The sequence below is a fragment of the Paraburkholderia dipogonis genome (assembly GCF_046027395.1).
GTDB classification, from domain to species: domain Bacteria; phylum Pseudomonadota; class Gammaproteobacteria; order Burkholderiales; family Burkholderiaceae; genus Paraburkholderia; species Paraburkholderia dipogonis_A.
Genome location: NZ_JAQQEG010000015.1, coordinates 1 through 57,069, shown reverse-complemented (window position 1 = coordinate 57,069; position 57,069 = coordinate 1). Strand labels below are relative to the sequence as shown.

Here is a 57,069-nt window from a genome sequence, read left to right as displayed (position 1 = left end):
TGACCAACGTGATGGTGCCGAGCGGAACGGCCGCGACGCCCACCTCGCTGCAATTGACCTTCAATGGCGAGTACAACCAGTTGTTCGTGACCGACTATAGCAATGCGGTTCCAGTGGTGAACACGGCACAGGCGTACACGATTCTCGTGCCGAAAGTGGATGCCAACGGCAACGAAACGGCAGGCGTGCTGGTGCCCGACGTCGCCGCCCCGCTCGCCACCTACACCGGCTGGAATTATCGCGGCGCGGGACATGCGATCGGCGACGGCTGCATTTCGAATGGCGCCGCGATTCCGTTCGCGGTGAGCGCCGCCGCGCAGGCCGGCGGCACCGATACGCGCACCACGCTCGCCACGCTTTATGGCGGCAGCCGCTCGAAGTATCAGGCCGCGGTCGCGGCTGCGGCGAACGCGTTGGTCAGCCAGGGCTATCTGCTGCAGGACGACGCCACCAACGTCTTCATTGCGAACGCGAGCGCCGTGTCCGCGACTTTGCTGCCGCAACCTTGAGAGGCCGCGCGCCGGGGGCGAACGACATGATGCACAGAGCAGGATGCACCGCCGCCGCGTTCGCCGTCGCTGCGCTGGTTGCTGCATGCGGAGGCGGCGGTGGTGGTGGTGGCAATGGTGGTGACAGTGCCGCCGCGCCGCCCGCTCCGTCTTCGAATGCTTCGGTGTATCAGAACAGCACGACGCTCGGCAGCGTCGGCGCCGTTTCGCTCTCACTCACCGCGGCGACGACGACCGCCAATGCCATGCTGGTGAGTCCCGTCGCCGCGCCGCTGCTAGTGGTGGGGAACAACGCACTCGTGTCGACGCATCTGGCCACCAACGTAACGGGCGCCGGCACGGCATGCGTATCGGCGCCTACGAACAGTATCGGCACGGTGAGCGGGGTCAACGCGGGCGTCAACATCAAGAGCGTGGCCGCGCTGCTGGACAACACCTGGAGTGTGTCGGTCACGCCGTCCGCGAACTGGACGACGCTCGGCGCGAGCGGCACCGTGTTCGACGGCTGGGAAAATTGCGGTGCGAAGGCCGAGGGTGCGCCGTCGCCGTCGTCCACCTTGACGGTCAACGCGGATGGCAGCTTCTCCGATAACGTGTTCGACGGCAATCCGTCCACCACCGTCACGACAGTCAACCAGAGCTTCACCGCGGCGCAGGCTGCCTCGTTATTGTCGGATGCCGGCTATGTCGACAGCAGCCAGCCGGCCAATCCGCAGACCATCCGGTTGAGGATTTACCACAACGCCGCACAGCAGACCGTGCTGGTCGAACAGGGCATTCCCGCCAGCGGCGCGACGAATCAGAATCCTGGGTTCGTGGCGATTTACTTTCCGCGTTGATTGCCCGCCGCGCGCGTCACGCCTGCGACGCCGTCGCTTTTTCACATCAGACCGGGCGCGCCCGGCGGCCTCGCCGCCGCGTCGTCTTGCGCCTAAAATACCTTTGATCTAAAACGGATTTTTACAAAATCGCGGCATTTCATCGCTCCATGAAACAAGCTATTGTAAAAAAGTTAAAAGACTTTGGAACCGGTTCCATTTATCATCCCGCCGGCAATCCGATGACTGCCGGAACGCAATTGCGCGCTCCAATCTGGTGACCTGGAACAACATGCCCTCATCCCCTATTAGCTCTCGCCGTGGCTTTTTACGTACGGCTATCGCGCTGGTTCCGGCCGGCACGCTCGCCGGCTGCGAGGTCAAGCAATCCACGACGGCCTCCGTGCCGGGTTCGAGCGAAAGCGCGAACGCGGGCCGCGCGTCCGGCGCGGACTACAAGCCGCATTTCTTCGACGCGAAGGAATGGGCATTCATCCACGCCGCGGTCGACCGTCTGATTCCGTCCGACAGCGAAGGCCCCGGCGCCGTCGAAGCCGGCGTGCCCGAATTCATCGACCGGCAGATGGATACGCCGTACGCGCATGGCGCGCTCTGGTACATGCAGGGCCCGTTCACGCAGGGCGCGCCCGAACTCGGCTACCAGTTGAAGCTCGTGCCACGCGATCTGTACCGCCTCGGCATCGCGGCGGTCAACGCCTACTGCACGAAGACTTACGCGCATCCCTTCGATGCCCTCGATGGCGCCACGCGCGACACGGTGCTCGGCGCGCTCGAGAAAGGCAAGGTCGATCTGGAGAACGTGCCGGCCGAAGTGTTCTTCGGCCAACTGCTGCAAAACACGCGCGAAGGCTACTTCTGCGATCCGATCCACGGCGGCAATCGCGACATGGGCGGCTGGAAGATGATCGGCTTCCCCGGCGCACGCGCCGATTTCATGGACTTCGTCAATCAGAACGGCGCGGCTTATCCGTATGGCCCCGTGTCGATCGAAGGAAAGCGCACCTGATGTCTACTCAAACCAAACCGCACGTCGACGCGGTGATCGTCGGCTTCGGCTGGACCGGTGCGATTCTCGCGAAGGAACTCACCGAAGCGGGCCTGAAAGTAGTCGCGCTCGAACGCGGCGAATACCGCGACACCTATCCGGACGGCGCGTATCCGAACACCATCGACGAGCTGACCTACAACGTCCGCAAGAAGCTGTTCCTCGATCTCTCGAAGACCACGGTCTCGATCCGTCATACGCCGAACGATACCGCCCTGCCGTATCGCCAGCTCGCCGCGTTTCTGCCGGGCGAAGGTGTCGGCGGCGCGGGCCTGCACTGGTCGGGCGTGCATTTCCGCATCACGCCGGAAGAGCTGCGCCTGAAAAGCCACTACGAGGAACGCTACGGCAAGCGCTTCATTCCCGAAGGCATGACGATTCAGGATTACGGCGTCAGCTACGAAGAACTCGAACCGCATTTCGACTTCGCGGAGAAAGTGTTCGGCACCTCGGGCCAGGCGTACAAGGTCAACGGCAAGGTGGTCGGCGACGGCAACGTGTTCGAAGCGCCGCGCAGCGACAACTTCCCGCTCGCCGCGCAACTGAACACGTACTCGGCCGAGCGCTTCGGCAAGGCCGCGCGCGAACTCGGGCTGAATCCGTACCGTCTGCCCTCGGCGAATACGTCGGGGCCGTACACGAACCCGTACGGCGTGCAGATGGGCCCGTGCAACTTCTGCGGATTCTGCAGCGGCTACGCGTGCTACATGTATTCGAAGGCCTCGCCGAATCTGAACATTCTGCCCGCGCTGAAGCAGTCGCCGGACTTCGAATTGCGCTCGCGCTGCCACGTGCTGCGCGTCGAACTCGACGATACGAAAAAGCGCGCCAAAGGCGTGACGTATGTCGATCCGGCCGGCAACGAAGTATTCCAGCCCGCCGATCTGGTGATCGTCGCGGCGTTCCAGTATCACAACGTCCATCTGCTTCTGCTGTCGGGCATCGGCAAGCCGTATGACCCGATCTCCGGCGAAGGCGTGGTTGGCCGCAATTTCGCGTACCAGAACCTCTCGACCATCACCGCCTTCTTCGATAAGGACACCTTCACCAATCCGTTCATCGGCGCGGGCGGCAACGGCGTCGCGGTCGACGACTTCAATGCCGACAACTTCGATCACGGCCCACTCGGCTTCGTCGGCGGTTCGCCGTTGTGGGTGAACCAGGCGGGCACCAAACCGGTCAGCGGCATCGCCACGCCGGCCGGCACGCCGAACTGGGGCACCGACTGGAAGAAGTCCGTGAAGGACCACTACGCGCACACCATTTCGATGGACGCGCACGGCAGTAACATGTCGTACCGCGACGTGTTTCTCGACCTCGATCCGACCTATCGCGATTCGTACGGCCAGCCGCTGTTGCGCATGACCTTCGACTGGAAGGACAACGACATCAAGATGGCGCGCTACGTGACCGGCCAGATGCAGAAGATCGCGCAGCAGATGGGTCCGAAGTCGATCAACGTCTATACGCGCGAATTCGGCGCGCACTTCGACTCGCGCCGCTATCAGACCACTCACCTGGTGGGCGGCGCGGTAATGGGCACCGATCCGAAGACGAGCGTGCTGAACCGCTACCTGCAAAGCTGGGACGTGCACAACGTGTTCGTGATGGGCGCCTCGGCGTTTCCGCAGGGCATCGGCTACAACCCGACCGGCCTCGTCGCGGCGCTGGCCTACTGGTCGGCGCGGGCGATCCGCACGCAGTATCTGAAGAACCCCGGGCCGCTGGTGAGCGTATGACGAAGAAGATCGATATCCAACGCCTCACGCAGGCGATCAAACGCGTGGGCGCGGCGGCCGTGCTGGGCATGACGACGCTTGCCGCGCATGCTGCGGCGCCACAAAACCAGAATGACGCAACGCTGATCGCGCACGGCGAATATCTCGCGCGGGCCGGCGATTGCATCGCGTGTCATTCGACGCCCTCAGGCAAGCCTTTCGCCGGCGGTCTGAAATTCGACACGCCGATCGGCGCGATCTACTCGACCAATATCACGCCGGACCGCAATACCGGCATCGGCGCGTGGACCTTCGCGCAGTTCGATCGCGCAGTGCGCGCCGGCGTGAAGCCGAACGGCGACACGTTGTATCCCGCCATGCCATTCCCATCGTATGCACGTCTGAGCGAAGACGACATGCACGCGCTGTATGCGTACTTCACGCAAGGCGTCGCGCCGGTGAACCAGAAGAACAAACCGGTCGACATCGTCTGGCCGCTGTCGATGCGCTGGCCGCTCGGCATCTGGCGCCATCTGTTCGCGCCCGAGCCGGTTTCGTTCGATGCAAAGCGTTACGCCGATCCGGTGGTCGCGCGCGGCGCCTACCTCGTGCAAGGCCTCGGCCATTGCGGCGCGTGCCACACGCCGCGCGCGGCGACGATGCAGGAACGCGCGCTGAGCGACCTCGACGGCCCGGCGTTTCTCGCGGGCGGCGCGACGATCGACGGCTGGATTCCGTCGAGCCTGCGCGGCAATCCACGCACCGGCATCGGCGCGTGGAGTGAAGCCGATCTCGTGCAATTCCTGAAGACCGGACGCACGCAGCACAGCGCGGCCTTCGGCGGCATGACGGATGTCGTGCAGCACAGCATGCAGCACATGAGCGACGCCGATCTCACCGCGATTGCGCGTTATCTGAAGACGCTACCGTCGACGGATCCGAAGGAAACGCCGTACGCGTACGACGACACCGCCGCGCGCGCCCTGCGCATCGGCGACGCCACGGCTCCTGGCGCGGCCGTCTATCGCGACAACTGCACGGCCTGCCACCGCAGCGACGGCCACGGCTACAACCGCGTGTTTCCGGCACTGAGCGGCAATCCGGTCGTGCAGGGCAAGGACGCGACGTCGCTGATTCATGTGCTGCTCGCCGGCAGCACGCTCGAAGGCACGAAGACCGCGCCCTCCTCGTTCACGATGCCGGCCTTCGGCTGGCGCCTGAACGACCGGGAAGTCGCGGACGTGACCAACTTCGTGCGCAACAGTTGGGGCAATACCGCGCCGATGGTCAGCGCGACGGACGTTGCCAGAGTGCGCAAGACCGTCACGGTGCACGCGCCCGAGATGCCGCCCGGCGCTGCGCTGAGCCACTGAGCGCACGTGGCCTTGTGGCGTGTCTCTCCAGGAGATGCGCCGCAATCCAGGCAAGCGCCGCTGCACACACCCTTCCCCCGCCTCACGCAGTCCGCTCCGTTGTTCAGGAGCGGGCTTGCGTGTGCGCGGAAAAAAGAGAGATCGCCATTCAGGCGACTTGAGATAGAAGTTCCAATCAGGCTATGACCAAGATGAAAAAACAATGGATTGCCGCACCCCTGTTGATGTCGTTTGCGGGCATTGCGTCCGCGCAGAGTTCGGTCGTGCTGTACGGCATCGTCGATGCGGGCATTTCGTACCGCAGCAACGAGCGCACCGGCACCACCGGCAACTATAGCGGCCACTCGAACGTCGCCGTGACGAGCGGCAACCTGTCCGGCAGCCGCTGGGGCATCAAGGGTCAGGAGGACCTGGGCGGCGGCTGGAACGCGCTGTTCCAGCTCGAGGACGGCTTCGACATCACGAACGGCAAGACGGGCCAGAACGGTGGGTTGTTTGGCCGTCAGGCGTACGTGGGCATCGGCAGCAAGCAGTACGGCACGATCACGCTGGGCCGCCAGTACACCTCGCTGAACGACTTCGTCTCGCCCGTCGCCCCGGTGGCGATGGTCGGCGGCTACGGCGCGCATCCGGGCGATATCGACGATCTGGATCAGACCGCGCGCGTCAACAACTCGATCAAGTACACCAGCGCGAACTATGCGGGCTTTACGTTCGGCGCGCTGTACGGTTTCGGCGGCCAGCCCGGCAGCCTGAAGCAGCAGAACACATGGAGCGTGGGCGCCGCCTACGGCAACGGCCCGTTGCATGTGGGCGTCGGCTACGAGCGCTCCGACAATAGCAAGACCGGCACGCAGGACACGACCTACGGCAAGTGGAACGGCACGGACGACGGTCTGTTCAATTCATCGATCAATGAAGGCTACGCGAGCGCGCAATCGCAACAGATCATCGCAACGGGCGCGACGTACGACTTCGGGCCGGCGATCGTCGGCGTGAATTACAGCAACGTGCAATACCGCTCCGGCGCCGACTCGTTGTTCAAGGGACACGCTACGTTCAACATCGCCGGCGTGTTCGGACAATGGACGATCCGCCCGGCCGTGCAACTGTTCGCGGGCTACAGCTACACGCGCGGCGGCGAAGTGGACGGCGTGGACGAACGCGCGCAGTATCACAACGTGACGCTCGGCGCGCAGTACAACCTTTCGAAGCGTTCCACCGCCTATCTGATGGGCGGTTATCAGCACGCATCGGGCGGCACGCTGGATGCGCTCGGCAATCCGGTCGCGGCCACCGCGTCGGTCAGCGACAAGGGCAATAGCCACTCGTCGGCGGTGCAGTCGCAGGCGATCGTCAGCATGGGTGTGCGGCACAAGTTCTGATGCTTCAGTGCGACGCGGGAATGCGCCGCCGCGTTTCAAAAGCGGCGGCGAGCCGCCGATTGATCTAGCGTTGCGATTGCGGCGCCGCGTCGAGCATCTCCAGATGACGCGCTTCCGTTTCGTCGTCCGCGGGAAACATGCATTCGAGGCGCAGTTCCTGCGCCGCGATCGTTTGCGGCGTGCCCACGCTCGCGACCATCGAGAAATACTTCATGACGTGGCCGTCCTTGACGAAGCCGATCGGGATCACCGGCATGGCCGCCGCCGATGCATCCGCGACCGACGAATGGCCCGGCTCGAAGCCCGTTTGCACATCCGGGTACGCACGCAACGCATCGAGCAACTCGCGCGTCCGGTCGTCGATTACGCGCCCCACCGATTCGCGGTAGACCCGCTGAATCAGACTATCCGCCACGGTCTGCCAGTCGGCCACGAACGGGCGCATGCCGTCCGGATCGAACACCAGATGCAGCATGTTGCGCGGCCCCTTGCGCGCCGCCATGTCGATGAAGCAATTGAAAAAACGCGGCGCGGCGTCGTTGGTCATCAGCACATTCCAGTAGCGGTCCATGACCAGCGCCGGAAACGGCTCATGCTGGCGCAGCATGCGTCCGAGCGCTTTCGTGACACTTTGCATTTCCTGCGCATTCCACGCGGCGTCGGCATACATCGGCGCGTAGCCCGCGGCCAGCAGCAACGTGTTGCGTTCGCGCAGCGGGATGTCGAGTGCCTGCGCAATATCCATCAGCATCTGCCGGCTCGGCACGCTGCGCCCGCTTTCGATAAAGCTGATATGACGCTGCGAGACGCCGGCATTGAACGACAGATCCAGTTGACTGATGCCGCGTACGTCTCGCCAATGACGCAACAAGACGCCGAGATCGTTCGGCGGGGCTTTTTTGACTGGGTTCGCAGGATTCATCGTGCTCTTGTCCGCAAGTCGATACAGATAAAAGGTTCGGTGAGCGGCGAGCGCCGTTCAGCCGAACCTCGCCGGTCAGCATACTCGCTTGTGCTGACCACGCTTTCCCTTACGAGACTCAAGCCTTCCAGGCATGGACCTGGAACTGCGCTTCCAGCGGCGGCTGCGTGATGCTGCCCACGTAGTTCGTGATCGTCGAGGCCGCCGCCACTGCGAGCACTTCGAGCACCTGATCGCGACGGAAACCGGCTTCGAGAAACGTGCTCACATCACGCTCGTCGAGATGACCGCGCTTCTCGATCGCGGTTTTCGTCAACGCGGAGAGCGCGGCGTGTTTGCGGTCCGCAGGCGCGCGGCCCGCGCGAAGCGCTTGCACGTCGGTGGGCGTGAGTCCCTCGTTCAGCGCCAATGCGGTGTGAAACGCGACCGCCCACGTACATGCGTTGGTGACGGCGTTCGTCAACAGCAGCGTCTGGATCTGTGCTTCCGTGAACGTACCCGAGTGGACTTTCTGAAACAGATTGATGAACGCGCCAATCAGCGCGGGCGATTCGGCCATGGTCCCCGCGATATTCGGGATGAAGCCGAATGTCTGCTGGAGCTGCTGCAATACCGGTTTGGATTGTTCCGGTGCGGAGTCGATGGTGTGAACCTGAAACGTCGACATGGTGTGTCCTCGATAGTGAACGCGGTTCGGAGTGAACCGCGCGACAACCGAAGATTAGGCGTGCGCGTGGGGCTCGCCAATTACCTCGCATGTAATAGGTTCGGCGCGCTGCGAGAACAGGCGCGCCGCCCCACGCGGCGCCGCCCAACGTTGAGTTGTTGATGCGCGAGAAGCCGACCGCGAGGCCCACCGGACCCATTGCATACCGCACTGCCGTCGACCACGTCGAGCCACGGTTCGTGCTGCCGGTGACACCGCCTAGCGAATACGAGCCGCCTGCAATAAACAAAACAGATGCCCTGAAACGAAGACGCAAGCCTCTTCAGAACCGTGGTGCCGCGCTGCGCGCGTGGCTATACTTGACGGCGTCCAACGAGCTGATATCCATGAACTAGACCACCCAACAGGCGATTGTCCAGACCTTGCGCGACAAGATTCTGGCGGGCGAACTGTCGCCCGGCCAGCGGCTCGTGGAAGCGCAGCTCGCACAATGGCTCGGCGTATCGCGTACGCCGCTGCGCTACGCGCTGAGCGTCTTGTCCTCGGAGGGGCTGCTGGACCGTTCCGGCGGGCGCGGTTATGTCGTGCGCCGCTTCAGCGTCAGGGACGTGCTGAACGGCATCGACGTGCGCGGCGTGCTCGATCCCGCCTTCGATCAGTTGCTCGCCAAGCATCAGGTGAAGTTCTCCGAAGCGTACGGCGTCGATTTCGCCGCGCTCGCCGGCATGCCGGCGGTGACGATCAAGCCCACCACCGAATACGATTCCCGTCAGCACACCTTGAGCGGCCCGCTGCTCACCAACGTGCTCGAACATGTCGGCGCCCCGAGCGCGGGCAGCACGCAAATCGTCATGCACGCGGTGGACGGCTACGCTGTCGCGACAACGCTCGACAAGGTGCGCGCCTACACATTCATCGTCGCGACGCACATGGACGGCAAGCCGCTGCCGCTTGGCGGCGTCGGTCCGCTATGGGCCACCTACGACGCGGACAACATCCCGGAATTGTCGAGCAAGCCGCTCAAAGACCGCTTCGAGTTGTCGCCCTGGGGCCTCTATCACTTGCAGGTGACCGAAGCGTAAAGGCAACCACGGCTCAACGCTCGCCCGGCTGCAAGCGCTCCATCTGCTCTTCGACATACAGCGCGTAAATCAACCTGAGCACCGTGCTGATGTCTTCCGATTCGTCGAGTATGCGCATACTCATGCTCACCGGCACGGTGCTGCCCGTCGGCGCTGGCGATCTCGGTTGACGCAACGCACGCTCACCCTCAGAACAGGTGATGAATCCCGCTGAGGAACACCGTCTGCCGTCCGCCTGACGCGGCGCCGATACCGAGCGTGTTCGCGACCGCGCCGCCGCCCGCGGTCTCGAACATCAAGTCGGCGTAGAGCTGCGTCGCCTTCGACAGCGAATAGATGTTGGCCACCGTGAACTGCGTCCAGCGACGCCCCGCGAGCGTCGCGGTCCATGCGCCCGCCGCGATTTCCTCGGCGGCCGTCAAGCGCAGATTCGCGCCGCCGTCGATGCTGCGAAAGTGTTCGCTGCTGCCATTCGAGGCGATCCGCACATCGGTGGCGAGCGCATGCAGCGTCACGCGTTCGAACCGGTACGATCCGCCGACACCCATGTCGCGCACCTGCTGCGCGTTGAAGGTCGCGCCCGGCGCGAGCGTCTGCCCTTCGAACGAAGTCAGACCGAGTCCATTCGAGAGCGGCAGCAAGCGGTCGCGATACTCGGAATACGCCGCGACCAGTTTGAGCGGGCCGTTCGTGTAGTTGGCGCCGAAGCTGATAGTCCGCGCGTTGGTATTGCTCGCCGTCGCGCCGGGAAATCCATACAGCGCGCCGAGCGTCAGGCCGCGATAGCTGGCGCTTTTCCATTTCACCGTACTCGACAACTGCACGGGCAAGGTGCTGCCAAGGCCATCGAGATTACCGGGGTGAAACGCGGAGAAGTCGCCGAGCAATTGGCCCGTTGAAACCGAGCCGAGCCAGTCGAAATTCCAGTCGGTCTGACGGCCGAGCGTCACTGTACCGAACAGCGGGCCGGATAGTCCCACGTACGCCTGGCGATTGAAGAAGCTCGTGCTGCTCGCCGAGGCGCCCGTCGTCGTGACGAAGCCGCTTTCGAGTCTGAACACGACCGAGCGGCCCGCGCCGATGTCCTCGACGCCCTGAAACCCGAACCGATCGGCCTGCAAGGTCCCCTGCTCCGCGATATACGCCGGTGAGCCGTGCAGGTTGCTCACATAACCGAGACCTGCATCGAGACTGCCATACAGCGTGACACTGCTCTGCGCGAAAGCCGTCGAGGAAATGACGAGCGCAGCCGAGCCCGCGACGAGCGTCGCGTGGAAAGCGATTTTGATTTTCATGGCGTGTGGTGAAACGTTGGAAGGAAAACTGCGTGGGCGTGGAAGCCCGAAATCAGGTGGTCTGGACTTTCTCCGCCGGCGCGATGCGCCATGCACCGAACACCAGATTGACGACGATTGCCGTGAGCGTGCCCGCGGCCATGCCGTTGCCCAGCACGATCTGCAACGAGCTGGGAAACGCCGCATAAACATTCGGGACCAGCACCGGTATCAGCCCCGTGACGAGCGCGGCAGCCAGCGTGTACTGATTGCCGCGCACATGCAGATCGACCTTGCCGAGCAGATTGATGCCCATGACACCGATCATCGCGAATACGATTAGCGCAGTGCCGCCGACCACCGGCGCGGGAATCGCGTAAGCAAAGCGTCCGAGCGGCGCGAACAGGGCGATGACCATGAGCATGGCGCCGGCCGTCGCGGTGACGTAGCGCGAGCGCACGCCGGTGGTTTGCACGACGCCGATATTCTCCGCGCTGGTGATGATGAGCGAAGTGCCCAGCAACGAGCCGATCAATGACGCCAGCGCATCGCCGCGAATCGTGCGCGGCACGTCGCGGCGCATGTCGATCTTCCTGCCCGTGATTTCGCCGACGGCCACCGTCTGCCCCGTTGCTTCAGCCATCGAGATCACGCCGAAGATCAGCATGGGCAACGCGGCCAGCACGTCGAAGCGCGGCATGCCGAATGGCAGCAGCGTCGGCAGCGTGAGAAGCGGACCGCTCCACATGCCGTCCGTCGGCATCAGTCCCATCGCCCAGCCGGCGAATGTGCCGACGGCAAGACCCAGCAGCACCGCCAGCCTGCCGGCCGTGCCCTTGAACAGACGCGCCACCACGAGCGTCGCCACGATCGTGAGCAGCGCAAGGCCGAGCGACTGCGGCCGCGCGAAACCCGGCGTGCCCGGCTGTCCGACGACGATGCCGGCGTAGATCCTGATGAGGCTCACCGACACGAGCAGCAGCATCGTGCCCACCACCACGCGAGGAAAGAACCGCAGGCAGCGCGCGAATACCGGCAGCACGATCCAGTAGAACAGGCTGGTGAGAATCGCGGCGCCCGCAGCGGTACGCAAATCCGTTTGCGTCGCGATGACGGCGAACAGCATGGCGGGCGCGCCGCCCGGCACCATCACGAAGGGCAGCCGCGCACCGATCGACCCCGCGCCGAGCGATTGCAGCAGCGTGCCCACACCGCACACGAAAAAAGTCGCGCCGATCAGATGCACGGTCAGCTCCGATGGCAGCGACAACATGCGCGACACCAGAAAAACCGCGGTGACCGGCGAGGCGGCCATCGACAGGACATGTTGCAGGCCGAACAGCACGAGTTGCCACGCGCGCAAGCGCGCGTCGACGCTATGAATGGCGGGTTCTGGATTCACGTTACCCTCGGAGTTCGAAGCGCAATGAGCGCGGCGGTCAGGCGCGCAACCACGGCAATTGCTCGCGGCTGTAGCGGAAGGTCTGGAACACGCTATTCAACTGGCCCGGACCGGTTTTGCGCGCCGCTTCATCCGGGTATTCGCCGAACCACGGAATCACGTATTCCCACACCACTTCGCCTGCCGGCGTCACCTCGAACAGACGTCCCGTGGCCGACTCGGTGATATGCGTGTTGCCGTTCGCGAGGCGTTGCGCGTTGCCCATGAACGCGCTGTAGAACATGTTCACCATGTCGTCCGCGTATGACCACACCACTTCGCGGCTAGACGGATCGATCTCCAGCACGCGCGAGAACACGACATGCGCGCCAGTGCGGAAGTTGCCGTTGTCGAAGGTGAGAATGTGGCCGTTGGGAAGCGCCACCGGCGCGTGCTGATGCGAGACCACGCTCGGCGGAATATGCATGGTCACGCCGCCGGTTTGACGATCGACCGCGATAATGCCCGACGTGGTGCGCAAACTCATCAGCACCTCGCCTTGCGCGTTCACGCCCAGCCCGTTGACGAGCGGCCAGTGATAGCGCCCAAAGCCGGGCGCAATCGGAAAGTCCTTGGGATCCAGATGCTCCCAGGCCTTCCATTCCCATACCAGTTCACCCGCGCGATTCACTTCGCGGATCACGTCGCCATACATCACTTCTTCGGGTCCGTGCGCGGTGCCACCCGGCACACGATCCGCGAAACCCGCCGGCACCGGCGCGCATGCGGCGTAAAGCAGATTGCCGTTCGGCAGCCACTGCGCGTCATGATGATGCGCCGGATCTTCGTAGCGCCACACCACGTCCCCTTGTGGCGTGACTTCGTAGAAATCGCCGCCATGCCACATCGACCACGGTGCATAACGGTCTTGCGAATTCGCATGATTGCCGTTGTAGCCGAGATTGCCGTTCGGGAGAATCACCGCGTGACGGCCGGGCCGCACCGGCATCTGCCATTCGTGCACGACCTCGCCGCCGATATCGATGAGATACACATGTCCGTTTGCGGTCTGCGGCGCGATCAGCGTATAGCCGCCAGCGGACAGTTCTGGGTCGTGAGCAATGAGGCCGACGCCGCGGCGGCGCTGGGTAATCTGATCGACTGTGGTGGTCACGATTCGCTCCGTTAAGATAGTGGAACAAATCTAGGCCATTCGATGCGTCAGGAAAATCTGATTGTTCTATACGGGCCGTTCGAAAAAACTATACGGTTGCTCCATGCGTCCAATATCACAGACATTCCGCTGTTTCGACGAGGTCGTCAGGCGCGGCTCGATCCGCAAAGCGGCCGAAGCGCTGCATCTGACCGCTGCCGCAGTGCACCAGCAAATCCTCAATCTGGAGGAACAGGTCGGCTCGCCGCTGTTCGACCGCCTGCCACGCGGCATGCAGCTCACTACGGCAGGCGAGATCATCATTGCGGCAGTGCGGCGCGGCCAGCGTGATTTCGATAACGCCATGACGCAGGTGGAAGATCTGCGCTCGCTGCGGCGCGGGCATGTCAATCTGGCGGTGTCGCCGTCGTCGGCCGAGCAATTGGTGCCCGATGCGATCCAGGCCGCGATGCAGCGCTATCCGGGTGTGACCTACAGCGTGCGCTCGGGCAACGGCGAAAGCATTCTGAAGTGGGTGGAGACCGGCGAGGCAGATATCGGCTACGGCCTGCGCCGCAAGCCGCCGACAGGCGTCGTGGAAGTGCGCGCGTTCGCGCAACATCTCGGGCTGGTCACGCCGCCCGGGCATCCGCTCACCAAGCTTCAGAAACGTCCGCGACTGCGCGAGTGTCTCGACTACCCGCTCATCCTGATGACGCCGGATACCGAATTGCGCGCCATGGTGGACCAGATCGATCACCGCGAACGACGCAAGGCGCGGCCGCTCGTGGAAACCAGTTCGGTTTCGATGGTGCGCCGGCTCGTCGCGGACGGCGTCGGCATCGGATTCCTGATCGCGGAGAACGTCGCGGAAGACGTCGCCGAGCGAAAGCTGGCATGGACACCGCTCGCCGACGCAGGAGCCCAATCGTTTAGTTGTCTGTATCAACGCGCGGATCTGACGAGCACCGTCGCGATGAGCATGTTCCTGCAGTTTCTCGGCCAGGCGATCGAGACGATCGAGGACCGCTTTCACACGTCGATGCAATCAGCCCGCAAGCGCGCCGCGCAAATCAAATAAGCGTGCGCCCCGCCGCGCCGAATCGTTCGACGCACGCCTGCCGCACCCGCTCGACCGGCATCGACCAATCCTCGCCCGGCGCGCGGCGAAAGAGACGTAGCGTATGCGGATACCACGGCGAATCGCTGCGATCGTGCAGCCAGCGCCAGTCGATATCTTTTTCCGGCAGCATCACCCAGCACGGCTTGCCGAGCGACGCGGCCAGATGCGCGGTGGACGTGTCCACGCAAATCACCAGATCGAGTTGCGCGATGATCGCCGCGCTGTCCGCGAAATCCGTCACGGCCGAGCCGAGATCAAGCAGCGGTTGATCGGCCGGCGGATGGCGCGCCTCGTCCTCGCCGCGCCCTTTTTGCAGACTCACGAAGCTCAGGCCGGGCACGCTCCAGAGTGGCGCCAGCATGGCGAGCGAAGGGATCGAGCGGTTCACATCGTTATGATGGTTCGCGTTGCCCTTCCAGACCAGGCCGATCTTCCGGCCCGGCGGCAGCGCGTCCAACAAAGGCCGCCACTGCTCGATAAGCGCCGGCTCGGCTGTGAGACGCACGGCGCGCGGAATCGTGTCCATGCTGGTGCGCAGATGCAGCGGCGCACTCAGCAGGCTCGTCCAGCAGTCATAGGCGGCCGCCTGTATGTGCGCGGTGTCGTGATCGAGCACGGCATCGACACCGTCGACGCAAGCCATCAGCCTGTGCAGCGACGGGGCGCACGCAAAGGCGATATGCGCGGCACCCTGTGCTTTCAGCAACGCGCAATAACGGCTGAACTGGATCATGTCGCCGAGGCCATCTTCCTGCCACACCAGCAGGGACTTGCCGGCGAGCGTATCGCCTTGCCACTGTGGGCACGGAAGCATCGATGCCGTCTTGTGATGGACAAAGCCGGGTAGCTCGTAGCGGCACTCGTACAGACGCCAGCCCTCTTCGAAACAGCCCATGCCGAGCAGCAGCACAGCGAGGCCGAATTTCGCATCGCCGTAATCGGCACGTATGGCAAGCGCCCGGCGGTACGCGTTTTCGGCCTCGGGCAGTTGCATCAGTTGCGCTCGCGCCGCGCCGAGGTTGTAATGCGCCTCCGCCATATCGGGCCACACGCTGAGCGCCTGCTCGAAAGCGTCGACCGCCGCCGGCAGACGATCGAGCCGGCGCAGCACACACCCCAGATTGTTGTGCGCATGGACGAGATCGGGCCGCAGGCGAATCGCTTCACGGTAAGCCGATTCGGCCTCGAACAGATGCTCGAGTTTGCACAGCGTCACGCCGAGGTTGTAGTGCGCTTCGGCGTAGTCGGGGCGTTGCGCGATGGCTTCGCGATAAGCCGCTTCTGCTTCGGACAAACGTTCGAGATCGGCGAGCACGGTGCCGAGATTCAGGAGGGCTTCCGCGTAATCCGGACGAATGGCGAGGGCAAGGCGGAAAGCCAGTTCGGCTTCGGTGAGACGAGACGTAGCCTTCAGCACGCCACCGAGGTTGTTGAGCGCCTCGGGATACTGCGGCCGGATGGTCAGCGCCTCGCGGTAGGCGGCGTCCGCTTCGGCGAGACGGCCCAGTTCCATCAGCACGTTGCCCAGATTGTTATGGGCTTCGGCGTGACCTGGCAATCCTGGCAGCGCCTGGCGGAACGCCGTTTCCGCTTCTTGCAGGCGGCGCAGTTCGTGCAGCACGATGCCGCGGTTATAGTGGGCTTCGGCGTAGTCGGGGCGAATCGCCAGCGCCTCGCGATACGACGCCTCCGCCTCCTCCTTGTAGCCGAGCCCGTAGAGCACGGCGCCGAGATGATTGCGGGCGTCAGCGTGGCCGGGCCGCAGCGCGACCAGTTGCCGATACATCGCCTTGGCCGCCGACAGACGCCCGAGCGATTTGAGCAGCATGCCGAGACTGCCGTACACCTCGGCATAGCCGGGTTTGAGTTGCAGACAGCGACGCCAATGGCTTTCCGCATCCGCGGGCCGCTGCAAGGCGAACGAACAGGCCCCGGCGATATTCAACGCGTCGGCGAGGGCGTCGTCCGGCATCGCATCGCCGTCGACGAGCGGCGTCACCATCGACAAGGCCTCGGTGAATTGTCCGGCCGAGAACAACGAGACGGCCTGCTGGTTGATGTCGTCGATCGAGGATGCGAGCTGCGTGTGGTTCATGAGTCGTGGTAACTGGGGTCGGCGATGATCCGGCCGGGTCGATCGCATGTGCCGCGCCTAACCGGCGCTTCAGTTGCCGGATCTGGCGTGCCGAAGCCTCGGTGCGGCCGGGAAAGCGGAACATGTACCACGCAGCTTACGTGAATCGGCGCCCCTGTAACGCGGCGAAATGAGCGGCTTTCGGCCTTCTAATCTCGCGCTATAACCGGCATTACGCGAGAAAAGACGGCGCGGCAATGTTAGAATCGCCCGCGTCCTTACGCCTACCATCATGATTCCACGCTCCCGCAACCACATGACCGCATGGCTTGGCCTGTTCGCCATGTGGCTCGTCGTGTTCGCGCCGGTCGTGAGTCAGATGCTGGCGTCGAACGGCGCGCACGAGCCCATCGCCGCGCTCTGTTCGGCGCTGCAGCCGCGCGATTTCAGCGTGGTGAGCACGGCGAGCGTGACGACCCAGGCCGCTCCGGCGCCGGTCCGTCTGAGCCATGACGACGCGTTCGGCGCGTGCGGCTACTGCCATCTGCTCCAGCACCACGTCGCCATGCCGACGCTTGCCGCGGCCGAGCCGCCCGCCGCCCTCGCGCTTGCCGGCACCGCGCCGCCCACACTCTCCACCCGCTTCACGCCACTCGGCGCCTTTCCGTCCGGCCGTCCTAGAGCACCGCCCGTCGTTTCCTGATCGCTATCGGTCCTGATCGCGCATTCGTCGCACCCGTCGAGGGGGCGCGCGATCGTCTATTCCATGCATCAAGGAAACGTTCATGCTCAACTTCGCCCTGCGAAGGCTGCGCTCTTGCGCCCGCCGTGGCGCGCGTGGCTTCTCGCGTCGACGGCTGTCCCGGCCGTTTTTGTCCGCTTATCTGCCGGCCATCGTTCCGGCGTTCGTGCCGGCTTTAGCGACCTCGCCCGCTCATGCGCAGAGCGCGAGCGCCGAAGCCGCACTGCCCGTCATCAGCATCAGCGCGAATGCGTCCGCCGCACCTCGCGCCGTCGATCCGAACCTGCCGGCTTCAGTCGAGACCGTCACCCGCGAGCAGTTCGACAACTGGAACGTCGTCAACACCGAAGACGTCCTGAAGTACATGCCGAACCTCGCCGTGCGCAAGCGCTTTATCGGTGACCTGAATTCGATCATCGCCGTGCGCGGCACCAGCAACACGCAAAGCGCGCGAGGTCTCGTCTACGCGGACGGTCTGCTGCTCAGCAATCTGCTCGGCAACAGCTACTCGTTTCCGCCGCGCTGGTCGATGGTGTTTCCCGACGAGATCCAGCAGGTCGATGTGATCTACGGGCCGTTTTCCGCGCTCTATCCGGGCAATTCGCTCGGCGCGACCGTGCTCATCAGCACGCGCATGCCGAAACAGTTCGAAGCGACCGCCGACGTCAAGGCCTTCACCCAGCACTTCAGCCTGTTCGGCGTGAATCAGAATTTCAACGGCAGCGAAGCCAGCGCGACGCTCGGCGACCGCATCGGCAAGTTCTCATATCTGCTCGGCGTGAATCACCTGGAAAACACCAGCCAGCCGCTGCAATTCGCCACGCTCGCCAAGTCCAGCACACCCGCCAAAGCCGGCGACACGCCGGTCACCGGCGCCTACTTCTACAACAACCAGACCAACACGCCGACGGCGGTGCTCGGCGTGAACGGCGAAGGCATCGAACACACGGTGCAGGACCAGTTCAAGCTGAAGATGCAGTACGACTTCACGCCGACGCTGCAGGCCGGCTTCACGCTCGGCTACTGGCATCAGACCTACAACAGCCAGACCTCGAGCTTTCTGCGCGATGCGAACGGCAATCCGGTCTACAGCGGCAAAGTCGCGATCGACGGCTACGAGTACACGATTCCCACCGCCGCGCTCGCGCCGAGTCTCGGCCATAGCGAGAACTGGCTGTACGGCCTGTCGCTGAAAACACGCAACGCCACGGGCTGGAATGGCGAGGCGATCGCTTCGTACTACGACGTCGGCAATAGCGTGGCGCGCACCGCGAATTCGGGCGCCCCGGGCAACGGTCCGGGCACCGTGATCTTCGGCGACGGCGCCGGCTGGAAAACGCTCGATTTGCGCAGCACCTACACGCCCGCGACAACACAAGCGGGGCTCGCGAATCATGCGCTGAGCTTCGGCTATCACTACGACAACTACTTCCTCGACAACGAGAGCTACAACACGCTGAACTGGCGCGACGGCGCGGCCACGTCGTTCGCCAATGCGTTCGCCGGCAAGACACAGACCCAGGCGCTCTACGCGCAGGATGCATGGCGCTTTCTGCCTCGCTGGAAGCTCGTCTACGGCGTGCGGTATGAAGACTGGCAGGCCTATGGCGGCTCGCAATCGCTGGTTGGCACGACCCTGCCGTACAGCGACGTGAGCCAGCAGCACTTCTCGCCGAAGGCCTCCTTGTCGTTCGACGTCACCGACGATCTGACCTTGCGCGCGTCCATCGGCCGCGCCTATCGCTTTCCGACGGTCAGCGAGCTGTTTCAAGGGCAGATCAACGGCTCCGCGATCGTCAACAACAATCCGAACCTGAAGCCCGAAGACGATCTCTCGAAGGAACTCACGGCCGAATGGGCGCACTGGAACGGCGTCTTTCGTTTCTCGCTGTTTCAGGACGACGTGAAGAACACGATCTTCAGCCAGACCGATACGACCGTGATTCCCAACGTGACGAACTTCCAGAACATCGGCAAGGTCCGCTCGCGCGGCGTGGAAACGAGCTACTCGGGAGAGAACGTGCTGGTGCGTGGCCTGGACCTGCTGGCGAGCGTGGCCTACACGCAGTCGAAGATCATCGCCAACGCGCAGAACCCGGCCACGGTCGGCAAATACTTCTACCGGATTCCGCTGTGGCGGGCGGATCTCGCCGCGACATATCACTTCGACGAACGCGCGGCCCTCACGCTTGCCGCGCGCTATTCGGGCCGTCAGTACAACACGCTCACCAACACCGACACGAATCCGGACGTGTTCGGCGGCACCAGTTCGTACACGGTGGCCGACGCGAAATTCACCTACAAGCCGACGAAGCTGAGTGAAGTCGGCATCGGCGTCGACAACCTGTTCGATGCCCGCTACTTCGTCTACCACCCGTATCCCGGCCGCACGTTCTACGTGGAAGCGAAGCTGCGCATGTGACCACGCTGAACGTGCCGCAGTCGAGTGCACATCCACGCTATTCGAACCGATCGATTCATTTTTTGCTTCAGGAGGATTTCATGTCCACCACCACGCCCACCGACGCTCGGCGCGTCACGCCGGCGACCACCGCGGTCCATCCGGGCTACCGGACGCTCTGGCGCTGGCATTTTTATGCGGGCCTCTTCGTGATGCCGTTTCTGGTCGTGCTGGCGATCACCGGCACGCTGTATTGCTTCCAGCCGCAAATCGAGCCGCTGCTTTATCCGCAGCGCCTGATCGTCGCGCCGCAAGCCGTACCGAGGCTGCCCGAAGACGCGCTGCTGGCAAGAGCGCGTGCGGCCATGCCGCCGGATGCTGTCGCAGTGACCGCGGTCGTCGCGAGCGCACCGGAGCGCAGCGCCGAATTCATCTTCCGTCTCGCGGACGGCGATAAGCAGAGCGTCTATGTCAATCCCTATACCGGCGCGGTGCTGGGCACGCTGAGCGTCGAACGCCGCTTCATGCAGGTGGACCGGATGCTTCATCGCAAGCTGCTGCTCGGCAAACCCGGCGAGTTGCTGATGGAACTCGCTGCATGCTGGACACTCGTGATGATCGGCACCGGCCTCGCGCTGTGGTGGCCGCGCGAGAAAACCACGGCACGTGCTGCGCTGTTGCCGCGTTTCGCGCTGAAGGGACGCGCGCTGTGGAAAAACGTTCACGCCGTGATGGGCATCTGGCTCGCGCTCGGTGCGCTCGCGTTCGTGTTGACGGGACTGCCGTGGACGGGTTCGTGGGGCAAGCAGTTCAAGGCGCTCGCGAGCGCCGCGAATCTCGGCGCGCCGCCGGGTTCGTGGGGCGGTTTGCCGTTGCAATCCGCCATGCCTGGAAAGAGCGGCAAACAACCGTCTGTGTCGGATACCCATGCGGAGAATGCGGCTGACGATGAACACGCCGAACACAACGGCCACGGCGCGCACGCGGGCAGCATGGACTCGATGCCCGGCATGGTAATGGACGACCTGCCACTGCCGCTCACGCCCTGGGCCGTCGGCAACACACGCGTGCCCAACTCCAACGCCAACCCCACCTCCGTCTCCGATAAGGCAAATGCGATACACCCGCTGCCGCTCGGGCGAGTCGTCGCACTGACCGCCGCGCTCGGCGTGGCGGACGGCTACAACATCGTGCTGCCTGCTTCCGCGACCGGCGTCTACACCGTCTCGTACTTCCCGGACGATCCGGAAGACGAACGCACGCTGTACATCGACCAATACAGCGGCGCGATCCTGAAGGACATCCGCTATGGCGATTACGGCGCGGTGTCGAAGGCCGTGTCGTACGGCACGTCGCTGCATATGGGCCGTTATTTCGGCCTCGCCAACCAGATTCTCTGCGCCGCGATTTCTTTAGGGCTCGCGGCGATGGCCGTCACCGGCTGCGTGATGTGGTGGAAGCGGCGGCCGCAACGCTCGCTCGGCGCACCGTCGCGTGAACGTACCGCGCCGCCGATGCGCGGCTGGAAAACCGGCCTCGTCCTGCTCGGCATCGTGTTCCCGTTGATGGGCGCCACGTTGCTCGCGGTGTGGCTCGCGGACCGCGCGATTTTCGGCCGTGGCTCTCGGCGCGCAGCCGTCGTCCAGACAGAGGCTGCGGAACAGTAAGCCAGCCCGCGTTTCCGCGGGACCGGACCCTGGCTTCAGAAAACACGTTGCAGGTCTTGAGCGTTTACGCTACATTTTGCTCGATTATGATCGTTTCATAGACCGAGCAAGGTGAAGACATGCAACGAACGCGACAGGAAGCCATCGACGGGCTGCTGCCCGAGCAGCGCGAACAGCTGATTCTGGAGCGGCTGCGGGCGCACGGGCGGGTGCTGGCGTCGGCGCTCGCCGCGGAGCTCCAGACTTCGGAGCACACGGTGCGCCGCCACTTGCGCGATCTCGCTGATCAAGGCCACTGCAAGCGCGTCTACGGCGGCGCCCTGCTGATCTCGCCGTCCGACAAACCAGCAGCGGTACGCATGGGCGAGGCCGTGGATCGCAAAGCTTGTCTCGCTGCCGCCGCGGTATCGATCGTCCGCTCGAAGCAAATCATCCTGCTGGACGCCGGTTCGACCAACGTCGCGATTGCCCAGGCGCTGCCCGACAACGCAGACCTGACCGTCGTGACGAATTCGCCCGAGGCCGCCGCTCGTCTCTTGAACCGGCCGGGATTCGAGGTGATTCTCGTCGGCGGACGGATCGCTCGCGGCGCGGCGGGCGCGCTCGGCGCGACCGCCTTGCTGCAGATCCAGCAGCTCCGCGCCGACCTCTGTTTCCTCGGCGCCTGCGCACTCGATCCGGACGAAGGCGTCGCCGCCTTCGACGCCGAAGATGCCGAACTCAAACGGGCGATGGTCAAGGCAAGCGGCCAGATCGCCATCGCCATGACTTCGGAAAAGTTGATGACGGCGGCGCCGTTCTCGGTGGCGCCCGCTTCCGCCGTCGACCACCTGTTCGTCGAAGCCGACGTGAGCGCCGCGCGCCTTGCCAGCCTCGAAGCCGTCTGCGACAACGTGATGGTGGCCCGCTCATGACATCGTCCGCTGCGTCCCCTATCAAACCGGTCAAGGAGCGCGTCGCGACCTTGGGCGTGTTTCTCGCCAACGGCTTCGGCATCGGCGCGTGGGCCGTCGAAGTCCCGCGCATCAAGGAAAGCCTGGCGCTGGGCGACGCCTCGCTCGGCATCGCGCTGTTCGCCTTCGCGCTCGGCGCCATTGTCGCGATGCCGCTGGCGGGACAACTGGCGCCACGCTTCGGCAGTGGCCGCGCCACCGCGCTGCTCGGCGCGGCATTCGTCATCGCGCTGCCGCTGCCCGCCTTCGCGCCCGGCATGGCTGCGCTGTGCATCGTGCTGTTTCTGCTCGGCGCGGCGAACGGCGCGCTCGACGTCTCCATGAACGGCCACGCCAGCACCATCGAAACGCAGTGGCACGCGCCGATCATGTCGTCGTTTCATGCGGCCTGGAGCGCGGGCGGCCTGCTTGGCGCCGCCACGGGCGCAATGCTGCAAAAAGGCGGTGCCGGCGTGATCGGCGGCCTGTTGATACCGGACCTGTGCATCGCTGTCCTGATCGTCGCTGCCGCGATGCTAGCGTTGCGTGACCTCGGTCCGAGAGCGGCTGCGGGGTCGAGCGGCCTGGCGTGGCCCTCGTCCGCCGTGATGAAGCTCGCGATGCTCGCGTTCCTCTGCATGCTGGTGGAAGGCGCGGTCGCCGACTGGAGCGCCGTGTATCTGCGCTCGGCATTGAACCGCGAGGCCAGCGTCGCCGCGATCGGCTACTCCGCGTTCGCGTTCTCGATGGCGGCATGCCGCATCGTCGGCGATGTGTCCGTGCGCCGTTTCGGCTCGAGCAAGGTCGTTGCGCTGGGCGGTCTGATCGCGGTGGCCGGGCTTGCGCTCGTGCTGAGCTGGCCGACGGTCTTCACCGCTTGCGTGGGCTTCGCGATGGTCGGTGTCGGCCTCGCGAATATCGTTCCGGTGATTTTCAGCGCGGCGGGCCGTTCGACGCTCACGCCGGCGACCGGCGTGTCGATGGCCGCGACCTTCGGTTATGCGGGCTTCCTGGTCGGGCCGCCGTTGATCGGCCTCGGCGCGGGCCTGCTCGGCCTGCGCGTTGCCTTGTGCGTGCTCGTCATGGCGACGTTGATCGTTTGCCTGGTCGGCGGCAAGGCGGTGCGCAGCGCGCGGCTTGCCTAGAACAGGCCAGGAATCACGCGGTAACGCACGCGGCCTTTGTAATTGCGATAGCCTTCGTCCGCTGAGAGAAGCTGTTCCTCGCGCACGATGCGCCCGACCTGCAACGCGAACTGGCAACCGTACACGAGCAGGTTTTGCAGACCGAAGTTCACCAGTAGAAAACCGATGTCGGTGATGAAGTAACCGAGGTACATCGGATGCCGAACGAAACGATAGGCGCCACGCGATACAACGCCGCGATTGGCCGGCAAGATGCCGAACGAGCGGCGCAGCGACGCCTTGGCGAACAGTTGCCAGCAAATCCCCAGCAGTTGCAGTGCCGCGCCGATGGTCTCCGGCACGAGCTGCGCGCCGGGCGCGAGACGCACGGCGAGAAAGTAGTACGTGCCGCCCATCGAACAGATGAAAGCGAACGGTCGCCAGTCGCGTTTCATGGGCACCCGCGTGAAGAGCGACAAGCCCACCGTGAAGCATGCCGCCACCACCAGCAACAACAGCGTGATCCGCGACGGCGCCGCGCGCCACTGCGTGATCGCGGCGTAGGCGAACAGGCTCAGCATGGTCGCGGCGCCCGCGCGCGCAACCACCTCCACCAGCGCGTGGCGCAGGCCGACAGTGCCGCCCGAATCGGCGGACGTGGTGCTCGATGCCGAAGCGTCTTGCGGGCTGACCGTGAGTGGCAGGTCTTGCAAAGGTGTCGTCGGTGTCATGGCGCGCTCACTTGGAAATACGAAGGATTTGCGAAGCCAGTTGCGAAAAGCACGGCTTCAGATCGGCCGGCGTCGCGGCGTAGCAATACACGCCGACGGGCTGTTTCGGGTTGTAGCAGCGCGATAGCGAATCGGCGGTGTTCGCCATGCACTTGAGTACGTCCTGGCCGATTTCATTGTCCGGACCGGCGGGCTGCACCAGTTCGGGTCCATAACCGAGCGTGAACACGTAGGTGCCTTCGGCGCGCGCCGCCGCGGCCATCGTTTCGAGCAGGTTGCGCGACGCGCGGTTGACGTTCACATACGTGATGTCGCCGTTCGGCACGGCGCGCGGCGCGGTCACGGGCCAGATCGGGAAGACCTGTTCGTTGACGTTGTGGGCGTTGTACCACTTGGGCATGGCCGTCACGAGCTTGGTCACGTTGCTCTGGTAGCACGGCGAGCCGAGCGTCTGGTTCAGCGAGTTCATGTTGTACAGCCCGGACATCGTGCCCGCGCTGTCCGGGCTCGCGATCGTGCCGGCGGTGTTGTTGCAGCCGCTCTGATTAGTCGTGAAGAACGAGGAGAAACTGTTCGGCGCGCCGTCCGAGAAGAACACGATCACCCGCAAGCTGGACGGCTGCGTGATCACCGTATTCAACTGGTTGCGCGCGTTCCAGATCGCTTCGGCCGAATTGGTGCTGCCATTGAACGAATATTTTTTTATGTCGGCGGTCATCGTCGCGCGATCGAAACCGCGCGTATTGCCTTTGAACGGCACGTCGACCACGGTGCCGTAGGCGAAGTGCATCAGCGCCACGCGGTCGTTGGTCACGTCGAAGTTGTTGAGGAAGGCCACCGCATTCGAGCGTACCGCGGCCGGCACGCCGGAAGTATTCAGCGAGCCGGTGGTATCGATCACGAACGCCATATCCAACGTCTTGCGAATCGCCTGCGACGACGAACTCACGTTCAGCACGTTGAACCCAAGTACTTTCGTGAAAGTAACCGGCACGCTCGCCTGCGCGGTCATGCCGATCGTCACCGTGCCGCCGGCGTCGAAAACGATCGCGGGCGTCCCTGCCGTCACGCTGGAGCCAAGAAAACCCGCGGGATAGTTCGCCGCGAAAAAGGCCGTCGCCGCCTGCTGTGCGTTATTGGTCTGCTCCGTCTGATTGCTGCCGCGCGTGACCGCTTCGCCGGCCGCGATCACCGCGCCGTCGGTGGCGGCATCGAGGCGCGCCTTGATCATGTAGCCGAGACCGGAATCCACCGCGAGACCGAGGATGCCCAGCAACGCGATCAGCGACACCGCCACGATGATGCTGACCGATCCCCTCTGCCGTCTTCTGAATGCCGCTGTTGTTTTCGCTGTTGTTGTCATTACTACCCCCGGTCCTGCATTTTTTTATTTGCCCCGGCTTTTCGCCGGGTCAGAACACCGTCATTGCGTAGAGATTCGGCGAGAGCGCAGGTGTCGTGAAGCCGCCGCCGAGATCCAGCGAACCGATCAGCGGCGTCTGCAAATAGAACGCCTCGACCACGTACGCGATCTGGCCGTCGGAGAGCTTGCCTTGCAGCAGGTTCACCACCGGCGACGTCTTCCCCGCCGCCGGAATGCCGCTGCAACTGCCGGTGCCGTCCGTCGCCCAGCGCGTGCCGGCATTGCCGCAATTCCACAACTGGCTCGCCGGATAGTAATTGCCGCCGTTCCAGCGATACTGCGCGACCACCACGCCCGTGCAATTGTTACCGCTGCTGTCGCAATTGTTGTTGCCCATGATCTCGGTGATGTAGATCATGCCGTGCGCGGTCATGTTCAGCGGTGGCGTGGTCGACGTAAGCGAGGACATGATGGTCTGCATCGGAAACGTGAGCGACGCGCGCGAGGACAGGCTCGCGCCTTCACGGCTCACGTTGATCAGAATCATCTGTGCCTGGACGTTGCGCGCAATGTCGTACACCGGCAGCGCGAGCGCCACCAGCATCGGCAGCAACAACGCCATTTCCACGCTGACGACGCCTTTGGACGTGCGGCGGCTTCGCAAGGAACGTGTGCGCATGTCAGAAGCCCTCGTTGCGCATCGTCGCCGCGACGCTGAAGCTGAAATTGCCGTTGGCGAAGAACGGCTTGACCAGCGGCGTGAGAAGCGGCCAGATGCAGTTGATCTGCAGCACCACGATGTCGCCGGGATTGCCGAACATGCCGGTGCTGTAGCTCGTCTGCGTGTTGTAGGTCTGGCTCGCGCCATTGATGGTGATCACGTAACTCGGCGAGACCAGCGAATAGAGACCCATCGAGCTGTCCTTGATCTCCTGCACGACGGCCAGATAACGTTGCTGGTTGGTCGCGTTCGGGTCGAGGTTGCTCTGCCCCGTTACCGAATAACGCGCGCCTTCCCGCACCGCGTATTGCATGGTCAGATTGACCCACAGCGCGACGCCGAGATCCATGGCGATGCACAGCAGCAGAAACAGCAGCGGCGCGACCAACGCGAACTCGATCGTGGCGGCGCCCCGCTGCTTGCGTGTGAGTCCGCTCCTGCTTGTGCGCGCCTCCACGTTGGCGGCGGGCTTCTGGCGAGCGGCTTTCATTTCGTCTCCTTGTCCAGCAGCGGCACCGGCTTGCCGCCGAGCCCCGCGCCGCGTTCGGCGTGCAGGCGCAGCGGCCAGCAGAACGCTTCCAGCAGCGAGCGCGGCTGCGCGCCGTCGTCGAGACCGGTGGCCGGCCACTCTTCTCTGGCCGGCACCCACTGCGTGTCGAACAGGTGATCCCACAGCGGCAGCAGTTGCGTGAAGTTATGGTCGAAATGCTCGGTGCGGTTCGAATGATGCAGGCGGTGATATTGCGGATTGTTGACCCACGTGATGTAGCGGCCGAGGTCCACGCGCAGGTTCAGATGCGCGAAGTAATTGCCGAACATGAACACGATCGATGTCGCGCCGACCATCCACGGCTCGACCTTGAACAGCACGCCGACGAGCGGATAGAGCAGACAGCCCTTGATGAGCGATTCGACCCAGTGGTGCCGCCACGTGACCGTGACATTGAACTCGACTGCGCTATGGTGCAGAGAATGCAGCTTCCACAGCACGGGCCACGTGTGCTGCAGGCGGTGAAACGCGTATTCGAGCACGTCGATCGTCAATAGCACGATCACGAACGAGGCCAACGCGCCGAACCCGTGCGAGTTCAGGACCACCATGCCGCCGCCGAGCGCATTCACGATCGCAATGCTCGCCGCCGCCGTCAACGGCCTCATCGCTTCCACCATCGCCAGATACACGCCCGCGTAGGCCACGTTGAAACGCTGGCCGGCGCGCGATTGCAGCATCGCGGCGGGCCAGCGCCGTTCCAGCGCCGCGCCCGCGGCCATCATCACCAGGCCGAGTGCGTACGCGCGCAGCCAGATGCTTGCGTGATTCATCAGATCAGGAAACGGGCTGGATGCGAACATGTGATTCCCCGGTGAATGCCTGGCGTTCAACCACCCGCGATGCCGTTGATGGCCGGGAACAGCTGGCGCATGACCTGGATCGCCGACGGACCGACCAGCACGGCCAGCAGCGTCGGAAAAATAAAAAACATCAGCGGAAACAGGAGTTTCAAGGCGATCTTCGCAGCCTGCTCTTCCGCGCGCAAGCGTCGTTTGGTGCGTAGGTTGTCGGTATAAACACGGAGCGAGTCGCCCACGCTGGTGCCGAAGCGGTCAGCCTGGATCAGCATCGCGGCGAGCGTGTCGATGTCTTCCACGCCGGTGCGCAGCGACAGGTTGCGCAAGGCCTTGTCGCGGCCCGAACCGGCACGCAGCTCCAGCAGCACCATGTCGAATTCGTCTTTCAGCGTGTGGCTCTTCACGCCGATTTCCTGGGTGACGCGCATCATCGCCGCGTCGAGGCCGAGCCCCGCTTCCACGCACACGGTCATCAGATCGAGCGCGTCGGGCAAATCTTCGAACAGTTTGCGCTGCCGGCTTTCGACGAGGCGCGTCATCACGAGGTTCGGCAGATAGAAACCGAGCGCCGACGCGGCCAGCACCGTCAGCAGCAAATAGATGCGCTGACCGGCTTCGAAGGCGTTGCCGAAACAGATCAGCGCGATGGCCGGCAGCGCGAGCGCCAGCACGGTCTTGGCAGCGAAATAGATCGCCGGCGCGGACGGTGTGCGGATGCCTGCATTCGCGAAGCGCAGACGCAGCGCCGACTTGTCCCAGTCGTCCTTCGGCAGCGACAATCTGGCGACCCGCTCGGATATCTTCGTGACCGTCTCGACCCAGTTCTTCTGTGCTCCGGTGTCGCCTTCACTGGCGACACCCGGCTGCCCGAGTTCCTCGATGCGCCGCTGCACAGGATCGGGGCGCAGCAGCGACATCGCCTTCAGCGCCGCGCCGAACACGATCAGGAACATCACCCCCAGCAGCACGATCTGTTCTATTTTCATGGTCTGCGGGCCGGGCCCGCGCTCCTCGTGTCGAAAGCGGTGGTCTAGATATGGATGCGCACGACTTTGCGCATCCACACGATGCCGAACAGCATCATCGTGATCGCCACGCCGGCGAGCTGCACGCCGGCCGGGTCCGTCCAGAACACGCTGATGTACCCAGGATTGAGCACCGTCAGCAGCCCAAGAATGGCGAACGGCAACACGCCGAGCACCCAGGCCGACAGGCGCCCTTCCGCCGATAGCACGCGCACCTTGCCGAGCAGCTTGAGCCGCTCCCGAATGATGCCGGCGATGGAACCGAGAATCTCCGCCAGATTGCCGCCCGCCTCGCGCTGGATCAGCACGGCGATCACGAAGTAGCGCAGGTCCTCGACCGGCACGCGGCTCACCATGTTCAGGAGCGCGTCGTTCATCGAGACGCCGTAGTTGATCTCGTCGAACACCAGCGCGAATTCGCCACCGAGCGGGTCGGGCAGTTCTTCGCCGACCATGCCGAGCGCGGCCGGAAAGGAGTGGCCGGCGCGCAGCGCGCGGGCGATCAGATCGGCTGCGTCGGGCAACTGGCGCTCGAGTTGCAGCACGCGTTTGGTGCGCTTGCGACGCAGAACCATGGTCGGCAGCAGGCTGGCCAACGCGGCGAACACCCCCAGCACCAGCGCGGGCACGTGCAGCACGAAGCCGGCAAAGGCGCCCGCGACCGCGCACAGCAGCGTATAAGTGATGAAGCGCGCTACCGACCACGTCAGCCCGGACTGCTGCAATTGACGATCGAGCGCATGCACGCGCGGCATGCGCAGTAGCAGGTTCGTGACGAACGGCGATTCGCTCAGCATGCGCTGCTTGAGGATCGAGAGCTGTTCGCTGCTCACGTTGCCGCCGGCGGAGAGCGCGCGAATGCGCTCGTCCATGCGCTTGACGTCCTTGCCGTGATGGCTGCTCCAGAACAGATAGACGGCCTCGATGGCCAGCACGACCGCGAGAAACGCGAGCACCGCAAAGCCGATAAACGACGTGTTCATGTCCCTCTCCTCAAACCCGTTGCGCGTTCATACTTCGAAACGCCGTGCCGGATCGAACATCTGGTCCGGCAGCACGATGCCGAAGCCCGCCAGCCGCTCGCAGAACTTCGGGCGCACGCCGCTCGCGCAGAAATAGCCTTTGATCATGCCGTTTTCGTCGACGCCGGTGCGCTTGAACGTGAAGATCTCCTGCATGTTGATGATGTCGCCCTCCATGCCGGTGATTTCCTGAATGCTCATCAGCTTGCGGCGCCCGTCGGTCAGACGCGACGCCTGCACCACCACCGAGATCGCCGAAGCGATCTGCTGACGGATCGCCTTGATCGGCATCGTCAAACCCGCCATGCCGACCATGTTCTCGAGACGCGTGAGCGCGTCGCGCGGCGTGTTCGCGTGCAGCGTCGCCATCGAGCCTTCGTGGCCCGTGTTCATGGCGTGCAGCATGTCGAGCGCTTCGGCGCCGCGCACTTCGCCGAGCACGATGCGGTCGGGGCGCATCCGCAGCGCGTTGCGCACCAGCGAGCGCTGTGAGATTTCGCCCTTGCCTTCGATGTTCGGCGGCCGTGTTTCGAGCCGCAGCACGTGCTGCTGGCGCATCTGCAATTCGGCCGCGTCTTCGATCGTCACAACCCGCTCGTCTTCCGGAATGAAGCCGGAGAGCAGATTGAGCAGCGTGGTCTTGCCGCTGCCCGTGCCGCCCGAAATCAGCACGTTCAGCTTCGACTTGATCAGCGCTTCGAGCAGTTGCGCCATCGCGGGCGTGAAGCTCTGGTTGTTCACCATGTCGGTGACGGTGAGCGGATTCACCGAGAAGCGGCGAATCGACACCAGCGGTCCGTCGATCGCCGACGGCGGAATGATCGCGTTGACACGCGAGCCGTCGGGCAGACGCGCATCGACCATCGGCGTGGATTCGTCGATCCGGCGGCCCACGCGCGAGACGATGCGCTCGATGATCTTCATCAGATGCGCGTCGTCGTAGAAGGTCACGTCGGTGTGTTCGAGGCGCCCGCGGCGTTCCACATACACATGCTGCGACGTGTTCACCAGAATGTCGGAGATGGTCGGGTCGTTGAGCAGCGGCTCGAGCGGACCGAGGCCGACCATTTCGTCGTGCACGTCCTGGGCAAGACGGCGGCGCTCGAGCTCGTTCATCGGGATCTTGTCTTCGTCGACGATGCGCTCCACCAGTTGCGCCAGTTCGCGCTTGATCTGCTCGGGCGACAATCGTTGCAGCTTGTCGAGCTCCACCCGCTCGATGATCGCCTGATGAATGTTCATCTTGAGCTGCTGATACGCGCGCCGCGCCGCGAGGCTCTCGGCGGCTGCGCCAGCTGCGGCCGCCGCAGGACCGGCGCTGTCGAACGGTAAGGTGCCGCTTTGGATCATCAACTGTTCGCGCAATGACATGGTGCTCTCCGCATTCTTTTCGATGGCAGCCCAGCCTGAACGGATTCAGGCGGCGTGTCCAAACTTCAGTGTCCGGGCTTCAGTTGCGGCGGCGCATTCGGCCGACCGGGGAACAGACGGCCGAGCACGCTCTTGCGCTCCGCAAGCGGCAACGGCCACAGCAACGCGGCCAGTTGCGAAATGCCTTGGGCGAGCGCACCGCCCTTCGCGCCGGTGACGAGCGGCACGCCGTGATTCAACGCATCGGTGGCCTGCTTCTCGTCGCGCGGCAGGTGATGCGCGACCTTCGCGCCGAACGTTGCTTCGAGCGTCGCCAGATTGATGCGCGCGCTCTTGTCGTACTGGTTGACGATCACCTTCAGCTTGCTCGACGGATAGCCGAGTTCCTTGAAGATGTCGAGCATGCGGCGGCCCGCATGCAGGTAGAGAATGTTCTGCCGCACCACCATGCAGATCGAGTCGCTGTGATCGAGCGCGTGGATGGCGAGCGGATTGATGTTCTGGCCGACGTCGATCAGCACCGCGTCGTATTGCTCGCGCACCAGCGTGAGAATCCGTTCGAGATGCGCGGCGCGCAATTCGCCCGATTTGACCGGATCGCCCGCGCCGGCCAGCACGTCGAGATTCGCGTGCACATGCATCACGCAAGATTCAAAGAAAGCGGCGTCGAGCCGGTCGATCTGCGAGCACAGGTCCGCGAGCGTGGCGGGCGGCGCTTTGTCGGCGACCAGCAGGCTCGCGTCGGCGAATTGCTGGTTGAGGTCGATCAGCAACACGCGCTTGTCGCGCAAGGCGGCCAGCGCGTAAGCGAGATTCACGGCGATCAGGGTGGTGCCGCTGCCGCCCTTGCAGGAAGTGAACGACACCACGCGGCCGTCGCGGCGCACGCCGGCGTGTTTCTTCGCCGAGACGTGGGCAAGCGCATCGGCGATCTCGCGGTCGTCGAGCGGCCAGGACAGCACGTGCCGCACGCCGACGCGCATCGCCGCCATCAGCAGCGTGGTCGACGGCGCCGGCGTGACCAGCATGCAATGCAGATTCGGCAGGTGCGACAGCACCTCTTCGACGCCGCTCAGATCGCGCGGCGTCAGGTCGGCGTCGTCGACGATCAGCAGATCGACGCTCTTGATCGCCGCGGCGTGCACGCGTAACTGCTTCGCGGTACCGTGCAGCGTACGCAGACGAAACGCGATGCCGCTTGCTTCGAGACGCGCCGCGATCTGCGACGCGCGCTCGGCGCTGGACGAAATCAGAAGGGTGTCGATCATGGTAAGTCTCCGCTGGCGCTACATCGAGCCGCCTGGTTGTGCCGCTTCAATACCCGCTCGATGAACCCACGCCGATCGTGAAGGCATTGGTCGGCGGGGGCGGCGCCGTGAACGATTTGGCGTAGCTCTTCTGCGCCGCGGCGGCCGCCGTGCCGTCGATACCCGCGACCGGATCGGTATTGGCCGAGGCGTTCGGGTTGAGCGTCTGCATTTCCTTGATCTGGTTGACCGAGTCGCCGAAAGTCGCGTCCCAGTGCGGCGTCGAGCTCAGGCAGCCGGCGAGTGCGGCGCTCAAGCCGGCGCACAGCGCCGCGCGGATCAGTGTCTTGGTGCTTGTCATGTCGATCTCCGGTAGGCCGCGCATTACTGCGAGGCGTGTGAGTCGCTGGTTTCCGGCGCGGCCGGGATCACAGCCACGGACGCAGCCGCGCTCGGAGCGGGTGCGGGTGCGGGAACCGGCGCAGGTGCGGGTGCCGCGGCGGGTGCAGAAGCCCCCGCAACCGGCGCGGCGCGCTTCTCGCCTTCCATGTGGCCGGTCAGGTACACGTTCGCTTCGCTGGCGTCGCCGAAGTGGTCGGTCGGCAGCGGATAGTGCTGCGGCAGCGGCTTGGCGAGACGCGGCGTCACGACGAACACCAGTTCGGTCTTGTCCTGCTCGTAGCTGGTGCTGCGGAACAGCGCGCCGAGCACCGGCAATTCCGCGGCGCCGGGCAAGCCCTTGATCGAGCCGGTCACGTTGCTCTTCAGCAGCCCGCCGATCGCGAAGCTCTGGCCGTCAAACACCTGCAGCGTCGTGGAGGCACGCCGCGTCGTGATCAGCGGCAGGATCGAGGTGGTGTTCGAGTTGCCGGCGCTGACCACCACGCCGGTGGACGACAGTTCGGACACTTCCGGCGCCACCTTCAGGTTGATGCGGCCGCCTTCGAGCACGGTCGGCGTGAAGGTGAGGCCGACACCGTACTGCTCTTCCTGCAGCACGATGGTCGTGCCGCCCGCGCCGTTGCTTTGCGGCACCGGAATATAGACCTTGCCGCCCGCGAGGAAACTCGCTTCCTGACCACTGATCGCCATCAGATTCGGCTCGGCGAGGATCTTCACGAGCTGATCGGTTTTCTGTGCATCGACGGCCATCTTGAGCGGCGAATTATTTGCTTTCGATGCCGTCAACGCGCTGAGTCCGCCCGACAGATAATCGGCCAGCAAGCCGAAGCTCCAGCTGCCGATGCCGCCGTTGATGTTGGCCGCCACACCGAGCTGGTCGATCAGCGTCTTCGACACTTCGGCAACCTTCACTTCGAGCATGACCTGCTGCGGCGCGGCCACATGCATCATATTGATGATGCGTTCGCCGCCCGCGCTGCCGAGCGACGGCGCCGGCATGCCCATCGCGCGCGGCGCGCCGCCGACCGGCAAGGGGCCGCTGCCCATCGGCGCGGCGCCTTGCAAGGCGGTGGTCGGACGGGCCACGAAGGCGCGTGCCAGTTCGAGCACGCGTTCGGCCTTGACCGCGTCAGAGACCGTGCCGGTCAGCACCAGCGTATCGGCGGCGGCCTTCACCTGAATGCCGGTTTCCTCGGGCATCAGCGCGGCGAGGGTTTGTTGCAGCCCGCCCGGATCCGCGCCGACGCTCACGTCGATGATCGTGCAGGAGCCGCTGCGGCCTTGCACGATCATGTTGGTGGTGCCGACGTCGGAGCCGAGCAGATAAAGTGTTTGCGGCGACACGAGCATGGCCTGCACGATCGACGGATTGCCGACCGTGCGGCTCTTCACCGGTTCGCGCACATCGACCATCGCGGACTTGCCGACCGGGATCGTCACCGAGCTGTGTTCGGCGACCGGGCCGCTGCAATTCGGTCCGCGGGCAGCTTGCTGCGCGCCGCCGGACGACGCGCCCGTGCCCATGCCGCTGGCCGCGATGGTCAGACGCACCGAACCATTCGACGCCACCGTGAGCGGCACGTCCGGCACACTCCCTGCGACATTCTGGCCGGCCGCTTGCGCCACCGGGAGCATCGTCAGATACATGCCCAGCAGCACACAGGTGCAGGCTTCGGCGATCCGGGTGCGGCCGCGCGGCGGGCGCGGATTCACTTCGCACGGGCCGAGCGGGTGCTGCGGCGCGCTAGCGCGCTGAGTGGTTCTGGCGTTCATGTCCTACCCCCGTTATGTGCCGCTTTTTTACGTGCTGGTCTGAATGTCAGTCACGCAACGGTCGCGGCCTGCAGGCTCGAGCCTGTCAAAAGCATTCTTGTCTTGCGTCAGCGCCGTCGAGTACTCGCACACAGTTGGCCGGCGCGTGCGCCGCCACCTTGCGCACGATGCGCACCGGCTTCGGTTCGGGTGCGGGCACCACGGCGACCGGCGTTTGCAGCAGGCTGGCCTTGGTGGCGCCGGCGGTGTCGATCGCTTTCGGATCGATCTGGTTGCGCAACACCAGCGACAGCGTGCCGATGCTGCGTGCGAGGTCGATCTTCTCGGCCTGTTCCGGCGACACTTCGAGCGTCACCGCGTCGACCACCTTCGGCTTCGTCTCATCGCGGCCCACTTCCTGCGCAATGGCCAGCACGAGAATCTTTTCGAGCACGATCTTCGAGATGTTCTGATCGCGCTGGGTGCCCGGATCGCGAGCATCGTTTTGCGTGTTGACGATGATGTCGACGTAATTGCCCGGCAGCGCGAAGCCCGCCACGCCGATCACGTCGTTCACGCGGACGGTGATGGCGCGCTTGCCCTCGCCGATCACCGCCGAGAGGCCGCCGAGCGTGCCGACCGGCGTGAGTTTCGCCTCGAGAATCGGCTCGCCGTGCAGCAGGCTTTCCTTCAGCACGCGGCCGTCGAGTTTCTGAATGTCGGTGAATGAACCGGGCGGCACGCTATTGGACGGCCAGTCAGTGAGCTTGAGGAAATCCGGGCCGATCCGCTGACCGAGATTGATATCGGATGCCGCCACCACGACCTTGGTCGTGGCATTCGACGACTGCGAGACCATCCAGCGCGAGGCGAACACCACCGCGGTGAGGCCTGCCAGCGTCGCGATCAGCAGCATCGTTACAGCGCGCGCGTTTTTCATTTTCAACCCCCGATTTTTGTCCTGCCCCGGCACGCGTCAAACGCTGGCGAACAACACGCATGCGCTGCCTATTGCTATCGCGACACCGTAAGGCATGGTCCCCGTCGCACTACCTTCGGCCACACTGCCCGACCTGCGCAACGCGCCGTTTCCCGGCATCGCGCAGCTGATCACCAATGCCGCCACCCCGGTCAGTCCGGCGCGCATCTGGCGGCGCCGCAGCCATATTGCGAGCGACCCGATGCCACCGATCACACAGGTCGCCAAACCAATTTCGAGTGCGCCGTAAGCGCCGCAGAAAGCGCCGATCGCCGCCATCAGCTTCACGTCGCCCGCGCCCAGCAGCCGCATCGCGTAGCCCGGCAGGAAAATCACGCCGCCGGCCAGCAAGCCGCCCAACCACATCGTCATTCCGTCGACAACACCGTGTGTGAACCACTGCACCGGTATCGCCACGATCAATCCTGCCGCCACCAACCAGTTAGGAATCCGGCGCGTTTGCATGTCCCACAGTGCTGCGACGAGCACCAGCGTCATCACGCACGGTCCAACCGGAAAAGGAACCCCGTTCATTGCCTGCTCCGTTGCGAGGATCGAATTGCCCTTCTTTACTGGAGTCATTTCTTTTAAGCGCTGGGCCGTCGCTACCCTGTCTCGAAGGACCGTCGAGGCAGGGCGGGCGATCGGCTTTTGCACCTGATGCTGCGCGGTGCGTCAGGCCGCGGCAGCGGTGGCCAACTTGGTCGAAATGGCGTTGAACACAGCTTTCAGGTTCGTGCCCATCGTCGTCACCGTCGCAATGATCGCCACTGCGATCAGGCCGGCCAGCAGGCCGTATTCGATCGCTGCCACACCGTCTTCTTCGCGCAGAAATTGTTGGATCGTGTTCTTCATGCTAACCCCCGTAGAGTGAAAGTTGACTTCGGTTTTGTGCCGTTTTCAGCCGCCTGAAAAACAGGTGCGCCGAAGCGGTGTTCAAGCCCGTCACGAGGACGGAAAAAAGGGGCGAGGCCAACGCTTTGCTTCGTCACGATCACAAGTGGCCGATACCCCGTATCGATCACCGTGTCGTTGTTTATTGACATCCGTTTTCGTTGACCCCGCCGCACCCCGTAAAACGCGTGGACTTCCCCGAACGCGGTTCACGAAGACTGTTGTTGCTGCCGGAAACTTTTTTGCTGCTTCCCGGCTGCAACGTGTTTTTTCGTTTTGTGACTCTCTATTTGCAACGGGTATGCCAGCAGGCCTCAAAGCCTTGCTGGGCAAGGATTGACGATTCGGCGGGGACCGCTGGAGCGAGTTCGCAACACGCGATGACTCGGATTTGAGACACCGGAAAGGGCTGGGGCCGAGCCCGCCTGCCATGCTTCGAGCATTGTTTCCGGAGTATGGAAAACCCGTAGGATCATTGGCTGGCAATGGTTCGACAAATGCTTCGGTCAAATATGCTGCCATTGAGCGGACAAAAGTACGTTTTACTGGGCGCGTCCGGAATGTTGCAAGCGTGAGACGGACGGCCTGAGAGCGGCGCGTTGGCACGGCAGCGAAAAGCGGTGTCCGCACACTTCGCTATGTGGGGTAACGCGCATTGCGCGATTGACGGCCGATCGCCCCATTGTTCTCGCGTGCGATGAAACCTCCGGGATCGATACCGCGGCGAAAATTTTTGGGTTGCGGCGAGGAAAGCATCAGTTGCCCTCGGACGATGCGCCGCGCCTTGCTGGTGGCGCTTATCAGAGCGATTTGGGGGGCCCATCCGGCAGCGCGGTTTCGCAAGCGCAACGATAAAACCATCGCTCATCGCGGGCGCCTTTGGGACCTGGACTGCGAGGAAAGGCCGACGCGTCCGGTTTCGTTCAGCCCTGCGAGCGGGCCCAATAAATGGGTGCGCCCACAACGGTCATCGAGCACATCGGCTATGAACTGTGAGCGCCTCGATGCGCCACATGTAACGGAGCGTAAAAGACACTGCCGGCGCCCCCCGACTAATGCGACGATGTCGCCGCTCCGCCTGCCCCCCACCAAGGCCGCGTTCGTCGTGAAGCTCGATCGGGACGACGGAAACGGCATGCTCGTCTCAACACCTCGTTACAAATCGACACTGAAAGCGCCCAATTGGCGGTCAACACTGAGTGACGCGTTGGGAATGCGCGCGCAACCCGGCCAGCGCGGACACGTTCGCGGTCGAAACCGTATGGGCTTCGCGCAGCAACTCCTCAGAAGTCTTTCGTCGTTTCACGTCAACCTCATTGCGGTGAAAACATGCAGCAGACTTTCATACCCGTGCGACGCTTCAAAAAGAACACGGCCGGTCGCGATTTCGTCGTAGGCGATCTGCATGGCTGTTTTAGCCGGCTTCGAACCGAGTTGGAACTGCGCCGGTACGACCCGTCTCGCGACAGGCTGTTCGCCGTCGGCGACCTGGTGGATCGGGGCATCGAATCGCCGGCCGTGCTCGAGTTCGTGGATCGATATCGGATTCAGTCGGTGCGCGGCAATCATGAGGACACGATCGTGCGGTGGCATCGGCACGGCGGCAGGAACGCGTCGATTCGATGCAACGGCGGAGAGTGGCTGTTCGATATGGCCTACGACAAAGCGGCGCTGGACGACATCGTGACGTATATGGCGGCCCTTCCCTACGCGATCGAAATCGAAACGGACGATGGCCTGGTCGGAATCGTGCACGCCAACGTGCCCATGCAATCGTGGCCGAAGATGGTTCAGGCGCTCGAACAGGAAGGCCGCAACGGGCCGGTGCGCCGAAAGGCGATCTGGGATCGCTCGCGCTGGATCCCGGGCAAGGCGGCAGGGTTTGTTTCGATGCGGCGGGCCTTCGCGCAACTGTGTCAACGGTTTGCTTCAGGATGGGGTGATCCGGGCGGCCGCATCGACGGCGTGGCCGCGGTTATCGTCGGCCACACGCCGGTGCGGGAGCCGAGGGTACGTGGCAACGTCATCAATGTCGATACGGGACTTGTGTATGGCGGAGCGCTGACGCTGCTGCGTCTGGACGAGATACCCATGCTGCTCAATCGCACCGCTCGCGAACAACCGGCGGCGTTCGGCCGGTCGAAAGGATATCCGGCAGGTTCGGGCGTGTGATGCGGCGGGCGAATGCGCGCTCGCCGTCCGCAATTCCGTCCACCTACGCCAACCGTATCGCCGGCGTCACAACCTGTACACCCGCTCCGCGTTGTCATGAAACAGCGCAGCCCGCTCATCCGCTGAAAACTGCCGGGTAATCTCCTTGAACGCGTTGAACACGTCGTCGTAACTGCTGAACAGCTTGTCGACCGGAAAGTTGCTCGCGAACATGCAGCGCTTCACGCCGAATGCTTCGATCGCGTGCAGGACGAACGGACGGATGCTGTCCACGGTCCACTTCCAGTCGCCCATGCCCAGACCGGAGATCTTGCAGAAAACGTTGTCCGCTGAAGCGAGTAAGGTCATGCTCTTTTTCCACGCTTCGATCTCTTCGGGCTCGCGGTCGACCGGCATGCCGGTGTGGTTGAGCACCATCGGCGTATCGGGGAAGTCGCGCGCTAGTGCGAGCGCCGCTTCCATCTGCGTGTAATAGAGCTGCAGATCGAACGACAAGCCGTGCTGCTTAAGCAATGCATAACCGCGCCGCCATTGCGGATCGCTCATCAGATGCGGGCTGTCGATAAATGTCTTCACCGGATCGCGGTGGAAATTCAGGCATTGGCGAATGCCTCGCACGTTCCTGTACTGACAGTGCTCTTCGATCACAGCCTGTGCGTCCGGCGAGGACAGGTCGGCAAAACCGACGATCCCATGCGGATAGCCGTGCTTGTCCGCGACACTCTGAAGCCATCGCGTTTCGGCCACCGGATCGTTGTGATCGTATTCGACCTGAAGGTGAACCGTCTTGACCACATTCTGATTCTTGATGTCGGCAAGAAAATCGTCGATCAGATAGTCCTTGCGAATGGCCGAATAGTCACCGAACACGCGCTCGAGCATCGGCCCCTGCAACCACGGATAGTTGCCGGTCTTCAGATCGTACAGATGATGATGCGGGTCGATGATAGGCAGATTGTCCACAGTGCCTCCTTATAGGGTTATACGATGCGCGGCTCGGCTCGCGACAAAACGCGACGCAACCAGGCGAGCGGCCGCGCAATCAGCTCAACACCAGTTCCTCAGTACTTGCCCGCGGAAGGCGGATAGACACGCTTGACGGTGGCCTGCGCGTCCGGCTGATCGATCGTCTCCCTGGTTACGAGCGGCTCTTTGAGCGCCAGTTCCTGCGTGGTCGGCTTATGGTTCAGCGCATTGAACACCTGCGTGGTCGCGTCGATACCTTGCCCCACCGCCTCTTGCAGGAAGATGCCCTGGATCGCGCCGTCGCGCAGCAGCTTGATCGTCGTCGGGCTGCCATCGGCCGTGACAACGGCCACCTTGCCGACGGCACCACGCGTCTGCAGCGCCTTGGCGGCGCCCGTCGCGGCTTCGTCGTACATGCCGTAGATCGCCTTGACGTCAGGATGAGCGGTCAGCACGTCGTTGGCCTGCTGGACCGCTTCATTGACCGTGAGTCCGTGCGTCTCGAGCACCTGCACGAGATCGCAGCCATCGGCCTTGAACGACTCCTGCGCGCCCTTCATATACTTCTGCGCATTCTCGCGATCCTGCGGCAGCGACAGCATCGCTACCTTGTTGCTGCCGCGTTCTTTTGCGAGCTTGCAGACGTACGCACCCTGAGCCTTGCCCGTATCGTAGTTATTCGCCGTCACGGCCGACGTATAGTCCGTCTGCCCCGCTTGCGGCCCGATACCCGTAAAGGCGACCGGCACGGACTTCGACTTCAGAAGACGCAACACGGGCGGCGTGCTGGTCGAACTGACCGGCCCGATGACGATCGCGTTGACGCCGCGCGTCATGGCCGTGCGCACGTTGTCCATCTGCTTGGCCGGCGAGTTCTCCGAGGTGAACTCGACATAGTCCATGCCGAGTTCCTGCGCCCGTTGCTTGACGCCATACGCGACCCACTGCCAGTACGAAATATCCAGCGACGGTGCGATATACGCGACCGTCTGCTTGTCCGCCGCCATGGCCATCTGCGAGGCGAACGCCGTTGCCAACGCCAGGATCGACGCCACTGCGACCTGTGCGACCGGCCGGCTGGGGAATGGGTTTCCTGCTTTCAACGTGCGCCTGTTCATGATGTGTCTCCTTCCTGATAGTTTTAGCGAACCCGTGCTCAACGCCGGGCTTTGGTAACGCGGTCCACGAGAACCGCGATGAGAATGACGACACCGGTCACGGTGCCTTGCCAGAAACTGTTCACGCCGATCAGATTCGCGCCGTTCTGAATGAACGTGATCATCAGCGCTCCGAGCAGCGCGCCGATCGCCGAGCCGGTCCCGCCGAACAGGCTCGCGCCGCCGATCACCACGGCCGCGATGGCCTGGAGCATCAGGCTCGATCCCGCGGTGGCTTCCGCATTGCTGATATACGAGACGCTGACGATGCTCGCGAACGAAGCCAGCAAGCCCGAGAGCAGATACGCGCCGAGCCGCACGCGATTGACAGGAATCCCGATCACACGCGCCGATGAACTGCTGCTGCCGATCGCATACAGCCAGCGGCCCGCCACCACCTTGCGCAAACAGAATTCGATTGCGACGAGCAGCAGCACGCACCACAGCGCGTAGTTCGGCAGGCCGGGAATCAGCGTCCCCGAATCGAGCAGCCAGTAGTCCGGGTTCGAGATCGGCAGCGAATGGCCGTCGGTGACGATGAACGAGAGGCTGCCCGCAATCGCATACGTGCTTAGCGTCACGACGAACGGCGCGAGTCCGACGAACGTCACGAGTGCGCCGTTGAGCGCGCCGATCACGACTCCGACCGAGAGTCCCGCGACACTGCTCGCGACCGCGCCGTAGCCGTGCGCCATGGCAAGCCCGGTGACCATGCCGGTCAGCGAGAACACCGAACCGACCGACAGATCGATGCCGCCGGTGATGATCACGAGCAACACGCCGAACGCCATGATGACGAGCGGCGCGGCCGCCTGCGTCACGTTGGAAATATTGCCGCCTGACAGCGCGGCCGGCACGATCATGCCGACCGCGAGTTCGATCACGATGATCGCAATGGCAATCGCAATTTCGGTGCGGTAGGCGGATAGCAGGCGGCGTCCCGCGCCGCTGCGTTTCGGCTGCCCCTCCGCGATCGGATGAGTGGCTGTTTTCATGACTGTCTCCAGATTGATGATGTTCTTGCGCGAGGCGGCTTTAGATGCCGTTAGGCGGCCATGCCCGTTGCGGCGGCGAGTTGTGTTTCGTTGACGTCGGCGTGGCGCAAGACTTCGGTCGGCTTGCCGTCCAGATCGAACGCGAGCACGGTGTCGCACAACTCGACCAGCTCGATGTATTCGGTCGACCACCAGACGATCGTCGTGCCCTGCTGCGCCATCTTGCGAATCAGTGCGTAGATTTCGCGCTTCGTGCGAATGTCCACGCCGCGGGTCGGCTCCTCGAGCACCAGCAGCCTCGGCCGCAGCAACAGCCAGCGGGCGATCAGCAGTTTTTGCTGCGTGCCGCCGCTCAGTGTGGCCGGCAAATCCCACAGCGAGCCCGCGCGAATCTTCAGGGCCTCGAGCAGTTGCGTGCTTTGCTCGATCTCCTCGCGTCGCACGACACTGCGCCGGTTGACAACACGCGCCGCCGCGACGAGGTTGTCGACGATCGGCAGCGTGGCGAGCACGCCCTTGTTCGAGCGGTCGCCCGAAACGAAGCCGACGCCATCGCGCGCGCCGGCCGAAGGATGCCCATAGGTGACGCGAGCGCCGTCGCGTGTAATGGCCCACGAACCGGCGGGCGCGATACCGGTCAGCGCATCGATCAGCGAAGACGGGCCGACCGGCGCACCCGCCAGACCGATGATCGCGCCAGCCGGCACCTCGATCGCCACGCCATCGCGTTCGATCCGCAGCGCACCTGCGTGGATGCGTCCGCCGCCGTCGCCGGTGTCCTGTTCCCCTGCCGGGTTCGCCTGCCCCAACTCCGCCGACTCCGCGACGCTTGCCGCCGCCTCGTCGACGACAATGCTCTGCCCCATGCATTCGATGATCTCGCGGTCCGTGATCGCGTCGAGCGCGACGCGGTCGACGGCCGTCTTGCCGTCGCGAATGATCGTGCACACATCGGCGATCTGGCGAATCTCGCGCATGCGGTGCGAGACGAACAGCACCGCGAGTCCCGTATCGGCGATCAGTCGCCGTAACACAGCGAAGAGTCGAATCGTTTCCGCAGCGGTCAGATTGGCGGTCGGTTCGTCGAGCAACAACAGCTTGGCGCCCGAGCCGAGCGCGCGGGCGATCTCCACCAGTTGACGCTCGTGCAAGGTCAAATCGCCGACCAGCCGTCCCGACGATTCACGCGCGAAGTGCGGATCGATCAGCGACAGCGCTTCGACGGCGATCTCCATCGACGCGCGTTCGCTATATTTCGCCGTACCGCGCCGCAGCCGCGGCATCGCGATGTTCTCGGCCACGGACAGATGCGGCAGCAGCGCGAGCTCCTGATTGACGACCGCGATGGTGCCGGCGGCGACATGCCCGCCTACCGATGCGCCGATCGCCTGTCCGTCGAATTCGAGCGTGCCGCCGTCACGTTCGAACTGACCGGAGATGATCTTGATCAGCGTCGATTTGCCCGCGCCGTTGCCACCCAGAAAAGCGTGCACTTCGCCGGGCGCGATCGACAGATCGAATCCCTTCAGCACGCTCGTCGGTCCAAAGCTCTTGACGATCGCACGCGCAGTCAGCAAGAAGCGTTGTTCAGCCATGTTCTGTCTCCTTCCGCGTTTTTTCGCGCACCGCGTATGTTTTGCGAGTGCGTAGTACGACGCTCACCAGTACGCCGCATAGGCGTAAACCAGTGAATGCCTTTACCCGATACGGGAGCGAACAGGACGAGAGCGCTGTGTGTGAGCGTCGGCTGATCGCGCGCTCACCGGGAAAGTCGGATAATCCATTACTGTCTCCTGCACAGTTGTTGCACTGCGCAACCTATGTTTATGATTAGCCGCTCTGCGGCAGTGAAACTGCCGGGTCAGTATCGAGAGGACTTCATGCGTCCCTGGCTGCGCGGCGTGTCAACAGAATGGCAGTGCGTGTGGCGTGCGAACAAGGCGGTTTCATTCAACTGCATCTGAAAAAAATTTCACTATGCGCATTCCACCGGTCAAGGCCATCGTCGCGTTCGAGAGCGTGGCCAGAACGAAAAGCGTCAACCGGGCCTCTGAAGAGCTCGGACTGACCGCGTCGGCAGTCAGTCATCAGATCAGCAATCTCGAGTCGGTGATCGGCCAGCCGCTCTTCTACCGCTCGGGCCGTGGCCTCGTCCTCACGCCGACCGGCGAGCGTTACCTGTCCGATGTGACGGGATCGCTGGCGGATCTGAGCCGCGCCACTGAGCGCGCGTCGAGCCGCACCGACGTCGATATCCTGCGCGTGCATTCGAGTCCCAGCTTCGGGCTCATGTGGCTATTGCCGCGGCTCGCGTCGTTTCAGGAAGCCAATGGCGATATCCAGTTGAATCTCGCCTGCTCATACGAGGACGTCTCGTTTACCAGCGGTTATTACGACATCGACCTGCGCCACGGTTACGCCAATTGGCGCGATCTGGAAGTCAGAACGCTGCGTGGCGAATTCATCGCACCGCTCGCGTCGCCGAAATATCTGGAGAGCAATCCGGTCAAAACGCCTGAAGATCTGCTGCAACATCGCCTGATCTACTCGGAGACGCCGCTTGTGCAGTGGAAGCAGTGGTTCGGGCGCACCGGCGTGTCGGCCGCCCATAAGACCTTCGACTTTTCCTTCGACCGGTCGTACATGTCGTTGGAGACGGCGGCGCTCGGCCTCGGCATCGCGCTCGAAAGCGCGATGCTCGCCTCGGTTCGGATCAAGGAAGGCGCGCTCGTGCCGGTATTCGACGACACGCATGCCGTGGAAGTCGGCGCGCATCATCTGGTCTATCCGCCACAAAACGCCGAACTGCCGCGCGTCACGCGCTTTATCGCGTGGATCGAGCGCGAGGTCGGGCGCATGGACCGCAAGGCCTGAGATCCGCGTCGGTTTTTGCCAGGGTTTTCCAGCACGAATTTGAGCGTGCGATTGCGGCGTCGCACCATGCAACGCATGCAATGCGCTTGCGTTTCGCTCCCCAGCACGTCACCTGAAAATTTCTCAAACATAGTTGAGCAGTACGTCGTTGATGCGACCGGCCGCGCGGGAGACACTTCGGCCATCACATCAACACTCAGGAGACAATCATGCTGCTGGAGAACAAAGTCGTCATCGTGACCGGCGCCGCCTCACCGCGCGGAATCGGCAAGGCAACCGCCAAGGCCATGGCCGCTCAGGGCGCGCGAGTCGTCATCCTCGACCTGCGCGAAGAAGACGCGCAGCGCGCAGCCGCCGATCTCGGCGGCGCTCACCTGGGTCTCGCCTGCGACGTCACCGACAAAGACGCGTGCGTCTCAGCCGCCAAAGCGACACTCGATCGCTATGGCCGCATCGACGGCCTCATCAATAACGCCGGCATCACGCAGCCGGTGCGCACGCTGGACATCACGTCCGAAAACTTCAACGCGATCGTCGACGTCAATCTGCGCGGTACGCTCTACATGTCGCAAGCTGTACTGCCGGCCATGAAAGAGCAGAAAAGCGGCAGCATCGTCTGCATGTCGTCGGTCTCCGCGCAACGCGGCGGCGGCATTTTTGGCGGCCCGCACTACAGCGCGGCGAAAGCCGGCGTGCTCGGTCTCGCGCGTGCGATGGCCCGCGAATTCGGCGGCGACAGCATTCGCGTGAACTCGATCACACCCGGTCTGATCCAGACCGACATCACGGGCGACAAGCTCACCACGGAGATGCGCGCCGACATCATCAAGGGCATTCCGCTCGGCCGGCTCGGCGACGCGAGCGACGTGGCGAACGCGTGCCTGTTCCTCGTCAGCGACCTGTCGACCTATCTCACCGGCATCACGCTCGACGTGAACGGCGGCATGCTGATTCATTGACGCGGCGCCGCTCGCTGTGAGCGGCTGCGTGCGAGGCACCCGGGCCAACCCGGGGCACGGAAGGAGACAAACATGAAATCGAAGTACCCCGCGGCATCCATTGCCGCCGACATACCGAACCAGACGGACTCGACGAGCTTCGAGTCGAAGACCTACGCGAAAGTCAGCCGCCGCCTGATCCCATTCCTGATGCTGTGCTATCTCGGCGCTTACCTCGACCGGGTCAACGTCGGCTTCGCGAAGCTGCAGATGCTCAACGACTTGCGCTTCAGCGAAACCGTATATGGCATGGGCGCGGGGATTTTCTTTCTCGGCTATTTCCTCTTCGAGGTGCCGAGCAACCTGGTGCTGCATCGTGTCGGCGCGCGCAAGTGGCTCGCGCGGATCATGCTGACGTGGGCGGTGATCTCCGCGTGTTTCGTCTTCGTGAAATCGCCTACGGCCTTCTACGTGCTGCGCTTTTTGCTCGGTGTCGCCGAGGCCGGCTTCGCGCCCGGTGTGATTCTCTATCTGACCTACTGGTTTCCGGCTGCGCGCCGCGCCAAAGCGTTGTCGCTGTTCTTCATGGCGATACCGCTGGCCGGCATTATCGGCGGCCCGCTGTCGGGCTGGATCATGCATTCGCTGCAAGGCGCGATGAACATGGCCGGCTGGAAGTGGCTGTTCCTGCTGGAAGCGGTGCCCTCGCTCGTGCTCGGCATCGCAATCCTGCTCTATCTCGACGACGGCATCGCGAAAGCGAAGTGGCTGACGGCATCCGAAAAGACGCTGCTCGCCCGCAATGTGGCCGGGGACAACGCGCATAAGATCGCCCATGTATCGATCAAGTCGTTCGTCGGCGATCGCCGCTTGTGGCTGATGGCGGCGATCTACTTCTGCGTGGTGCTCGGCCAATATGGTCTGACGTTCTGGCTGCCGACCATCATCCGCAAATCCGGCGTTGCCGATCCGCTGTGGATTGGCGTGTTCACCGCGATTCCTTATCTGTGCGCCATCATCGCGCTGCCGTTGGTCGGCATGAGTGCGGACCGTCATCGCGAACGCCGGTTGCATCTGGCGATTCCGATGCTGATCGCCGCCGCGGGTTTCATCGTGCTGCCCGCAATCGGCAGTGTGCCGGCTTCCATCGTCTGTTTGAGCGTTGCCGCTGCCGGGATTCTCGCGTCGTCTTCGCAGTTCTGGTCGCTGCCGACCGCGTTGCTCGGCGGCATGTCGGCCGCGGCCGGGATCGCGGCGGTGAATTGCGTCGCCAATCTCGCGGGCTTCTTTTCGCCGGCGATAGTCGGCTGGCTCAACGACCTGACAGGCAAGTCGACCGCCGGGCTGATCTTTATCTCGGTGGCCGTCACGATCGGCGCGTGCCTCGTGTTTCTCGTGCCCGCGAAGTCAGTGAACCGCTAACCCCTTCTTACTCTTTACGACTGATCACAGGAGACGACATGAACAGTCCAGAACGCGTGCCGACGGCAACCCTTGCCGAACACGCATACCGTATCCGTAGAAACGCATTGTTGATGGGTGAGGTCCAGGGCCAGGGTTATATCGGTCAGGCGCTCGACATCGCCGATGTTCTCGCTGTCGCCTACTTCGGCGCCATGCGCTACCGGCCGGAAGATCCCGATTGGGAAGAGCGCGACCGCTTTCTCCTGTCGAACGGGCACTACGCGATCGCACTGTATGCGGCGCTCTTCGAAGCCGGCATTCTGCCCGCCGAAGAACTCGAAACCTACGGCAGCGACGATAGCCGGCTGCCCATGTCGGGCATGGCGAGCTACACGCCCGGCATGGAAATGTCCGGCGGCTCGCTCGGCCAGGGTTTGACCATTGCGGTGGGCCGCTGCCTCGGCCTGAAGCGCAAAGGTTCGAAATCTTTCGTGTACACGCTGTTTTCCGATGGAGAACTGGACGAAGGCGCAATCTGGGAAGGCCTGATGTCCGCGAGTCACTGGAAGCTCGACAACCTGATCGCCGTCATTGACGTGAACAACCAGCAAGCCGATGGTCCGTCGACGCAGATCATGGCGTTCGAGCCGCTCCTCGAAAAACTGGAGGCGTTCGGCTGGTTCACGCAGCGCGTGGACGGCAACGATATCGCCGCCGTAGCCGCCGCGTTCGATGCGGCCCGCCAGCATCCGGCCGCGCAACCGCGCATCATCATTGCCGACACGCGCATGGGTTGCGGTGTGCCGTTCCTCGAACAACGCGAGAAAAACCACTTTATCCGCGTCGATGCCCATGAATGGCAATTGGCGCTGCAAGCACTCGAAGCAACCAGGTTGCATGGGATCGGAGTAAGCGCTGAAGCGGCAACTCCGATCGACACAGGGAGACAAGCATGAGCAACGCAATCGCTAGCAAACCGCGCCTGAAGACCTCCGCGATGATCGCGTCGATCGCGAGCGAAGGACAGGTCACACGTTCCGCGCCCTTCGGCCACGCGCTGGTGGAACTGGCGCGGCAAAAGCAGAACGTGATCGGCATGACGGCCGACCTCGGCAAATATACCGACCTGCATATCTTCGCCAAGGAATTTCCGGAGCGCTTCTATCAGATGGGCATGGCCGAGCAATTGCTGATGGGCGCGGCATCGGGATTCGCGCATGAAGGCGCGCAGCCCTTCGTCACGACCTACGCGGTTTTCGCCACGCGCCGCGCGTACGACTTCATGCATCAAACGATCGCCGAAGACAATCTCGACGTGAAGATCATCTGCGCGCTGCCGGGCCTGACGACCGGCTACGGCCCAAGCCACCAGGCCGCTGAAGATCTCGCATTGATGCGCGCGATGCCGAACATGACCGTGATCGATCCCTGCGACGCGCTCGACATCGAACAGATGGTGCCCGCTATCGCCGCGCACAAGGGGCCTGTCTATGCCCGCCTGCTGCGCGGCAACGTGCCGGCGGTGCTCGACGAATACGACTACACCTTCGAACTCGGCAAAGCGAAGCTGCTGCGCGACGGCGCGGAAGTGCTGGTCATCTCGTCCGGCATCATGACGATGCGCGCACTCGAAGTGGCAAAGGCATTGGAGAACGATCGGATCGGCGTAGCCGTGCTGCATGTGCCGACGATCAAACCGCTCGACACGGAGACGATCGTGCGCGAAGCGAAGCGCTCGGGACGGCTCGTGGTGGTGGCCGAGAACCATACGGTGATCGGCGGTCTGGGCGAAGCGGTCGCCGCGGAACTGATGCGCGCGGGCGTGGCATGCCATTTCCGGCAAGTGGGCCTGCCCGATGCGTTCCTCGATGCCGGCGCGTTGCCGACACTGCACGACCGCTACGGCATTTCGACTGCCGCGATGTCCGAAGCGATCAAGGGCTGGCTGAACTGAACGTGCGCTGGTGAACGACGCCGACATGCAGCCGGCGTCGTCTCATCAGTACAGCGCGGCCGAGCGGATCGATTTGCCCGTCAGCGTCACGCCGATGATAAATAAACGACTAACTTCAGCCCGCAGCCACGACGTCGATCCGCAACGCTTCCCCACCCGCCGCAATGGCGAGCAGGATGTCGACGTTCGGGTGCGCACCCGGTCGATTACGCGCATCGGCGGTGTGCTCAGCGAACATAACGAGGCCGTGCTCGGCCGCTTTGGCGTCGAGCGTGCCGAACGTCTGCCGCAGATAGTTGTACACCGCGAGCGAACCCTGCTTGCCCGGCTTGTTCTCGATGCTGGCCACCACGGCGCCCTTGCCGTCCACCAGATCGATACACGCGATACCGTCGATGCCCGGCATCTGCGCGAGGTTGTCCTTGAATACATTGCCCGGTTGAATCATTGAAACCACTCCTTCTGTTCGGAAAATTGCGGCGCGGGCCGTATCTTATCCGATAGGGTGTGTCATAGCCGAGCGCAGGGCCGTCAGGGTGTCCAGCGATACACCACCATGCTCGAACCGTTGTAGTTGTCCTTCGTGATCACGTATTCACCCGCGGCTCTGAGATAGGCACGCAGGCCGTACATCGAATCGACGTCGTTGCCGACATCCACGGCTCCTGGATTCGAGTTGATCAGCGTGGTGACGAGCTGGCCGGTGGTGAGATTGAAGGCGTCGATATTGGGCACCGTGTGCACGTAGCCGACGAACAGATAATTGCCGGCCGCCGTGATCGACTTGGGATTGGCGCTGGTGAGCGTGATCACCGGATCGGGCCGCGTGGTGTTGCCCGCGCTCCAGCCATGATAGACCTCGATCCGCGACTGCATGGCGGTCCAGTCCCAGCTGCCGGCTATGCCTTGCGCGAGGATCATGGTGTCGCTCTCGGCGAGGTAGAGGATGCGCGTGAGCGGCCGGATGCTCTGCGGAATGGAGATCGTGACCGCCGGTCCCCATGCCGGTTTGCCGTTGCCGTCGAAGCCGCTCAGCGGATAGTGATAGATGTGATTCGTCCGGTCCAGACCGGCCCACACGTCGCCCCTGCTGTCGATGCTGAAACCGCCCGTGACCTGCAGGTTCGTATTGAACGCCGGCCCCGGAATCGACGCGTCCGGAATCGCAATGTAGCCGCTCGCCGGGTTGAAATGGAAAAAGTAGAAGATGCCCGGGTTCTGTCCGGATGCCACCAGAATCCGGTTGCCGCCGACCGTGACGAGCTGGCCGAAGTGTTCGTCGCGCTGCGTGTCGTTCATGTTCAGGCGCGGATCGGACGGATATGTGAACGGGTCGACCGTGTTCGCGACGAAGGTGCCGCCCGCCGTGCCGGTGTAAATGTGCGTACCGCTGTAGAAGTAGGCGCCGTCCGTCGACGGGTCCGGAGCCCCGACCGCCTCGAAGTTGAGCGACTGCAGCTTCCACTCGAGGTTGCCGGCGCTGTCGTACGCGTGAAGGTCGGTGGCGCCGTTGCGGCCGAGATCCCAGCCGCCGCCCCACGGATTGTTGAGCACGTACAGGTTGCCGGCGGCGTCCTTGCCGATGCCGGTCACGCGTGTGAAGCGCTTATCGCCCACCTGCCCCCTGATGCCGCTGGTGGTGTCGAGATAGCCGCCCTGAATGCCGAACGTGCCGGCGAGCGTCGGGGTGCCCGCGATGACGTAGCGCTTGATGTTCATGTCCGGCCCCTGGTCGCCGACCATGAGTTGCCCGGACGCGGCATCGAAATACAGTGCGGATGGCCGCGACGCCGCCGCCATCTGGATGGTGTTCAGCAGCGCGCCGGCCGGACTGAATTCGACGATCGTGGCCGCGCTCTGCTGCGCGACCCACAGATTGCCGGCGCTATCCAGCGCCAGCGCGCAAGGACCCGACACCTTGATGTCCTGCTGCCAGACGCCGTCGGTCGTGAAGACGCGCACGCGATTGCCGAAGAAGTCGCTTGCATACAGCAATGAGCCCGCGGTCGCGAGTCCGGTGATGACATCGGCATGCGGGATCGATGTCCACACGCTGACGGGGATGATCAGGTCGCGCGTCTGCGTGGCCCGGTTGTAGCGTCCCACCGAGCCGCTGCCGAACGATCTGTTGTATTGCAACGCCGCGAAGATCGACGTGGCATTGCCGGTAATGGCGCTGCCCTGGAAGTCGGCGTGCGTGCCGATCGAGCCGAGGCTCTGGCCGTTCTGATAGATCGCGACGCCGCCCTCGTTCTCGTCCCACAACGAAGCCGTGTAGATCACGCCCTCAGGCGCGACCCAAATCGAACGCGCGGTGTTGCCCACATGCGCGGCGAGTGTGCCGAACGTATTGCCCAGCCAGTCGGTGGTGTATTGCGCGTAACTGATCTGCGCGAACATGACGGTCGCCGCGCACAGAAGCGCGGCACGGACGCGGTGCTTGACCATGAGTGATGCTCCCCGAACAATCGTTCCTCGACAATGTACCTCGCCAGATATGAAAAGTTGACGATTGGTATGAAGATATGTTCAGGGCACAGCAGTTAAACCATGCAGCGTGCATGTAAAAGGAAATGGCCCACCTACTAGCAAGCGGAACACCCCTGTTTTTCGCACTTTACCGACGGCTGATCTCAGGCGCACAATCACTGCGGATAGGACGGCCCGCCGTCTCTCCGGTCATTCAGACCGTTCGCGCCGATGCGGCATCCGGCAGCGAGTTCACCCCAGCGCGCAACACGCGCCCTCCATTCGGAACGCCCCATGAGCAATAAGTCGTCAAGCAGACGTGAAGACCTGGTGGCCGGCGGCAGCCGTCATCATCAGATTTTTCCAAGGCTCGATGAACGTCAGTTCGCGGTGCTGGAACGATATGGCGAACGGCGCCGGCTGAAAGCAGGCGATATCCTGTTCACCGAAGGCGACCGGCACATTCCCATGTTCACCATCGTCTCCGGCACGATCGAGGCGTCGCGAGGCGCCGGCGACAAGCACCACGTTCTCGGCACGCACGGTCCCGGCAGTTTCACCGGCGAAGTGGGAACGCTCGCGGGCCGCGGCGCGGTCGCGACGGCACGCGCCACCAGCGACTGCGAAGTGATCGTGATCGACGAGGAATCGCTGCGGGCGCTCGTCGTCGCGGAAGCGGAACTGAGCGAAACGATCATGCGCGCCTACATCCTGCGGCGCGTCGCGTTCATTCAGGATCAGCACGGCGGCACTCTGGTGATCGGCAGCTCGGCTTCGTGGAGTACGCTCGTGCTGCGGCATTTCCTGAGCCGTAACGCGCAGCCTTTCGCCTACTTCGATATCGTCGAGCACGAGGAAGCCAAGGGGCTGCTCGAGCGTTACGACGCAACCGAAGCCGACATACCGGTGATCGTCACCCTGCAAGGCAATGTGCTCAAGCAGCCGACCAACCGGGCGGTGGCCGATGCGATCGGCCTGAGCCCCGACCGGCTGAACGGCGAACGGTTCGACGTGGTCGTGGTCGGCGCGGGACCGGGAGGCCTCGCGGCCGCGGTGTACGCGGCCTCAGAAGGACTGAGGGTCGCGGTGGTCGACACCAAGGCGCCGGGCGGCCAGGCCGGCACCAGTTCGAAGATCGAAAATTACTTCGGATTCCCGACCGGCATCTCGGGGCAAGCGCTTGCCGGCCGCGGCCTCTCTCAATGCCGAAAATTCGGGGCGGAAGTCGGCGTGCCCATCGAAGTGCTCGGCATCGAATGCGAAAACGCGCCGCCCTTTCACCTGCGCCTCAATTACGACGAGCACGTGTATGCCAGCGCGGTCGTCATCGCGACCGGCGCGCGCTATCGGAAACCGCTGCTGCCGCGCCTCGAAGAGTTCGAGGGAAGCGGCATCTATTACAGCGCGACCTTCATGGAAGCCGCGTTCTGCAACAATCAGGAACTGGTCATCGTCGGCGGCGGAAATTCGGCTGGGCAGGCCGCGGTGTTCCTGTCGGGATTCGCGCGGCACGTGCATATCGCGATTCGCGGCGACGGACTCAGCGCGAGCATGTCGAACTATCTGATCAGACGGATCGAAGCGGCGGCGAACATCAGCGTTCATGTGCGCACGCAGATCGTCGAATTGAACGGCGAGGCCCAACTCGAATCGATCAAATGGGACAGCCAGGGCCACATCGAGGAGAAACCGATCCGCCATGTGTTCCTGTTTCTCGGCGCGCAGCCGAGTACCGGCTGGCTCGGCGATTGCGTCGCGCTCGACAAACACGGCTTCGTGCTCACCGGTCCCGATGCGATTCCGCAGTGGTCGTCGGACCGCCCTCCTCATTATCTGGAGACGAGCCGGCCCGGCATCTTTGCCGTAGGCGACGTGCGCAGCGGCTCGGTGAAGCGCGTTGCGGCCGCCGTCGGCGAGGGAGCGGCCGCGATCCAGTCGCTGCACCAGTATCTCGCGCTCAACAGGTGAGGCCGGCCGCTGCGAGCGCCTGGCGGCCAGCGACGAGCGTAACTACGCCTTGCGCAGATTCCTCAACGTCAAGCGCGCTTCCAGACCGCCGCCGGGGCGGTTGTGCAGCGTGAGTGTCGCATCCATCGCCATCGCAAGTTGCCGCGCGATGGCGAGACCCAGCCCCGTGCCGCCCGTATCGCGATTGCGTGACGCTTCAAGCCGGTAGAACGGCTCGAACACCGCTTCCAGCGACTCAGCGGGTATGCCGGGGCCGCGGTCGAGCACGGCAATCGCTGTCTCGCCGTGGGGCAAGGTCGCCGCCGTGATCTCGGCCGCGCCGCTGAACTTCAGCGCGTTGTCCACCAGGTTGCCGAGTATGCGGCGCAATGCCTGCGGACGCGTCACCAGCGAATCGCCAAGCCGCCCTTCCAGGCTGACCGCCTGGCCGGCGTCGACATAGTCGCAGACGAAGCTGTCGAGCAGCGCGTCGGGATCGACGCGGCAAGGGACTTCAGTCGCGCCATGTAGCGTGCGCGCGTAGGTCACGCCCTCCTTCACCAGGCTTTCCATTTCCTGCAGATCCTGGCGCAGCTTCGCGCCCTGCGCGTCGTCGTCCATCACGTCGACGCGCAAGCGCATGCGCGTGATCGGCGTTTGCAGATCGTGCGAAATCGCCGCCAGAATCTGCATGCGTTCGGTCATGTAGGTGGCGATGCGGTCCTGCATCGCGTTGAAGGCACGCGCGGCGCGGGACACTTCGGACGGTCCGTCCTCCGGCAGGCGCGCCGCCTTCAGGTCGGGACCGAGCGTATCGGCGGCAAGCGCCAGTTGATGCAACGGACGCGTAGCGACCCGCACCGCCAGCCAGCAGCACGCGACCAGAACCGCCAGTTGCAACGCCAGCACGAGCGGCAGCCAGCGCGACAGCGGCGCGCCCGACATGGGGCGCATATCGATGGTCAGCGGCGTGCCGTCGCTCAGTTGCAGATGAACCTGCAGGCGCTCCTTGTCACCGGGAACGGCATTCACCGTCAGCGGATAGTGCGTGCCGATGCCGTCCGCGATGGATTGCGCCACCCGCTCGGACAGATGCGCATCGATCGGGCTGCCGGGGATACCCGGCCCCAGGACGAACTCGTAGCTGCGCCGCGCGAGCCGCGGCAGCCACTGCGCGCGTTCGTTCGGCGGCAAATGATCGAGCAGCGCCACCGAACTGCTCACCTCGCGCTCGATGTAACCCATCATCACGTTGGTCATGGTCTGGTCGCGCTCGGTCAGCGTGAGCCAGAACGACAGCGTCTGCGCGAGCGCGAGGCCGACGAAAAGAATCAGCGCGAGCCGCGCGAACAGCGTGCGCGGCCAGTGCAGCCAGGACCAGCGGTTCATTGCGGATCCTCGATGGCGGTCACCGCCGCGGAAAACACGTAACCCTCGCTGCGCAGCGTCTTGATGTAACGCGGCTCGCGCGCGACATCGCGCAACCGTTGACGCAGACGGCTCACCATCAGATCGATCGACCGGTCGAACTGATCGGCCTGACGGCCCTGCGTGAGATTGAGGAGTTGATCACGCGTCAGCACCCGCTGCGGATTGTCGAGAAATACGCGCAGCAAGCGGTACTCGGCGCCGCTCAATGCCACCATGGTGCCTTCGGCGTCGAGCAGATGGCGCGCGGTGGTGTCGAGGCGCCAGTCGCCGAAGGCCAGCATCGGCGCGGATTCCGTCACCTGCATGCCGGGCGGCAGCATGCGGGCGCGGCGCAGCACGGCGCGAATGCGCGCGAGCAATTCACGCACGGCGAAGGGCTTGGGCAGGTAGTCGTCCGCGCCCATCTCCAGGCCGACAATGCGATCGGCCTCCTCATTGCGGGCCGTCAGCATCAATACCGGCACTGCACGGAATTTGCCGGCGCGCAACTCGCGGCACAACACCAGACCGTCCTCGCCGGGCATCATCAGATCCAGCACGATCAGATCGGGCGCGCCCTGCTCCAGCGCCGCGCGCATCTGGCGCCCATTCGCCGCGAGCGACACGCGCATGCCGTTCTTCTCGAGATAACCTGCCAGCAATTCGCGGATGCCGCGGTCGTCGTCGACAATCAGTACGTGATCGATGGTTTCCATCAATGCATCATCTCTTTTGGCGTTTCAACTGCACCCGGCTTGCGACCATCAATGAACACTGCACCGGATGCGCCAGTTCGGCGGCAAGGCCGCCGCTCAAGAACACGACGATAGCCAGCAGGCGTTTCATGCGTCCTCCAGCACGGAGAGGCTCGCGCCGTCGGCGACCCCCGCTTCCAGACTATACGGATCGACGCCCGCGAGGCAACCGATGTTGACTCGCCACTGCTGCGGGTCTTTGCGCGTCTGATGAAACGGATAGATACCGCAGTGTTTGCAAAAATAGTGCCGGGCCACCCGCGTGTTGAACTGATAGAGCGTCAGCGAATCTTCGCCGCTCAGAATCTTCAACTGACTTGCCGGGAACAGCGGCGTCATCAACGCACCCTTGCGGCGGCACAGGCTGCAGTTGCAGCGCCCGGCCGGCGTGATCGGGGTGCGCACTTCGAATTTGACGGTCCCGCAATGGCAGGAACCCTGCAGCAAGTCAGCGCTCATGGTGCTCTCCGTGATTGGCAATGCCTGCTTTATAGCCTGGCTCGCACGGCGAATTGTGTCGCAGTGTATCTGGACCTCGTACAGATACACAACATTGCACCCGCGCGGTTTGGGCGACACATGCCAGATACCTGCGGACGCTTCAATACGGTCATTCGCGGCCGATACGCGAACTGCCGTTTTAGCCTCTTCCTGAAAGGACACTGACATGCTCTCCGCCTCCAAGATCAAAACGCTCACCGTCGCAACCGTGATCGCCGCCGCGGCCGCAAGCGGCATTGCCGCCTTCGCGGGGTCGCCCGAACCGAGCGCGCCCGCCCTCGCAGCCAACGCGGCGGCTCCCGAATTCGCCGGTATTTCGCAATGGCTCAACAGCGATCCGCTGACGCTGCAGCAACTCCGCGGCAAGGTCGTGCTGGTCGATTTCTGGACCTACACCTGCGGCAACTGCATCAACACGCTGCCTTACGTGAAAAGCTGGAATCAGAAATACAAGGACCAGGGACTGACGGTTATCGGCATGCATACGCCCGAGTATCCCTTCGAGCGCGACACCGACAACGTGAAGACCGCCATCAAGCGCTTCGGCATCACTTATCCGGTCGCGCAGGACAATCGCTATGCGACCTGGAACGCGTACAACAATCAGTACTGGCCGGCTTTCTACCTGCTCGACAAGCAAGGCCGGATCGTCTACACGCATTTCGGCGAAGGCGACTATGCGAAGACGGAAGCGAAAATTCAAGCCCTGCTCGCGCAACAAGGATAAACGCGGGTTCGTATCGGAATGTATCCGCGGTTTCCGGCGATACACAACATTGCAATTCGCCGCTTTCTCGACACATGCCCGATACACCCGCGCGGTTCAATACATCAACGCCGCTACTCTGAGAAGAACGCATCGCAGCAAGTCCAGGTCGACCTCTGCTCGTGCCTTCTGATCCGCGGACGTCTCTTATCCAACCGTTCAAGGAGAACGATATGAAAGTTTCTATGATTGCTTTGACTCTTGCTGCGTGCGTGGTCGGAAGTGTTGCTCACGCCGCGGTTCCGACGCCCTCGACCGCCGCCGTGGATTCTTCGCAGATTGCCCAGGCGGCGCAGCCGCAATGGTCCCCGAGCGCAGCCAGCGCCGCGCCGAAAACGCGCGCACAGGTGCGTCAGGAACTCGTGCAAGCGGAGAAGGATGGTCAGCTCGCCAACCTGAATCGTTCACTTTATATGGGTAGCTGAGTAGCGGCTTGGCGTTGGCGTTGGCGTCGGCGTGGGCGTCGGGGGTGGAGTTGGGGGTGGCGGGGGGG

At 63.7% G+C, this 57,069-nt stretch carries 52 protein-coding genes (1 of these 52 only partly in view); 22 read left to right on the top strand and 30 right to left on the bottom strand.

The genetic code is table 11. The features are described from left to right. The 6 genes from PQR32_RS16880 to PQR32_RS16855 all read left to right on the top strand — a co-directional run. Positions 1-509: the end of an alpha/beta hydrolase domain-containing protein gene (locus tag PQR32_RS16880; RefSeq protein WP_408228844.1), read on the top strand. It extends 1,762 nt beyond the left edge of the window; only the last 509 of its 2,271 coding nucleotides appear in the window; its start codon lies beyond the left edge, outside the window; the stop codon is at positions 507-509. A gap of 26 nt (positions 510-535) precedes the next feature. Continuing rightward, the gene (locus tag PQR32_RS16875; protein ID WP_408228841.1) at positions 536-1,348 is read left to right on the top strand and encodes a hypothetical protein; all 813 of its coding nucleotides are present in this window, start codon (positions 536-538) and stop codon (positions 1,346-1,348) included. Between the two features lie 271 nt (positions 1,349-1,619). Then, positions 1,620-2,354, top strand: coding sequence for a gluconate 2-dehydrogenase subunit 3 family protein (locus PQR32_RS16870; protein WP_408228838.1), 735 nt, complete (start codon positions 1,620-1,622; stop codon positions 2,352-2,354). Further along, positions 2,354-4,132 carry a GMC family oxidoreductase gene (locus tag PQR32_RS16865; RefSeq protein WP_408228835.1) on the top strand — a complete coding sequence of 593 codons (1,779 nt, stop codon included), beginning with the start codon at positions 2,354-2,356 and terminating at the stop codon, positions 4,130-4,132. Before PQR32_RS16870 ends, PQR32_RS16865 begins: the two co-directional genes overlap by 1 nt. After that, the gene (locus PQR32_RS16860) at positions 4,129-5,484 is read left to right on the top strand and encodes a c-type cytochrome (protein WP_408228832.1); all 1,356 of its coding nucleotides are present in this window, start codon (positions 4,129-4,131) and stop codon (positions 5,482-5,484) included. Before PQR32_RS16865 ends, PQR32_RS16860 begins: the two co-directional genes overlap by 4 nt. Before the next feature lie 191 nt (positions 5,485-5,675). Beyond that, positions 5,676-6,869: a porin gene (locus PQR32_RS16855; protein ID WP_408228829.1), complete on the top strand. Its 1,194-nt coding sequence runs from the start codon at positions 5,676-5,678 to the stop codon at positions 6,867-6,869. Between the two features lie 64 nt (positions 6,870-6,933). On the opposite strand, the gene PQR32_RS16850 is transcribed toward PQR32_RS16855, so the two are convergent. Both PQR32_RS16850 and PQR32_RS16845 read right to left on the bottom strand, forming a co-directional pair. Continuing rightward, positions 6,934-7,791, bottom strand: a complete 858-nt coding sequence (locus PQR32_RS16850) for a helix-turn-helix domain-containing protein (RefSeq protein ID WP_408228826.1) — start codon at positions 7,789-7,791, stop codon at positions 6,934-6,936. 118 nt (positions 7,792-7,909) lie between these two features. Then, a complete protein-coding gene (locus PQR32_RS16845; RefSeq protein WP_408228823.1) occupies positions 7,910-8,458 on the bottom strand; it encodes a carboxymuconolactone decarboxylase family protein in 549 nt (182 codons plus the stop codon). Between the two features lie 410 nt (positions 8,459-8,868). Here PQR32_RS16845 and PQR32_RS16840 point away from each other — a divergent pair, with 410 nt between their 5' ends. Further along, the gene (locus PQR32_RS16840) at positions 8,869-9,540 is read left to right on the top strand and encodes a GntR family transcriptional regulator (protein ID WP_408229159.1); all 672 of its coding nucleotides are present in this window, start codon (positions 8,869-8,871) and stop codon (positions 9,538-9,540) included. 188 nt (positions 9,541-9,728) lie between these two features. Here the strand turns inward: PQR32_RS16840 and PQR32_RS16835 are convergent, their stop codons facing one another. Genes PQR32_RS16835 through PQR32_RS16825 form a run of 3 tightly spaced genes read right to left on the bottom strand, consistent with a single transcriptional unit; the run spans position 9,729 to position 13,369 of the window. Beyond that, the gene (locus PQR32_RS16835; protein WP_408228820.1) at positions 9,729-10,835 is read right to left on the bottom strand and encodes a porin; all 1,107 of its coding nucleotides are present in this window, start codon (positions 10,833-10,835) and stop codon (positions 9,729-9,731) included. 52 nt (positions 10,836-10,887) lie between these two features. After that, a complete protein-coding gene (locus tag PQR32_RS16830) occupies positions 10,888-12,216 on the bottom strand; it encodes a uracil-xanthine permease family protein (protein WP_408228817.1) in 1,329 nt (442 codons plus the stop codon). 37 nt (positions 12,217-12,253) lie between these two features. Next, entirely contained in the window at positions 12,254-13,369 is a 1,116-nt protein-coding gene (locus PQR32_RS16825; RefSeq protein WP_408228814.1) for an aryl-sulfate sulfotransferase, read from the bottom strand. 103 nt (positions 13,370-13,472) lie between these two features. On the opposite strand from PQR32_RS16825, the gene PQR32_RS16820 reads away from it, so the two are divergent. Next, the gene (locus PQR32_RS16820; protein WP_408228812.1) at positions 13,473-14,429 is read left to right on the top strand and encodes a LysR family transcriptional regulator; all 957 of its coding nucleotides are present in this window, start codon (positions 13,473-13,475) and stop codon (positions 14,427-14,429) included. Here the strand turns inward: PQR32_RS16820 and PQR32_RS16815 are convergent. Beyond that, positions 14,422-16,566 carry a tetratricopeptide repeat protein gene (locus tag PQR32_RS16815; protein WP_408228810.1) on the bottom strand — a complete coding sequence of 715 codons (2,145 nt, stop codon included), beginning with the start codon at positions 16,564-16,566 and terminating at the stop codon, positions 14,422-14,424. The two genes, PQR32_RS16820 and PQR32_RS16815, sit on opposite strands and share 8 nt — an antisense overlap. Before the next feature lie 271 nt (positions 16,567-16,837). Here PQR32_RS16815 and PQR32_RS16810 point away from each other — a divergent pair, with 271 nt between their 5' ends. From PQR32_RS16810 to PQR32_RS16790, 5 genes are all read left to right on the top strand, one after another. Continuing rightward, complete coding sequence (locus PQR32_RS16810; RefSeq protein WP_408228808.1) at positions 16,838-17,248, top strand: DUF2946 domain-containing protein; 411 nt, start codon at positions 16,838-16,840, stop codon at positions 17,246-17,248. Between the two features lie 82 nt (positions 17,249-17,330). After that, complete coding sequence (locus tag PQR32_RS16805) at positions 17,331-19,709, top strand: TonB-dependent receptor (RefSeq protein WP_408228805.1); 2,379 nt, start codon at positions 17,331-17,333, stop codon at positions 19,707-19,709. 80 nt (positions 19,710-19,789) lie between these two features. Continuing rightward, entirely contained in the window at positions 19,790-21,355 is a 1,566-nt protein-coding gene (locus PQR32_RS16800) for a PepSY-associated TM helix domain-containing protein (protein WP_408228802.1), read from the top strand. A 119-nt stretch (positions 21,356-21,474) separates the two neighbouring features. Further along, positions 21,475-22,269 (top strand): DeoR/GlpR family DNA-binding transcription regulator, encoded by a 795-nt coding sequence (locus PQR32_RS16795; RefSeq protein ID WP_408228799.1) that lies wholly within the window; start codon positions 21,475-21,477, stop codon positions 22,267-22,269. Further along, positions 22,266-23,432, top strand: coding sequence for an MFS transporter (locus PQR32_RS16790; RefSeq protein WP_408228796.1), 1,167 nt, complete (start codon positions 22,266-22,268; stop codon positions 23,430-23,432). The genes PQR32_RS16795 and PQR32_RS16790 overlap by 4 nt, the downstream gene beginning before the upstream one ends. Here PQR32_RS16790 and PQR32_RS16785 read toward each other — a convergent pair. The 14 genes from PQR32_RS16785 to PQR32_RS16720 form a co-directional block, all read right to left on the bottom strand. Further along, positions 23,429-24,142 carry a methyltransferase family protein gene (locus PQR32_RS16785; RefSeq protein WP_408228793.1) on the bottom strand — a complete coding sequence of 238 codons (714 nt, stop codon included), beginning with the start codon at positions 24,140-24,142 and terminating at the stop codon, positions 23,429-23,431. The two genes, PQR32_RS16790 and PQR32_RS16785, sit on opposite strands and share 4 nt — an antisense overlap. Positions 24,143-24,149: 7 nt before the next feature. Beyond that, on the bottom strand, positions 24,150-25,505 hold the full coding sequence (locus PQR32_RS16780; protein ID WP_408228790.1) for a vWA domain-containing protein: 1,356 nt from the start codon (positions 25,503-25,505) through the stop codon (positions 24,150-24,152). A gap of 49 nt (positions 25,506-25,554) precedes the next feature. After that, complete coding sequence (locus PQR32_RS16775) at positions 25,555-26,184, bottom strand: TadE/TadG family type IV pilus assembly protein (RefSeq protein ID WP_408228787.1); 630 nt, start codon at positions 26,182-26,184, stop codon at positions 25,555-25,557. Between the two features lies 1 nt (position 26,185). Next, positions 26,186-26,716, bottom strand: a complete 531-nt coding sequence (locus PQR32_RS16770) for a TadE/TadG family type IV pilus assembly protein (RefSeq protein ID WP_408228784.1) — start codon at positions 26,714-26,716, stop codon at positions 26,186-26,188. Continuing rightward, a complete protein-coding gene (locus PQR32_RS16765) occupies positions 26,713-27,579 on the bottom strand; it encodes a sterol desaturase family protein (protein ID WP_408228781.1) in 867 nt (288 codons plus the stop codon). The genes PQR32_RS16770 and PQR32_RS16765 overlap by 4 nt, the downstream gene beginning before the upstream one ends. Positions 27,580-27,605: 26 nt before the next feature. Further along, the gene (locus PQR32_RS16760; protein ID WP_408228778.1) at positions 27,606-28,562 is read right to left on the bottom strand and encodes a type II secretion system F family protein; all 957 of its coding nucleotides are present in this window, start codon (positions 28,560-28,562) and stop codon (positions 27,606-27,608) included. Positions 28,563-28,606: 44 nt separating this feature from the next. Beyond that, positions 28,607-29,584, bottom strand: coding sequence for a type II secretion system F family protein (locus PQR32_RS16755; protein ID WP_408228775.1), 978 nt, complete (start codon positions 29,582-29,584; stop codon positions 28,607-28,609). 27 nt (positions 29,585-29,611) lie between these two features. Next, positions 29,612-30,994 carry a TadA family conjugal transfer-associated ATPase gene (locus PQR32_RS16750; RefSeq protein WP_408228772.1) on the bottom strand — a complete coding sequence of 461 codons (1,383 nt, stop codon included), beginning with the start codon at positions 30,992-30,994 and terminating at the stop codon, positions 29,612-29,614. A 65-nt stretch (positions 30,995-31,059) separates the two neighbouring features. Then, positions 31,060-32,262, bottom strand: a complete 1,203-nt coding sequence (locus PQR32_RS16745; protein WP_408228769.1) for a CpaE/TadZ family protein — start codon at positions 32,260-32,262, stop codon at positions 31,060-31,062. 46 nt (positions 32,263-32,308) lie between these two features. Then, positions 32,309-32,602: a hypothetical protein gene (locus PQR32_RS16740; protein ID WP_408228766.1), complete on the bottom strand. Its 294-nt coding sequence runs from the start codon at positions 32,600-32,602 to the stop codon at positions 32,309-32,311. A gap of 23 nt (positions 32,603-32,625) precedes the next feature. Then, positions 32,626-34,416: a type II and III secretion system protein family protein gene (locus PQR32_RS16735; protein ID WP_408228763.1), complete on the bottom strand. Its 1,791-nt coding sequence runs from the start codon at positions 34,414-34,416 to the stop codon at positions 32,626-32,628. Positions 34,417-34,501: 85 nt separating this feature from the next. Further along, complete coding sequence (gene cpaB / locus PQR32_RS16730; protein ID WP_408228760.1) at positions 34,502-35,335, bottom strand: Flp pilus assembly protein CpaB; 834 nt, start codon at positions 35,333-35,335, stop codon at positions 34,502-34,504. Between the two features lie 36 nt (positions 35,336-35,371). After that, positions 35,372-36,031: an A24 family peptidase gene (locus PQR32_RS16725; protein WP_408228757.1), complete on the bottom strand. Its 660-nt coding sequence runs from the start codon at positions 36,029-36,031 to the stop codon at positions 35,372-35,374. Positions 36,032-36,049: 18 nt separating this feature from the next. Further along, complete coding sequence (locus PQR32_RS16720) at positions 36,050-36,229, bottom strand: Flp family type IVb pilin (RefSeq protein ID WP_408228754.1); 180 nt, start codon at positions 36,227-36,229, stop codon at positions 36,050-36,052. A gap of 1,368 nt (positions 36,230-37,597) precedes the next feature. On the opposite strand from PQR32_RS16720, the gene PQR32_RS16715 reads away from it, so the two are divergent. After that, positions 37,598-38,440 carry a metallophosphoesterase gene (locus PQR32_RS16715; RefSeq protein WP_408228751.1) on the top strand — a complete coding sequence of 281 codons (843 nt, stop codon included), beginning with the start codon at positions 37,598-37,600 and terminating at the stop codon, positions 38,438-38,440. A gap of 66 nt (positions 38,441-38,506) precedes the next feature. Here the strand turns inward: PQR32_RS16715 and PQR32_RS16710 are convergent, their stop codons facing one another. From PQR32_RS16710 to PQR32_RS16695, 4 genes are all read right to left on the bottom strand, one after another. After that, positions 38,507-39,394, bottom strand: coding sequence for an amidohydrolase family protein (locus PQR32_RS16710; RefSeq protein ID WP_408229156.1), 888 nt, complete (start codon positions 39,392-39,394; stop codon positions 38,507-38,509). Between the two features lie 107 nt (positions 39,395-39,501). Then, the gene (locus PQR32_RS16705; protein ID WP_408228748.1) at positions 39,502-40,524 is read right to left on the bottom strand and encodes a substrate-binding domain-containing protein; all 1,023 of its coding nucleotides are present in this window, start codon (positions 40,522-40,524) and stop codon (positions 39,502-39,504) included. Positions 40,525-40,562: 38 nt separating this feature from the next. Beyond that, positions 40,563-41,558: an ABC transporter permease gene (locus PQR32_RS16700; protein WP_408228745.1), complete on the bottom strand. Its 996-nt coding sequence runs from the start codon at positions 41,556-41,558 to the stop codon at positions 40,563-40,565. 50 nt (positions 41,559-41,608) lie between these two features. Then, positions 41,609-43,153: an ATP-binding cassette domain-containing protein gene (locus PQR32_RS16695; RefSeq protein ID WP_408228742.1), complete on the bottom strand. Its 1,545-nt coding sequence runs from the start codon at positions 43,151-43,153 to the stop codon at positions 41,609-41,611. Positions 43,154-43,535: 382 nt separating this feature from the next. Between PQR32_RS16695 and PQR32_RS16690 the strand changes: the two genes are divergently transcribed. The 5 genes from PQR32_RS16690 to PQR32_RS16670 all read left to right on the top strand — a co-directional run bounded on the left by PQR32_RS16690 (position 43,536) and on the right by PQR32_RS16670 (position 48,728). After that, positions 43,536-44,432 carry a LysR substrate-binding domain-containing protein gene (locus PQR32_RS16690; protein WP_408228739.1) on the top strand — a complete coding sequence of 299 codons (897 nt, stop codon included), beginning with the start codon at positions 43,536-43,538 and terminating at the stop codon, positions 44,430-44,432. A gap of 209 nt (positions 44,433-44,641) precedes the next feature. Further along, a complete protein-coding gene (locus PQR32_RS16685; protein WP_408228736.1) occupies positions 44,642-45,391 on the top strand; it encodes an SDR family NAD(P)-dependent oxidoreductase in 750 nt (249 codons plus the stop codon). Positions 45,392-45,463: 72 nt separating this feature from the next. Continuing rightward, on the top strand, positions 45,464-46,792 hold the full coding sequence (locus PQR32_RS16680; RefSeq protein ID WP_408228733.1) for an MFS transporter: 1,329 nt from the start codon (positions 45,464-45,466) through the stop codon (positions 46,790-46,792). Between the two features lie 38 nt (positions 46,793-46,830). After that, a complete protein-coding gene (locus tag PQR32_RS16675) occupies positions 46,831-47,730 on the top strand; it encodes a transketolase (protein WP_408228730.1) in 900 nt (299 codons plus the stop codon). After that, on the top strand, positions 47,727-48,728 hold the full coding sequence (locus PQR32_RS16670) for a transketolase family protein (RefSeq protein WP_408228727.1): 1,002 nt from the start codon (positions 47,727-47,729) through the stop codon (positions 48,726-48,728). The genes PQR32_RS16675 and PQR32_RS16670 overlap by 4 nt, the downstream gene beginning before the upstream one ends. Before the next feature lie 115 nt (positions 48,729-48,843). Here the strand turns inward: PQR32_RS16670 and PQR32_RS16665 are convergent, their stop codons facing one another. Together PQR32_RS16665 and PQR32_RS16660 are read right to left on the bottom strand one after the other, a co-directional pair. Beyond that, positions 48,844-49,176: a DUF2322 family protein gene (locus tag PQR32_RS16665; RefSeq protein ID WP_408228724.1), complete on the bottom strand. Its 333-nt coding sequence runs from the start codon at positions 49,174-49,176 to the stop codon at positions 48,844-48,846. Positions 49,177-49,259: 83 nt separating this feature from the next. Beyond that, positions 49,260-51,176, bottom strand: coding sequence for an SMP-30/gluconolactonase/LRE family protein (locus tag PQR32_RS16660; protein ID WP_408228721.1), 1,917 nt, complete (start codon positions 51,174-51,176; stop codon positions 49,260-49,262). A 315-nt stretch (positions 51,177-51,491) separates the two neighbouring features. On the opposite strand from PQR32_RS16660, the gene PQR32_RS16655 reads away from it, so the two are divergent. Beyond that, a complete protein-coding gene (locus PQR32_RS16655; protein ID WP_408228718.1) occupies positions 51,492-53,165 on the top strand; it encodes an FAD-dependent oxidoreductase in 1,674 nt (557 codons plus the stop codon). A gap of 42 nt (positions 53,166-53,207) precedes the next feature. On the opposite strand, the gene PQR32_RS16650 is transcribed toward PQR32_RS16655, so the two are convergent. The 4 genes from PQR32_RS16650 to PQR32_RS16635 are packed head-to-tail and all read right to left on the bottom strand — an operon-like array spanning position 53,208 to position 55,768. After that, on the bottom strand, positions 53,208-54,533 hold the full coding sequence (locus PQR32_RS16650) for a sensor histidine kinase (RefSeq protein ID WP_408228716.1): 1,326 nt from the start codon (positions 54,531-54,533) through the stop codon (positions 53,208-53,210). Then, positions 54,530-55,270, bottom strand: coding sequence for a response regulator (locus tag PQR32_RS16645; RefSeq protein WP_408216698.1), 741 nt, complete (start codon positions 55,268-55,270; stop codon positions 54,530-54,532). The genes PQR32_RS16650 and PQR32_RS16645 overlap by 4 nt, the downstream gene beginning before the upstream one ends. Positions 55,271-55,277: 7 nt before the next feature. Further along, positions 55,278-55,400 (bottom strand): hypothetical protein, encoded by a 123-nt coding sequence (locus PQR32_RS16640; protein ID WP_408228713.1) that lies wholly within the window; start codon positions 55,398-55,400, stop codon positions 55,278-55,280. Then, positions 55,397-55,768, bottom strand: coding sequence for a GFA family protein (locus PQR32_RS16635; protein WP_408228710.1), 372 nt, complete (start codon positions 55,766-55,768; stop codon positions 55,397-55,399). Before PQR32_RS16635 ends, PQR32_RS16640 begins: the two co-directional genes overlap by 4 nt. Positions 55,769-55,976: 208 nt before the next feature. Here PQR32_RS16635 and PQR32_RS16630 point away from each other — a divergent pair, with 208 nt between their 5' ends. Then, a complete protein-coding gene (locus tag PQR32_RS16630; RefSeq protein WP_408228707.1) occupies positions 55,977-56,537 on the top strand; it encodes a thioredoxin family protein in 561 nt (186 codons plus the stop codon). A 212-nt stretch (positions 56,538-56,749) separates the two neighbouring features. Further along, positions 56,750-57,001 (top strand): DUF4148 domain-containing protein, encoded by a 252-nt coding sequence (locus PQR32_RS16625; RefSeq protein ID WP_408228704.1) that lies wholly within the window; start codon positions 56,750-56,752, stop codon positions 56,999-57,001. Positions 57,002-57,069: the final 68 nt, after the last annotated feature.

Bases quoted from the DNA above. Each gene is read 5' to 3' on its own strand.
- PQR32_RS16765 (WP_408228781.1), bottom strand. From the start codon at position 27,579: ATGTTCGCATCCAGCCCGTTTCCTGATCTGATGAATCACGCAAGCATC.
- PQR32_RS16675 (WP_408228730.1), top strand. From the start codon at position 46,831: ATGAACAGTCCAGAACGCGTGCCGACGGCAACCCTTGCCGAACACGCA.
- PQR32_RS16820 (WP_408228812.1), top strand. From the start codon at position 13,473: ATGCGTCCAATATCACAGACATTCCGCTGTTTCGACGAGGTCGTCAGG.
- PQR32_RS16630 (WP_408228707.1), top strand. From the start codon at position 55,977: ATGCTCTCCGCCTCCAAGATCAAAACGCTCACCGTCGCAACCGTGATC.
- PQR32_RS16690 (WP_408228739.1), top strand. From the start codon at position 43,536: ATGCGCATTCCACCGGTCAAGGCCATCGTCGCGTTCGAGAGCGTGGCC.
- PQR32_RS16625 (WP_408228704.1), top strand. From the start codon at position 56,750: ATGAAAGTTTCTATGATTGCTTTGACTCTTGCTGCGTGCGTGGTCGGA.
- PQR32_RS16680 (WP_408228733.1), top strand. From the start codon at position 45,464: ATGAAATCGAAGTACCCCGCGGCATCCATTGCCGCCGACATACCGAAC.
- PQR32_RS16860 (WP_408228832.1), top strand. From the start codon at position 4,129: ATGACGAAGAAGATCGATATCCAACGCCTCACGCAGGCGATCAAACGC.
- PQR32_RS16640 (WP_408228713.1), bottom strand. From the start codon at position 55,400: ATGAAACGCCTGCTGGCTATCGTCGTGTTCTTGAGCGGCGGCCTTGCC.
- PQR32_RS16750 (WP_408228772.1), bottom strand. From the start codon at position 30,994: ATGTCATTGCGCGAACAGTTGATGATCCAAAGCGGCACCTTACCGTTC.
- PQR32_RS16735 (WP_408228763.1), bottom strand. From the start codon at position 34,416: ATGAACGCCAGAACCACTCAGCGCGCTAGCGCGCCGCAGCACCCGCTC.
- PQR32_RS16670 (WP_408228727.1), top strand. From the start codon at position 47,727: ATGAGCAACGCAATCGCTAGCAAACCGCGCCTGAAGACCTCCGCGATG.
- PQR32_RS16800 (WP_408228802.1), top strand. From the start codon at position 19,790: ATGTCCACCACCACGCCCACCGACGCTCGGCGCGTCACGCCGGCGACC.
- PQR32_RS16660 (WP_408228721.1), bottom strand. From the start codon at position 51,176: ATGGTCAAGCACCGCGTCCGTGCCGCGCTTCTGTGCGCGGCGACCGTC.
- PQR32_RS16855 (WP_408228829.1), top strand. From the start codon at position 5,676: ATGAAAAAACAATGGATTGCCGCACCCCTGTTGATGTCGTTTGCGGGC.
- PQR32_RS16795 (WP_408228799.1), top strand. From the start codon at position 21,475: ATGCAACGAACGCGACAGGAAGCCATCGACGGGCTGCTGCCCGAGCAG.
- PQR32_RS16815 (WP_408228810.1), bottom strand. From the start codon at position 16,566: ATGAACCACACGCAGCTCGCATCCTCGATCGACGACATCAACCAGCAG.
- PQR32_RS16685 (WP_408228736.1), top strand. From the start codon at position 44,642: ATGCTGCTGGAGAACAAAGTCGTCATCGTGACCGGCGCCGCCTCACCG.
- PQR32_RS16745 (WP_408228769.1), bottom strand. From the start codon at position 32,262: ATGATCGACACCCTTCTGATTTCGTCCAGCGCCGAGCGCGCGTCGCAG.
- PQR32_RS16645 (WP_408216698.1), bottom strand. From the start codon at position 55,270: ATGGAAACCATCGATCACGTACTGATTGTCGACGACGACCGCGGCATC.
- cpaB (WP_408228760.1), bottom strand. From the start codon at position 35,335: ATGAAAAACGCGCGCGCTGTAACGATGCTGCTGATCGCGACGCTGGCA.
- PQR32_RS16655 (WP_408228718.1), top strand. From the start codon at position 51,492: ATGAGCAATAAGTCGTCAAGCAGACGTGAAGACCTGGTGGCCGGCGGC.
- PQR32_RS16835 (WP_408228820.1), bottom strand. From the start codon at position 10,835: ATGAAAATCAAAATCGCTTTCCACGCGACGCTCGTCGCGGGCTCGGCT.
- PQR32_RS16705 (WP_408228748.1), bottom strand. From the start codon at position 40,524: ATGAACAGGCGCACGTTGAAAGCAGGAAACCCATTCCCCAGCCGGCCG.
- PQR32_RS16740 (WP_408228766.1), bottom strand. From the start codon at position 32,602: ATGACAAGCACCAAGACACTGATCCGCGCGGCGCTGTGCGCCGGCTTG.
- PQR32_RS16650 (WP_408228716.1), bottom strand. From the start codon at position 54,533: ATGAACCGCTGGTCCTGGCTGCACTGGCCGCGCACGCTGTTCGCGCGG.
- PQR32_RS16665 (WP_408228724.1), bottom strand. From the start codon at position 49,176: ATGATTCAACCGGGCAATGTATTCAAGGACAACCTCGCGCAGATGCCG.
- PQR32_RS16720 (WP_408228754.1), bottom strand. From the start codon at position 36,229: ATGAAGAACACGATCCAACAATTTCTGCGCGAAGAAGACGGTGTGGCA.
- PQR32_RS16700 (WP_408228745.1), bottom strand. From the start codon at position 41,558: ATGAAAACAGCCACTCATCCGATCGCGGAGGGGCAGCCGAAACGCAGC.
- PQR32_RS16845 (WP_408228823.1), bottom strand. From the start codon at position 8,458: ATGTCGACGTTTCAGGTTCACACCATCGACTCCGCACCGGAACAATCC.
- PQR32_RS16755 (WP_408228775.1), bottom strand. From the start codon at position 29,584: ATGAACACGTCGTTTATCGGCTTTGCGGTGCTCGCGTTTCTCGCGGTC.
- PQR32_RS16635 (WP_408228710.1), bottom strand. From the start codon at position 55,768: ATGAGCGCTGACTTGCTGCAGGGTTCCTGCCATTGCGGGACCGTCAAA.
- PQR32_RS16695 (WP_408228742.1), bottom strand. From the start codon at position 43,153: ATGGCTGAACAACGCTTCTTGCTGACTGCGCGTGCGATCGTCAAGAGC.
- PQR32_RS16875 (WP_408228841.1), top strand. From the start codon at position 536: ATGATGCACAGAGCAGGATGCACCGCCGCCGCGTTCGCCGTCGCTGCG.
- PQR32_RS16850 (WP_408228826.1), bottom strand. From the start codon at position 7,791: ATGAATCCTGCGAACCCAGTCAAAAAAGCCCCGCCGAACGATCTCGGC.
- PQR32_RS16780 (WP_408228790.1), bottom strand. From the start codon at position 25,505: ATGACAACAACAGCGAAAACAACAGCGGCATTCAGAAGACGGCAGAGG.
- PQR32_RS16805 (WP_408228805.1), top strand. From the start codon at position 17,331: ATGCTCAACTTCGCCCTGCGAAGGCTGCGCTCTTGCGCCCGCCGTGGC.
- PQR32_RS16770 (WP_408228784.1), bottom strand. From the start codon at position 26,716: ATGAAAGCCGCTCGCCAGAAGCCCGCCGCCAACGTGGAGGCGCGCACA.
- PQR32_RS16775 (WP_408228787.1), bottom strand. From the start codon at position 26,184: ATGCGCACACGTTCCTTGCGAAGCCGCCGCACGTCCAAAGGCGTCGTC.
- PQR32_RS16760 (WP_408228778.1), bottom strand. From the start codon at position 28,562: ATGAAAATAGAACAGATCGTGCTGCTGGGGGTGATGTTCCTGATCGTG.
- PQR32_RS16785 (WP_408228793.1), bottom strand. From the start codon at position 24,142: ATGACACCGACGACACCTTTGCAAGACCTGCCACTCACGGTCAGCCCG.
- PQR32_RS16715 (WP_408228751.1), top strand. From the start codon at position 37,598: ATGCAGCAGACTTTCATACCCGTGCGACGCTTCAAAAAGAACACGGCC.
- PQR32_RS16810 (WP_408228808.1), top strand. From the start codon at position 16,838: ATGATTCCACGCTCCCGCAACCACATGACCGCATGGCTTGGCCTGTTC.
- PQR32_RS16790 (WP_408228796.1), top strand. From the start codon at position 22,266: ATGACATCGTCCGCTGCGTCCCCTATCAAACCGGTCAAGGAGCGCGTC.
- PQR32_RS16870 (WP_408228838.1), top strand. From the start codon at position 1,620: ATGCCCTCATCCCCTATTAGCTCTCGCCGTGGCTTTTTACGTACGGCT.
- PQR32_RS16865 (WP_408228835.1), top strand. From the start codon at position 2,354: ATGTCTACTCAAACCAAACCGCACGTCGACGCGGTGATCGTCGGCTTC.